At 64.1% G+C, this 55,213-nt stretch carries 60 protein-coding genes (2 of these 60 cut by a window edge); 29 read left to right on the top strand and 31 right to left on the bottom strand.

Annotated features, from left to right (window positions below; translation table 11 throughout):
* Positions 1–560: the 5' end (the start) of an NAD(P)/FAD-dependent oxidoreductase gene (locus tag CH283_RS12550; protein ID WP_176460231.1), read on the bottom strand. The gene continues 586 nt to the left of window position 1, outside the view; only the first 560 of its 1,146 coding nucleotides appear in the window; the start codon lies at positions 558–560; the stop codon falls past the left edge of the window.
* Positions 557–892, bottom strand: a complete 336-nt coding sequence (locus tag CH283_RS12545; protein ID WP_197477884.1) for a bifunctional 3-phenylpropionate/cinnamic acid dioxygenase ferredoxin subunit — start codon at positions 890–892, stop codon at positions 557–559. Before CH283_RS12545 ends, CH283_RS12550 begins: the two co-directional genes overlap by 4 nt.
* Before the next feature lie 177 nt (positions 893–1,069).
* Between CH283_RS12545 and CH283_RS12540 the strand changes: the two genes are divergently transcribed.
* The 3 genes from CH283_RS12540 to CH283_RS12530 are packed head-to-tail and all read left to right on the top strand — an operon-like array spanning position 1,070 to position 5,803.
* Positions 1,070–3,502, top strand: coding sequence for a GcvT family protein (locus tag CH283_RS12540; protein WP_094638471.1), 2,433 nt, complete (start codon positions 1,070–1,072; stop codon positions 3,500–3,502).
* A 1-nt stretch (position 3,503) separates the two neighbouring features.
* Positions 3,504–4,655 carry an N-methyl-L-tryptophan oxidase gene (solA, locus tag CH283_RS12535; protein ID WP_094638472.1) on the top strand — a complete coding sequence of 384 codons (1,152 nt, stop codon included), beginning with the start codon at positions 3,504–3,506 and terminating at the stop codon, positions 4,653–4,655.
* The gene (locus CH283_RS12530) at positions 4,652–5,803 is read left to right on the top strand and encodes an aromatic ring-hydroxylating oxygenase subunit alpha (protein ID WP_094638473.1); all 1,152 of its coding nucleotides are present in this window, start codon (positions 4,652–4,654) and stop codon (positions 5,801–5,803) included. The genes solA and CH283_RS12530 overlap by 4 nt, the downstream gene beginning before the upstream one ends.
* Here the strand turns inward: CH283_RS12530 and CH283_RS12525 are convergent.
* From CH283_RS12525 to CH283_RS12515, 3 genes are read right to left on the bottom strand one after another with little or no spacing between them, the layout of a single operon-like run.
* Positions 5,777–6,538, bottom strand: coding sequence for an IclR family transcriptional regulator (locus CH283_RS12525; protein ID WP_094638562.1), 762 nt, complete (start codon positions 6,536–6,538; stop codon positions 5,777–5,779). The genes CH283_RS12530 and CH283_RS12525 overlap by 27 nt on opposite strands.
* Before the next feature lie 18 nt (positions 6,539–6,556).
* Positions 6,557–6,868, bottom strand: a complete 312-nt coding sequence (locus CH283_RS12520; protein WP_068282078.1) for an AzlD domain-containing protein — start codon at positions 6,866–6,868, stop codon at positions 6,557–6,559.
* Complete coding sequence (locus CH283_RS12515; RefSeq protein ID WP_094638474.1) at positions 6,865–7,563, bottom strand: AzlC family ABC transporter permease; 699 nt, start codon at positions 7,561–7,563, stop codon at positions 6,865–6,867. The genes CH283_RS12520 and CH283_RS12515 overlap by 4 nt, the downstream gene beginning before the upstream one ends.
* A gap of 66 nt (positions 7,564–7,629) precedes the next feature.
* On the opposite strand from CH283_RS12515, the gene CH283_RS12510 reads away from it, so the two are divergent.
* Both CH283_RS12510 and CH283_RS12505 read left to right on the top strand, forming a co-directional pair.
* Complete coding sequence (locus CH283_RS12510; RefSeq protein ID WP_068045319.1) at positions 7,630–8,187, top strand: helix-turn-helix domain-containing protein; 558 nt, start codon at positions 7,630–7,632, stop codon at positions 8,185–8,187.
* A gap of 168 nt (positions 8,188–8,355) precedes the next feature.
* Positions 8,356–9,183 carry an SDR family oxidoreductase gene (locus tag CH283_RS12505; RefSeq protein ID WP_094638475.1) on the top strand — a complete coding sequence of 276 codons (828 nt, stop codon included), beginning with the start codon at positions 8,356–8,358 and terminating at the stop codon, positions 9,181–9,183.
* A 113-nt stretch (positions 9,184–9,296) separates the two neighbouring features.
* Here CH283_RS12505 and CH283_RS12500 read toward each other — a convergent pair whose 3' ends face one another.
* The 4 genes from CH283_RS12500 to CH283_RS12485 form a co-directional block, all read right to left on the bottom strand.
* Complete coding sequence (locus tag CH283_RS12500; RefSeq protein WP_094638563.1) at positions 9,297–9,683, bottom strand: hypothetical protein; 387 nt, start codon at positions 9,681–9,683, stop codon at positions 9,297–9,299.
* A gap of 28 nt (positions 9,684–9,711) precedes the next feature.
* On the bottom strand, positions 9,712–10,341 hold the full coding sequence (locus tag CH283_RS12495; RefSeq protein ID WP_255183196.1) for a DUF3558 domain-containing protein: 630 nt from the start codon (positions 10,339–10,341) through the stop codon (positions 9,712–9,714).
* A 201-nt stretch (positions 10,342–10,542) separates the two neighbouring features.
* A complete protein-coding gene (locus CH283_RS12490) occupies positions 10,543–11,073 on the bottom strand; it encodes a class I SAM-dependent methyltransferase (RefSeq protein WP_255183195.1) in 531 nt (176 codons plus the stop codon).
* Positions 11,074–11,160: 87 nt separating this feature from the next.
* On the bottom strand, positions 11,161–11,397 hold the full coding sequence (locus CH283_RS12485) for a YgaP family membrane protein (RefSeq protein WP_094638477.1): 237 nt from the start codon (positions 11,395–11,397) through the stop codon (positions 11,161–11,163).
* A 135-nt stretch (positions 11,398–11,532) separates the two neighbouring features.
* Between CH283_RS12485 and CH283_RS12480 the strand changes: the two genes are divergently transcribed.
* On the top strand, positions 11,533–13,713 hold the full coding sequence (locus tag CH283_RS12480) for an MMPL family transporter (protein ID WP_094638478.1): 2,181 nt from the start codon (positions 11,533–11,535) through the stop codon (positions 13,711–13,713).
* 115 nt (positions 13,714–13,828) lie between these two features.
* The gene (locus tag CH283_RS12475) at positions 13,829–14,092 is read left to right on the top strand and encodes a metal-sensitive transcriptional regulator (protein WP_011331580.1); all 264 of its coding nucleotides are present in this window, start codon (positions 13,829–13,831) and stop codon (positions 14,090–14,092) included.
* Between the two features lie 283 nt (positions 14,093–14,375).
* On the opposite strand, the gene CH283_RS12465 is transcribed toward CH283_RS12475, so the two are convergent.
* Entirely contained in the window at positions 14,376–14,783 is a 408-nt protein-coding gene (locus CH283_RS12465; protein ID WP_094638480.1) for a DUF302 domain-containing protein, read from the bottom strand.
* Between the two features lie 350 nt (positions 14,784–15,133).
* Between CH283_RS12465 and CH283_RS12460 the strand changes: the two genes are divergently transcribed.
* Positions 15,134–16,408, top strand: coding sequence for a reverse transcriptase family protein (locus CH283_RS12460; protein ID WP_094638481.1), 1,275 nt, complete (start codon positions 15,134–15,136; stop codon positions 16,406–16,408).
* A 48-nt stretch (positions 16,409–16,456) separates the two neighbouring features.
* Positions 16,457–16,732: a YrhK family protein gene (locus tag CH283_RS12455; RefSeq protein WP_094638482.1), complete on the top strand. Its 276-nt coding sequence runs from the start codon at positions 16,457–16,459 to the stop codon at positions 16,730–16,732.
* 19 nt (positions 16,733–16,751) lie between these two features.
* On the opposite strand, the gene CH283_RS12450 is transcribed toward CH283_RS12455, so the two are convergent.
* Genes CH283_RS12450 through CH283_RS12435 form a run of 4 tightly spaced genes read right to left on the bottom strand, consistent with a single transcriptional unit; the run spans position 16,752 to position 22,054 of the window.
* Positions 16,752–18,884, bottom strand: coding sequence for an alpha-galactosidase (locus CH283_RS12450; protein ID WP_255183194.1), 2,133 nt, complete (start codon positions 18,882–18,884; stop codon positions 16,752–16,754).
* A complete protein-coding gene (locus CH283_RS12445; RefSeq protein ID WP_082898537.1) occupies positions 18,881–19,810 on the bottom strand; it encodes a carbohydrate ABC transporter permease in 930 nt (309 codons plus the stop codon). Before CH283_RS12445 ends, CH283_RS12450 begins: the two co-directional genes overlap by 4 nt.
* Entirely contained in the window at positions 19,810–20,709 is a 900-nt protein-coding gene (locus tag CH283_RS12440; protein ID WP_094638483.1) for a carbohydrate ABC transporter permease, read from the bottom strand. Before CH283_RS12440 ends, CH283_RS12445 begins: the two co-directional genes overlap by 1 nt.
* A gap of 49 nt (positions 20,710–20,758) precedes the next feature.
* Positions 20,759–22,054: an ABC transporter substrate-binding protein gene (locus tag CH283_RS12435; protein ID WP_094638484.1), complete on the bottom strand. Its 1,296-nt coding sequence runs from the start codon at positions 22,052–22,054 to the stop codon at positions 20,759–20,761.
* Between the two features lie 211 nt (positions 22,055–22,265).
* Between CH283_RS12435 and CH283_RS12430 the strand changes: the two genes are divergently transcribed.
* The 8 genes from CH283_RS12430 (at position 22,266) to CH283_RS12395 (ending at position 31,201) form a co-directional block, all read left to right on the top strand.
* The gene (locus CH283_RS12430) at positions 22,266–24,299 is read left to right on the top strand and encodes a beta-galactosidase (RefSeq protein WP_094638485.1); all 2,034 of its coding nucleotides are present in this window, start codon (positions 22,266–22,268) and stop codon (positions 24,297–24,299) included.
* On the top strand, positions 24,299–25,114 hold the full coding sequence (locus CH283_RS12425; protein WP_068045263.1) for a DeoR/GlpR family DNA-binding transcription regulator: 816 nt from the start codon (positions 24,299–24,301) through the stop codon (positions 25,112–25,114). The genes CH283_RS12430 and CH283_RS12425 overlap by 1 nt, the downstream gene beginning before the upstream one ends.
* A complete protein-coding gene (gene galT, locus CH283_RS12420; RefSeq protein WP_094638486.1) occupies positions 25,101–26,246 on the top strand; it encodes a galactose-1-phosphate uridylyltransferase in 1,146 nt (381 codons plus the stop codon). The genes CH283_RS12425 and galT overlap by 14 nt, the downstream gene beginning before the upstream one ends.
* Complete coding sequence (gene galK, locus CH283_RS12415; protein WP_094638487.1) at positions 26,243–27,409, top strand: galactokinase; 1,167 nt, start codon at positions 26,243–26,245, stop codon at positions 27,407–27,409. The genes galT and galK overlap by 4 nt, the downstream gene beginning before the upstream one ends.
* Positions 27,410–27,430: 21 nt before the next feature.
* The gene (locus CH283_RS12410; RefSeq protein ID WP_094638488.1) at positions 27,431–28,522 is read left to right on the top strand and encodes an ABC transporter ATP-binding protein; all 1,092 of its coding nucleotides are present in this window, start codon (positions 27,431–27,433) and stop codon (positions 28,520–28,522) included.
* Positions 28,523–28,623: 101 nt separating this feature from the next.
* Positions 28,624–29,748, top strand: a complete 1,125-nt coding sequence (locus CH283_RS12405; protein WP_141215232.1) for a hypothetical protein — start codon at positions 28,624–28,626, stop codon at positions 29,746–29,748.
* 48 nt (positions 29,749–29,796) lie between these two features.
* On the top strand, positions 29,797–30,273 hold the full coding sequence (locus tag CH283_RS12400) for a GNAT family N-acetyltransferase (RefSeq protein WP_094638490.1): 477 nt from the start codon (positions 29,797–29,799) through the stop codon (positions 30,271–30,273).
* 97 nt (positions 30,274–30,370) lie between these two features.
* Entirely contained in the window at positions 30,371–31,201 is an 831-nt protein-coding gene (locus CH283_RS12395) for a MerR family transcriptional regulator (RefSeq protein ID WP_094638491.1), read from the top strand.
* Here the strand turns inward: CH283_RS12395 and CH283_RS12390 are convergent.
* Positions 31,189–31,371 carry a hypothetical protein gene (locus tag CH283_RS12390; RefSeq protein ID WP_068045244.1) on the bottom strand — a complete coding sequence of 61 codons (183 nt, stop codon included), beginning with the start codon at positions 31,369–31,371 and terminating at the stop codon, positions 31,189–31,191. The two genes, CH283_RS12395 and CH283_RS12390, sit on opposite strands and share 13 nt — an antisense overlap.
* 39 nt (positions 31,372–31,410) lie before the next feature.
* Positions 31,411–32,043, bottom strand: a complete 633-nt coding sequence (locus CH283_RS12385; RefSeq protein WP_094638493.1) for a DedA family protein — start codon at positions 32,041–32,043, stop codon at positions 31,411–31,413.
* Between the two features lie 135 nt (positions 32,044–32,178).
* On the opposite strand from CH283_RS12385, the gene CH283_RS12380 reads away from it, so the two are divergent.
* From CH283_RS12380 to CH283_RS12370, 3 genes are read left to right on the top strand one after another with little or no spacing between them, the layout of a single operon-like run.
* Positions 32,179–33,453: a sensor histidine kinase gene (locus CH283_RS12380; protein ID WP_217901104.1), complete on the top strand. Its 1,275-nt coding sequence runs from the start codon at positions 32,179–32,181 to the stop codon at positions 33,451–33,453.
* Positions 33,444–34,100 (top strand): response regulator transcription factor, encoded by a 657-nt coding sequence (locus CH283_RS12375; RefSeq protein WP_068045236.1) that lies wholly within the window; start codon positions 33,444–33,446, stop codon positions 34,098–34,100. The genes CH283_RS12380 and CH283_RS12375 overlap by 10 nt, the downstream gene beginning before the upstream one ends.
* Entirely contained in the window at positions 34,097–34,870 is a 774-nt protein-coding gene (locus CH283_RS12370; RefSeq protein WP_094638494.1) for a DUF4097 family beta strand repeat-containing protein, read from the top strand. Before CH283_RS12375 ends, CH283_RS12370 begins: the two co-directional genes overlap by 4 nt.
* 20 nt (positions 34,871–34,890) lie before the next feature.
* Here CH283_RS12370 and CH283_RS12365 read toward each other — a convergent pair whose 3' ends face one another.
* On the bottom strand, positions 34,891–36,111 hold the full coding sequence (locus CH283_RS12365) for an FAD-binding domain-containing protein (RefSeq protein WP_094638495.1): 1,221 nt from the start codon (positions 36,109–36,111) through the stop codon (positions 34,891–34,893).
* Positions 36,112–36,153: 42 nt separating this feature from the next.
* Positions 36,154–36,495, bottom strand: coding sequence for an FmdB family zinc ribbon protein (locus tag CH283_RS12360; protein WP_441344162.1), 342 nt, complete (start codon positions 36,493–36,495; stop codon positions 36,154–36,156).
* 86 nt (positions 36,496–36,581) lie between these two features.
* On the opposite strand from CH283_RS12360, the gene fmdA reads away from it, so the two are divergent.
* On the top strand, positions 36,582–37,835 hold the full coding sequence (gene fmdA, locus CH283_RS12355) for a formamidase (protein WP_037195472.1): 1,254 nt from the start codon (positions 36,582–36,584) through the stop codon (positions 37,833–37,835).
* A 6-nt stretch (positions 37,836–37,841) separates the two neighbouring features.
* The gene (locus tag CH283_RS12350) at positions 37,842–38,339 is read left to right on the top strand and encodes a hypothetical protein (RefSeq protein ID WP_094638496.1); all 498 of its coding nucleotides are present in this window, start codon (positions 37,842–37,844) and stop codon (positions 38,337–38,339) included.
* A gap of 6 nt (positions 38,340–38,345) precedes the next feature.
* Here the strand turns inward: CH283_RS12350 and CH283_RS12345 are convergent, their stop codons facing one another.
* Complete coding sequence (locus CH283_RS12345; RefSeq protein ID WP_094638497.1) at positions 38,346–38,942, bottom strand: hypothetical protein; 597 nt, start codon at positions 38,940–38,942, stop codon at positions 38,346–38,348.
* Between the two features lie 235 nt (positions 38,943–39,177).
* Between CH283_RS12345 and CH283_RS29125 the strand changes: the two genes are divergently transcribed.
* Both CH283_RS29125 and CH283_RS12335 read left to right on the top strand, forming a co-directional pair.
* Entirely contained in the window at positions 39,178–41,103 is a 1,926-nt protein-coding gene (locus tag CH283_RS29125; protein WP_094638498.1) for an HNH endonuclease signature motif containing protein, read from the top strand.
* A gap of 100 nt (positions 41,104–41,203) precedes the next feature.
* The gene (locus CH283_RS12335) at positions 41,204–41,560 is read left to right on the top strand and encodes a hypothetical protein (RefSeq protein ID WP_141215231.1); all 357 of its coding nucleotides are present in this window, start codon (positions 41,204–41,206) and stop codon (positions 41,558–41,560) included.
* Positions 41,561–41,566: 6 nt separating this feature from the next.
* Here CH283_RS12335 and CH283_RS12330 read toward each other — a convergent pair whose 3' ends face one another.
* Both CH283_RS12330 and CH283_RS12325 read right to left on the bottom strand, forming a co-directional pair.
* A complete protein-coding gene (locus tag CH283_RS12330) occupies positions 41,567–41,764 on the bottom strand; it encodes a PLD nuclease N-terminal domain-containing protein (RefSeq protein WP_068045214.1) in 198 nt (65 codons plus the stop codon).
* Positions 41,765–41,779: 15 nt separating this feature from the next.
* A complete protein-coding gene (locus CH283_RS12325; protein ID WP_094638500.1) occupies positions 41,780–42,358 on the bottom strand; it encodes a hypothetical protein in 579 nt (192 codons plus the stop codon).
* A 495-nt stretch (positions 42,359–42,853) separates the two neighbouring features.
* On the opposite strand from CH283_RS12325, the gene CH283_RS12315 reads away from it, so the two are divergent.
* Positions 42,854–43,102, top strand: coding sequence for a PLDc N-terminal domain-containing protein (locus CH283_RS12315; RefSeq protein ID WP_141215230.1), 249 nt, complete (start codon positions 42,854–42,856; stop codon positions 43,100–43,102).
* Here the strand turns inward: CH283_RS12315 and CH283_RS12310 are convergent.
* Together CH283_RS12310 and CH283_RS12305 are read right to left on the bottom strand one after the other, a co-directional pair.
* On the bottom strand, positions 43,084–43,536 hold the full coding sequence (locus CH283_RS12310) for a GNAT family N-acetyltransferase (protein WP_176460230.1): 453 nt from the start codon (positions 43,534–43,536) through the stop codon (positions 43,084–43,086). The genes CH283_RS12315 and CH283_RS12310 overlap by 19 nt on opposite strands.
* Positions 43,523–44,497 carry an aldo/keto reductase gene (locus CH283_RS12305; RefSeq protein WP_094638566.1) on the bottom strand — a complete coding sequence of 325 codons (975 nt, stop codon included), beginning with the start codon at positions 44,495–44,497 and terminating at the stop codon, positions 43,523–43,525. Before CH283_RS12305 ends, CH283_RS12310 begins: the two co-directional genes overlap by 14 nt.
* Before the next feature lie 64 nt (positions 44,498–44,561).
* Between CH283_RS12305 and CH283_RS12300 the strand changes: the two genes are divergently transcribed.
* Positions 44,562–45,473 carry an aminotransferase class IV gene (locus CH283_RS12300; RefSeq protein ID WP_176460229.1) on the top strand — a complete coding sequence of 304 codons (912 nt, stop codon included), beginning with the start codon at positions 44,562–44,564 and terminating at the stop codon, positions 45,471–45,473.
* Positions 45,474–45,476: 3 nt separating this feature from the next.
* Here the strand turns inward: CH283_RS12300 and CH283_RS12295 are convergent, their stop codons facing one another.
* Together CH283_RS12295 and CH283_RS12290 are read right to left on the bottom strand one after the other, a co-directional pair.
* A complete protein-coding gene (locus tag CH283_RS12295; protein WP_094638503.1) occupies positions 45,477–46,625 on the bottom strand; it encodes a serine hydrolase domain-containing protein in 1,149 nt (382 codons plus the stop codon).
* Between the two features lie 46 nt (positions 46,626–46,671).
* The gene (locus CH283_RS12290; protein WP_094638504.1) at positions 46,672–47,244 is read right to left on the bottom strand and encodes a TetR/AcrR family transcriptional regulator; all 573 of its coding nucleotides are present in this window, start codon (positions 47,242–47,244) and stop codon (positions 46,672–46,674) included.
* Positions 47,245–47,349: 105 nt separating this feature from the next.
* Here CH283_RS12290 and CH283_RS12285 point away from each other — a divergent pair, with 105 nt between their 5' ends.
* On the top strand, positions 47,350–48,189 hold the full coding sequence (locus CH283_RS12285; protein ID WP_094638505.1) for an alpha/beta fold hydrolase: 840 nt from the start codon (positions 47,350–47,352) through the stop codon (positions 48,187–48,189).
* A gap of 44 nt (positions 48,190–48,233) precedes the next feature.
* On the opposite strand, the gene rraA is transcribed toward CH283_RS12285, so the two are convergent.
* The gene (gene rraA / locus CH283_RS12280) at positions 48,234–48,713 is read right to left on the bottom strand and encodes a ribonuclease E activity regulator RraA (protein WP_094638506.1); all 480 of its coding nucleotides are present in this window, start codon (positions 48,711–48,713) and stop codon (positions 48,234–48,236) included.
* Positions 48,714–48,737: 24 nt separating this feature from the next.
* Positions 48,738–49,121, bottom strand: a complete 384-nt coding sequence (locus CH283_RS12275) for a DUF5313 family protein (protein WP_094638507.1) — start codon at positions 49,119–49,121, stop codon at positions 48,738–48,740.
* Between the two features lie 232 nt (positions 49,122–49,353).
* Between CH283_RS12275 and CH283_RS12270 the strand changes: the two genes are divergently transcribed.
* Positions 49,354–49,647 (top strand): WhiB family transcriptional regulator, encoded by a 294-nt coding sequence (locus tag CH283_RS12270; RefSeq protein ID WP_068045187.1) that lies wholly within the window; start codon positions 49,354–49,356, stop codon positions 49,645–49,647.
* On the opposite strand, the gene CH283_RS12265 is transcribed toward CH283_RS12270, so the two are convergent.
* Both CH283_RS12265 and CH283_RS12260 read right to left on the bottom strand, forming a co-directional pair.
* Positions 49,616–50,368 carry a MerR family transcriptional regulator gene (locus CH283_RS12265; RefSeq protein WP_068045190.1) on the bottom strand — a complete coding sequence of 251 codons (753 nt, stop codon included), beginning with the start codon at positions 50,366–50,368 and terminating at the stop codon, positions 49,616–49,618. The genes CH283_RS12270 and CH283_RS12265 overlap by 32 nt on opposite strands.
* 99 nt (positions 50,369–50,467) lie before the next feature.
* The gene (locus tag CH283_RS12260) at positions 50,468–51,673 is read right to left on the bottom strand and encodes a lipase family protein (RefSeq protein ID WP_068045185.1); all 1,206 of its coding nucleotides are present in this window, start codon (positions 51,671–51,673) and stop codon (positions 50,468–50,470) included.
* A gap of 115 nt (positions 51,674–51,788) precedes the next feature.
* Here CH283_RS12260 and CH283_RS12255 point away from each other — a divergent pair, with 115 nt between their 5' ends.
* The gene (locus CH283_RS12255; protein WP_255183219.1) at positions 51,789–53,381 is read left to right on the top strand and encodes a succinic semialdehyde dehydrogenase; all 1,593 of its coding nucleotides are present in this window, start codon (positions 51,789–51,791) and stop codon (positions 53,379–53,381) included.
* Between the two features lie 24 nt (positions 53,382–53,405).
* Here CH283_RS12255 and CH283_RS12250 read toward each other — a convergent pair whose 3' ends face one another.
* Together CH283_RS12250 and CH283_RS12245 are read right to left on the bottom strand one after the other, a co-directional pair.
* Complete coding sequence (locus tag CH283_RS12250; RefSeq protein ID WP_094638509.1) at positions 53,406–54,824, bottom strand: outer membrane protein assembly factor BamB family protein; 1,419 nt, start codon at positions 54,822–54,824, stop codon at positions 53,406–53,408.
* A 135-nt stretch (positions 54,825–54,959) separates the two neighbouring features.
* Positions 54,960–55,213, bottom strand: partial view of an MDR family MFS transporter gene (locus CH283_RS12245; protein ID WP_068045179.1) — the 3' portion only. It continues 1,693 nt past the right edge of the window; the window shows 254 of its 1,947 coding nt (coding positions 1,694–1,947); the start codon falls outside the window, past its right edge; it ends in the stop codon at positions 54,960–54,962.

The following is a 55,213-nucleotide window of genomic DNA, read 5'->3' as shown; positions in this document are numbered from 1 at the left end:
TTTCGATGCCACCCGGCGATCAGTGAGCCCAGCTCACTACCGAACACGCGGGCAAGCGGAGCCTTCGAGGCCTCGACGACTGTCACCGACGCACCCAGTCCCACTGCAGTGGAGGCCACTTCGCTGCCGATGAATCCGGCACCGACCACCGTGACTCGAACTCCGGGCACCAACGAACTCCGCAGAGCCAGCGCATCGTCGAGGCTGCGGAGCACATGAATCCCGTCGACGCCGATGGTCCCCGGCAGGCGGATGGCGGATGCACCCGTCGCGATCACCACGGCATCCGCCGTCACATCGCCGGAGACGGTGGATACCGTCGTCCCCGACAGGCCCGTCGCCGCGCATCCGAGTCGCCAGTCGAGATCGAGGTCGTCGACGTCCAGCGATACGGCCGATTCGTCGCCGAGCAGAAAAGTCTTGGACAACGGGGGACGGTCGTACGGCCGGTGCACCTCGTCGCCGATCATCGTGATGCGGCCGTCGAAACCCTGATCACGCAGGGCCCTGGCCGCGGCGACTCCGGCGAGTGAGGCACCGACCACCGTCACCGATTTCACGGGGTGACCGCGATGCGGATGACCCCGTCCTCGACGTGTACGGCGTGCGTTCGCACGGGAACCTTGGCGGGTGCGCCTAGTGCCGCACCGGTGCGGAGATCGAAACATGCTGTGTGCAAGGGGCATTCGACGGCGCAGCCTTCGACCCAGCCTTCGGACAAAGAGGCGTCCTGATGGGTGCAGGTGTCGTCGATGGCGAAGAACTCACCCTCGACGTTGAAGATCGCGATCGGCGGTGCTCCGGCCGGGGTGACGCGTAAGGCCTCGCCGTCGGGGAGATCCTCGGCGCGACCGACGTCGAGCAGGACGCGGGTGGAGAACGTTGCGGTCATGGTCGGGCCTCCGGGGACCTGAGGGTGTGCAGTGCTCGTGTTGTACCCAGCGTGAGATCGCCCCGTTGCGGCGATGGAACGCTCGAGTTTCGATCGTGTGAATCTGTTGCGCTATACGAAGTGCAGTTCGTATTGTGCAACTAAATCAACTCGACGTACACCCCCTAGGAGCGTGTCATGTCCTCGAGCATCCCGAGGGTTGTGATCGTCGGTGCCGGAATCGTCGGCTGCAGCCTCGCCGACGAACTCACCGCGCGCGGCTGGACGGACGTCACAGTCCTGGACAAGGGCCCGCTACCGCTCACCGGCGGTTCCACCTCGCATGCGCCGGGCCTGGTGTTCGCCACCAACTCCTCCCGATCGATGTCGCGCTTCGCGGCCTACACGGCGTCGAAGTTCAAGAAGCTCGGCTGCTTTCTCGACGTCGGCGGACTGGAAGTGGCGACGACGCCGGAGCGCGTCGACGAGCTGCATCGACGCCACGGCTTCGCGTCGTCCTGGGGACTGACGTCGGAAGTGGTGGACGCCGAGCGATGCCTCGAGCTCTACCCCTTGCTCGACGGCAGCCGAGTCCTCGCCGGTTTGTTCACACCGGACGACGGGCTGGCCAAGGCCGTCAAGGCCGGCGCGACGCAGGCCGAGCGAGCCACCGCCCTCGGCGCGCGCTTCATCGGCGGCATGGAGGTCACGTCGATAGACCAGAGCAACGGCCGAGTCACGGCCGTGCGTGCGGGCGAGCACACGTTCGAGGCCGACATCGTGGTCTGCTGTGCCGGGTTCTGGGGGCCTGAGCTCGGTGACCTCCTCGGCATGCAGGTACCCCTGCAGCCGCTGGCGCATCAGTACGCACACACCACGGCACTGGACCTGCCCTCGCGTCGAGCCGGAACCGAGGCCACGCTGCCCATCCTCCGGCATCAGGACGAGCGGTTGTACTACCGCGAGCACGGCGACCATCTCGGCATCGGCTCGTACCACCATCGGCCGATGCCCGTCGATTCGCGCGACCTCGGATCGAGCGAGAACGTGACCGCACAGAACATGCCGTCGTCGATGCCCTTCACCGAGGCCGATTTCGCCGACGCCTGGCAGCGCAGTACCGAGCTGATTCCCACGCTCGGAGGAGTGAAGGTAGAACACGCGTTCAACGGCATCTTCTCCTTCACCCCGGATGGAGCGCCGATCGTCGGCGAATCTCGAGATGTCCAGGGACTGTGGGTATCCGAGGCGATCTGGGTGACGCATTCTGCCGGCGTGGCGAAATCGCTTGCCGAGCAGATGATCACCGGCCATAGCGAGATCGACATGCACGAGTGCGATCTGTACCGATTCGAGAAGACCGACCTGGTGCCGTCCAACGTCGCGCGGACGAGCGCGCAGAACTTCGTCGAGGTCTACGACATCATTCACCCGCTTCAGCCGAAGGTGGAACCACGACCACTGCGAGTGAGTCCGTTCTACGGCCGCCAGCAGGAACTCGGCGCGATGTTTCTCGACGGTGCCGGCTGGGAGCGGCCGCACTGGTACGAATCGAACAGTGTTCTGCTCGAACAACTTCCGGAGCAGTGGCAGGCACCCAAGCGCGAGCCGTGGTCGGCGCAGCTCTGGTCGCCGGTCAGCGCTGTCGAGGCCTGGCGCACTCGTGAAGCCGTCGCGATGTACGACATGACGCCGCTACGACGCCTCGAGGTCGGCGGACCCGGTGCACTCGCGCTGCTGCAGAAGTTGACGACCAACCAGCTGGACAAGAAGGTCGGCAGCGTCACCTATGCCCTGATGCTCGACGCGACCGGCGGAATCCGGAGCGACGTGACGGTGGCGCGGGTGGCCGTGGATCGTTTCCAGGTGGGAGTGAACGGCCCGCTCGACGAGGACTGGATGCTCCGCCATGCCGGGAGCGATGTCTACGTTCGCGATATCACCGGTGCGACAGCCTGTATCGGACTGTGGGGGCCGCTGGCCCGAGAGGTGCTGGCACCCCTCACCTCGGCCGACATCTCGCATTCGGGTCTGAAGTATTTCAACGGCAGAGCGATCGCTGTGGGCGGAGTCGACGTCCTGGCGCTGCGACTGTCCTATGTGGGCGAGCTCGGCTGGGAGCTCTACACCGACGCCGATACCGCACTGCGCCTGTGGGACACGCTGTGGGAGGCCGGGCAGGCGCACGGCGTCGTGGCCGCGGGACGGAGTGCGTTCAACAGCCTCCGGCTCGAGAAGGGCTACCGGTCGTGGGGTACCGACATGACGACCGAACACGATCCGTATCAGGCGGGGCTCGGGTTTGCGGTGCGAAAAGCAAAGGGCGACTTCATCGGAGCCTCGGCGCTGCAGGAAGAACGCGGCGGTCCGGTGTTGACCTGCCTGACGTTGGACGACCCGTCGCACGTGGTGATGGGCAAGGAGCCGGTCTTGATCGACGGTACCGTGGCGGGCTACGTCACCAGTGCCGCCTACGGCTACACGATCGGCAAGACGGTGGCCTACGCCTGGCTACCGGCAGGGCTGCAACCCGGCGATCACGTTGCAGTGCAGTACTTCCGTGACCTACTACCCGCGACGGTCATGGCCGAACCGCTGGTGGATCCCGATATGAACAAGATCAGGTGTTGATATGACCTATGACGTGATCGTCCTCGGTATCGGCGGCATGGGCAGCGCCGCCGCCTGTCACCTCGCCCGACGCGGACAGCGGGTGCTGGGTATCGACCAGTTCGGTCCCGCGCATGCGCTGGGATCGAGTCACGGTGGCTCCCGCATCTACCGGCAGTCGTACTTCGAGGACCCGGCCTACGTACCGTTGCTCCTGCGCGCGTACGAACTGTGGCACGACCTCGCCTCGGACAGTGGACGGGACGTGTTCACCGAAACCGGAGGCCTCTATGTGGGAAGGCCGGACGGGCTCACGTTCGGCGGTAGCCTGCGTGCCTCGGAGAAGTGGGGTCTGAAGCACGATGTTCTCGACCCCACCGAGGCGCAGCGGCGCTTCCCGACGGTACGGCTGCAGCCCGACGAGTTCGCCCTCTTCGAGGAGAAGGCGGGAATCGCGCGACCGGAGACGACGGTCGCCGCGCATCTCGATCTGGCCGAGGCTGCGGGTGCCGAACTGCGATACGACGAGAAGGTGCTCGGTTGGGAATCCACCGACTCCTCGGTGACCGTCACGACGGTCGCCGGCACGTACACCGCTGGTGCACTGGTCATCTCACCGGGAGCGTGGGCACCGAAGCTGCTGGCCGAGATCGGCGTACCGATGGTGGTCGAACGGCAGGTGATGCACTGGATCACCCCGGAGTCCGGTGAAGCACCGTTCGACAGTTCGCACCACCCGGTCTACATCTGTGGCGACGGGCCGGATCAGATCTACGGCTTTCCGGCCATCGACGGGGAGGGCGGCGGCGTGAAGATCTCGTTCTTCCGCGCCGGAACGCCGTGCGATCCCGACACCATCGATCGCACAGTGCATCCCGAGGAGATCGCACGACTGCAGCAGCGCATCGTCACCACGTTTCCGGCGCTGTCCGGGCCACACCTGGACGCCAGGACGTGCATGTACACCACGACACCCGACGAGCACTTCGTTGTCGCCAAGCACCCGGACCACGCGAATGTGACGGTGGCGTGCGGGTTCTCGGGGCACGGCTTCAAGTTCGTTCCGGTGATCGGAGAAGTCCTCGCGGACCTCGCGATCGACGGCGAGACGAAGCACCCGATCGCGCTGTTCGATCCCGCCCGATCGATTGCCGACCAGGTGGTGTCGGCATGACGATGCTGGAGCCGGAGTTGGATCCCGAGCCGACCTTACTTCCCACGTTGGGAGGTGACACCTACGTCGATCCGGCATATTTCGTCCGCGAGCAGGATCGGATATTCGAGCAGATGTGGTTCTGTGCCATCAGGTCGGACGACATCGTCGAGCCGGGCAACTTCCGGACGGTTCAAATCGGGCGAGAGTCGGTTCTGATCAGTCGCAATCGAAAGGGCGGTGTGACCGCGTTCTTCAACATCTGCCGTCATCGCGGCGCGACACTGTGCACCGAGGAGTCGGGAACGGTGCGTCGAAACTTCCAATGCCCCTATCACGCATGGACGTACGACCTCGACGGGAAACTGATCGCAGCTCCGAACCTGATCGACATGCCGATGATCGACCGGGTGGAGTACGGGCTGCGAAAGGTGCACGTTCGGGAATGGCTCGGGTACGTCTGGGTGTGCGTGGCCGAGGATGTGCCGTCGTTCGAGGACACGGTGCAGGGTGATGTTCGCGAACGGCTCGGCGGTGTGGGTGCCATCGACTCGTACGACATGGACTCGCTCGCCCTGGGGCGTCGGATCGTCTACGACGTCAAGGCCAACTGGAAGCTCATCGTCGAGAACTTCATGGAGTGCTATCACTGCGCAACGATTCACCCCGAGCTCACCGAGGTGCTTCCGGAGTTCGCCGATGGCATGGCAGCGCAGACGTACGTGGGCCACGGTGCCGAGTTCGGCAGCGACATAGCCGGTTTCACGGTCGACGGCTCCCATGGGTTCGACGCCCTCGACGGTGTGAGCGAGGACCGTGATCGACGGTACTACGCGATCACGATCAGGCCGACGGTGTTCGTCAACCTGGTTCCCGATCACGTCATCATCCATCGGATGTTCCCGATGTCTGCGGATCGGACGGTCGTCGAATGCGATTGGCTCTATGCCCCTGCGGTGGTGGCAGATCCGCACAGTGCGGCGACGATGGACAAGTCGGTGGAGCTGTTCCATCGCGTCAACGAGCAGGATTTCGAGGCGTGCGAGCGGTGTCAGCCGGCGATGTCGTCACGGATGTATCGCGACGGAGGCGTGCTGGTGCCGGCCGAGCATCACATCAGGGTGTTCCACGACTGGGTCGGATCACGCGTGTCCGGACCAGCCCAATAGCGTCGAAACGCGCTGCGCAGCAGCGAGAACGGATACCCCTGCCGCCGAGAGGCGGTCCTCGTCCAGTCGATAGGCGGGACCCGAGACGGTGATCGCACCTACCGCGGAACCGTCATAGCTGATGATGGTGGCTGCTGTCGCGTTGAGTCCGATCTCCAACTCTTCACGGGCGTAGGCGATTCCGGTGGCACGGACCGTCTCGATCTCGTCGAGCAGATCGGCCTTGGTGGTGATGGTGTTCGCGGTGAACAGTTCGAGATGACCGTCGACGCCGGCTTTGAGGAGCGAGTCGTCGTACGCCATCAGGGCTTTCCCGCTCGACGTCGCGTGCAGAGCCGACCTTTCGCCGAGCCAGTTGTGACTGATGATCGACGAGCCGCCCCGCACCTGATCGATGTTGACCGTGACGTTTCCGTCGGGCACAGCGATGTTGACGGTCTCGCCGATGGTGTCTGCGAGTTCCTGCAGGATCGGTCGGGCTATGCGGGTGATGTCGAGTTGAGCGGATACGGATGTGGCGAGGCGGATCAGGCCGATGCCCAGGCGATACTTGCCGCGTTCACCCGGTTGCTCGACGAGTCGGCGAAATTCCAGTGCGCTGAGCAGGCGAAAGGCCGTGGACTTGTGGACCTCGAGGTGCGCCGCAACGTCTTGAACCCCGGATTCGCCGTGGTCGGCCAGGTATTCGAGCACCTCGATCGCACGGTCGACGGACTGGACAGGGGACTCGGACACCACCCCAGTCTTGCAGACTCAGCTGACGCCGACCCATCGAAGTCCCGCAGTGGTGGCAGCCGCGGCGAGAACGATGACGACGAACGGCGCTCGTCGCCAGGCAAGTACGGCGGCAACGGCGACTCCTGCGGGCAACGCGAATCCGGCGAAGTCCTTGCCCACGAGGAGGGTCGATGTGGCGACCAGTGCCACGAAGATGACGGCGACGGCAGTGGTCATCGCCTTGTCGATCCGGGGTGAGATGGCGACTCGGGTTCTCAGTGCCGGACCGGCGATGCGGAGCGCGTAGGTGCCGATGACCAGTGCGAGCAGGGGAATCGTGAGGTTCATGCGGATTCCTTCTGTGCAACAGGAGTATTGGAGAGCATGACCGGTACGACGGCGACCAGTGCCAAGAGCACGGGTAGTCCGCTGGGCAGAAACATCGAGGCGACGAGCGCAATGCATGCTCCGACGAGGGCTGCGTTGCGGGTGGCCCGGTCTCGGAGCGCGGGCATGATCAGTCCCAGCAGGATCGCCGGGAATGCGGCATCGAGACCGAGTGCGGCGGTATCGGTGATCGCACCGCCGCCGAGCGTGCCGATGACGACGCCGATGTTCCAGGTGACGAACAGTCCGATCCCGCACAGCCAGAACGCTGTTCGACGGCTGCCCTCGTCCTTCTCGGCAACGCTGAAGGCGACTGCCTCGTCGGTGATGAGGTGGGTGCCGAGCAGTCGCTTGACCGGCGACAGGTTCTGAAAGACCTCGCCGACGGAGAAGCCGAGCGGCACCAGTCGAGTGTTGGCGAGCAACGCGCTGGCGACGGCGGCAACGGGATTGCCGCCTGCCGCCAGAATGCCGACGAAGATGAACTGGGACGACCCGGCGAAGACCACCAGTGACATCACGACCGGCAGCCAAAGGGGCAGACCCGCTGCCACCGAGATGGCACCGAACGATGCCCCGACCAGAGCGTCGGCCAGGCAGACCAACGCGATGTCGCGGATGTTGACCCCGGGAAGGGTTCGCCATGTCGAACGCATGGTCGTTATAGTGGACGATGTTAGGCTGTTCGTCAAATCAAACGAACGTACCGATGGAGTGAACGAATGGCGGATACCGGTCCACCGATCGCGGCAATAGCTGCCGCTCTCCAGCAGGAACGACGACGCGTGGGGCTTTCGCTCGCAGAAGTTGCGCGTCGTGCAGGGATTGCGAAATCGACTCTGTCGCAGCTCGAATCGGGTACCGGGAACCCGAGCCTCGAAACTCTCTGGGCGCTCAGCGTCACCCTGGACGTGCCGTTCTCCAGGTTGGTCGAGCCCGCGAAGCAATCGGTCCGCCTGATTCGTGCGGGGGAGGGTCCGAGATTCGCGTCGGACAGAGCGGACTACACAGCGACGCTGCTGGCGTCGTCTCCACCGAACGCTCGACGGGACATCTACCTGATCAGCGCCGACGTCGGTGAACCGAGGCGCTCGGACCCACACTCGCCGAATGTCGTCGAGCATGTGGTGCTCAGCGCGGGACGGGCGATGGTGGGCCCGATGGGGGAGGCCGTCGAACTGGTGCCGGGCGACTACGTTGCCTACCCCGGCGACGTGCCGCACATCTTCGAGGCCCTGGAGCCGAACACCATGGCAGTGATGATCACCGAACACAGCTGACGTAGGGGGAATAGTCGGCGGGCATGCCTCGTTGGACTCTTTCGACGGCGTTCGCTTGGCAAGCCCCGGGCCTCACCCCATTTGTCGCTTCGAGCGACCACTCGCCGAGAGGCGTTTGCAGCGGACGTCGTCCCTACTTTTGTCCGCACATGGAGAGGGACAGGATTCATGGCACCGAAGACGTGGTTCATCACCGGCACATCCAAGGGATTCGGACGCGAGTGGGCCATCGCGGCCCTCGAACGCGGAGACCGGGTGGCAGCAACGGCTCGCAACACCGACACGCTGAAGGATCTCGTCGAGCAGTACGGGGACGCGATTCTGCCGATCGAACTCGACGTGAACGACCGGGCGGCCGACTTCGCGGCCGTGCAGCAGGCTCACGAGACGTTCGGCTCACTCGACATCGTGATCAACAACGCCGGCTACGGCCAGTTCGGCATGATCGAGGAACTGTCCGAAGAGGACGCCCGCGCGCAGATCGAGACCAACGTCTTCGGTGCGCTGTGGGTGACCCAGGCCGCACTGCCGTTCATGCGTGCGCAGGGCAGCGGCCACATTCTGCAGGTGTCGTCCATCGGCGGCATTTCCGCGTTCCCGAACGTCGGTGCGTACCACGCCTCCAAATGGGCCCTGGAAGGATTCAGCCAGGCACTGGCGCAGGAGGTCGAAGACTTCGGCATTCACGTCACGCTGATCGAGCCGGGCGGATTCTCCACCGACTGGTCCGGCCCGTCTGCGAAGAAGTCCACCGACATCGCCGCATACGACCCGGTTCGGGACAAAGCCACGAAGCTGCGCAGCGCCCGGCAGGCGACTCCCGGTGATCCGAGTGCAACGCGGTCGGCTCTGCTGAAGGTCGTCGACGCCGAGAAGCCGCCGCTGCGAGTCTTTTTCGGCGAGGCTCCGCTGGAGATCGCGACGAAGGACTACGAATCGCGACTCGCGAGCTGGCGCGAATGGCAGCCCGTGGCCGTCGAGGCACACGGAGGCTGACCAGCCCGCACCTGAGCGTTCACCGTCGCATCCGATCAGCGACTTCCCGCGCATCGATGTCGATGGTGAACTGTCAGGTCAGGTTGGAGCCACCCCTTTCGCGTTGCGGTCGATCAGTTCTCCGGAGTCAGCGCAGTGATGTTCGCCGACGTTCGCTCATCGGTGTCGGACGTCTCTTGAAAGTAGCGACGGAAAAGCATCCGCATCGATTCGATGACGTCGATGTGCTGCTGAAGAATGATGTCGAGAGAGCGATCTGTGCCGGTGGCCAGGCTGAGAAACTTCGCCTGCAGATCCTGAGCGGACTTGAGGTCGCCCCAGGATGTCGTCATGCTCAGCTTCGTCGCGTCAATTTTCATTTTGTCGAGGTGCGCAAGGTAGGCGGCACAGGCCGCATCGCATTTCGCGGCAACGTCGGCGGGAATGGTGACAGTGCCGTCGTCGGCTTGGGCATTGAGATCTCGCCAGTACGCAATCAGGTCCGGCTGTGAATCGGTCACGGTTTCGGCATCCTTCATTTCGACACTTCTAGCCCGGGAGCTCGGGATCGAGCCGGACTACGAGTTCACTGAGTTCTGTGCATGGGTCGTACTGCAGGGAATCGGCCAGTGCGCTCGTGTTCAGCGTCGTCATGATCAATTCGGCTCCAACCGTGAAGGCAAGGGCGCAATTCAGGGATGCATCGGCACCGACCTGCTGGTACTGGGTGGCGTCCCGCGTTCCCACTCGAGTCGGCTGGAGTCGGTCGAAGGTGGTCGCATCGCCTATGTAGTCGAGACCTTTCAAACCCACGAATATCGAGAAGTAGTATTTGCTCGCCGTCGGCTGGTTCTCCCAGCCGCAGATCTTGAATCCATTTTGATCGCGTCCGAATATCCCCGATTCCTTTGTCTCGGCGTTCAATCCCGCTCGCTCGATGGCCTCGTCGGGGATGGTGCAGGGATCCCATGGCATCGTGGGTGCTGCGATGGTAGTGCTGGCCGCGGTCGGAGTCGCGTCGTCCCCTGTAGCGCTTGCACAGCCCGTGAGCAGCAGAAGTATCGCCATTGCCGGGAGCCATCGACGTGCCCTGTGCATCGCTGTCGTCCATTCCTCGAGAACACCTATGTTCTTGGACGCAGTTCCGCCTCGTCCGGTTCCCGAGACATTCGAATTCACGCCCCTCGTCGGAATTCACACCGCGTTCAGGGGGTGAGGATTCCCACGAGGGGCGTAGATCGGCGGCCCATCGAGCGCGATCGCCCGATGGGCCGCCATCGTAGGTGCGTCACTGTGCGGCGTCGGTGAGACAGCCTCGATGACTGCATGATCGAACGGATGCCACCGACGATTCGACTCCATGATCCGTGTCAGGCTGTGTCACAGTCGCTTTCGCGCCTGCAGACGCTCCACGAGTCCGAGGTTAAATCTTTCGATGTCCTCGACGGTGAAGGTGTCGTCGCCGACAAGTGCGAGCGATGGGTGTCGCAGGAAGTGCTCACCGCCCACGGGGATGCTGACCAATTCGACCAGGCGCTGGAGCCATCGAACGACCCGCAAGGACGAGGGGACGTGGTCGGCCAGCAGAAGGGTTCCGCCGGGCCGCAGCACTCGTGTCATTTCCGCGAGAGCGACGTCGGGTGAGGGGATCGCGCACAGGGAGAAGGTGCACACGACGGTGTCGAACGATGCGTCGGGGAACTCCAGTTCATGTGCATTGCCGAGCATCAGATTGGCATCGGGCATCACCGACTCTGCACGAGTTCGACCGCGCGCCAGCATGTCCGGGCTCAGTTCGATCCCGGTCAAGGCCGTCCGCTCCGGGTAGTGGTCGAGGTTGAGGCCGGTTCCCACCGCGATCTCGAGCACCTCGCCGGTGGCTCGAGAGCAGATCCAGGATCGGGTGTCCAAACAGAACGCGGTCGAGAAAGTTCATGTGCTTGTCGTAGTGGACCGACTGGTTGTCCCAGTATCGCTGCCACCTGTCATGCCGTCGATTCATGGCTTCGCGCACGGTGTCGATTGCTCCATGCCCAATCGTCGCATCACAAGACTCGCCGGACACCATCCCACTGCCGAGTAGAACACGAGGTTTCCGCCGACGAACGCCGTCAGTGCTTGCCATCGACGGTCGTGTAGTCGGGTGAGCGCGAGGCTCGCGAGCACCACGGTGCCTGCCAATGCCGGTACTGCGCGATCGATACTCGGGCGGACGGATCTTGCAGCACATGACATGAGGAGATGCTCGATTCTCTGAGTGAACGGTGTTGTTCATGTATACCCTAGGGGGTACAAGCTCGGGTGTCATTGATACCCCCGGGGGTACCGTGCTACCGTTCGGATACCGCCCCCGACCTTTAAGGACACACAGTGAGTTCTACGGACGTTCGAACCGACGAGAGTTCTGCAGACAGCTCGCCGCCAGGGATCACCGGGGGGCCGTTGGCGCGCTTCGGCGCGCGCATGGCAGGCAATTTCAAGTGGGTGGTCACCGCGTGGCTCGTGGTCATCATCGGATTGGGAGCGTTTGCCCCGTCGGTGTTCGGCTCTCTCGCCGGTGCCGGTTGGCAATCCAACGGATCGGAGTCGGTCCAGGTTCGCGAACTCGCACAGGAGCACTTCGGCGGGAACTCTTCTGCCGCGATACAGGTGGTCGTGCACTCGGACACCGAGCAGGTGACGGATCCCGCTGTCGCGGCGGTCATTTCCGAGGTCACCGACATTCTGGCCGCTGACTCGCGGATTTCCGAGGTGATCCCCCCGCAACCGGGGATGTCGATCAGTCCCGACGGGCACACCGGAATCCTCATCGGTGGAGCGAACGGGACGACCGACGAGATGGTGAAGGCCGTCGACGATCTCAAGGGTGACTTGACCGCAGCCTCCACGGACTCGATCGAGGTCTACCCGACCGGAGCATCGGCGCTGTGGAGTGACTTCAACAAGGCCAACCACGACGCGATGATCAAGGCCGAGATCATCTCCTGGCCCGTCACATTGGCGATCATGGTGCTTGCGTTCGGATCGCTCGTCGCGGCAGGTCTGCCCCTGCTGTTGACGCTGGCCGGTCTGGTCGCATCCGCGGGTGGCTTGGTCCTGCTGAACGAGATCACGCCGATCTCGGTGTGGGCCATGAACTTTGCGATGATGTTCGCGCTGGCGCTCGGTATCGACTACGCGCTCTTCCTCGTCGTTCGATTCCGGGATGCGCTCCGAAAGACCATCGACGCCGGACGGATCGACCCGCAGCGTGCAGTGGCAGAAACGATGGACACGGCAGGCAAAGCCGTCCTGCTGTCCGGTCTGACCGTGCTGATCAGCTTGTCTGCCGTACTTCTCGTACCGGCGCCTGCGGTACGCACGATGGCCGTGGGCATCATGCTCGCGGTGGTGTTCGTGCTCGCGGCCACCCTCACACTGCTCCCCGCAGTTCTGGGCAAGCTCGGAGCCAAGGTCAATGCCGGCTCCCTCCCGTACGCGAAGCGTCAAGTGCACCGTTCGCCGAAATTCGCGTCCTGGGGTCAGTTGCTGCACAAGCATCCGTGGCCGTTCGCCATCGGCTCGCTGTTTATTCTGGTGGCGCTGTCGATTCCGGCTCTGGGCCTGAAGGTCGCCATGCCGTCCATTTCGGTTGTGCCAGAGGACGCTCCGGTCCGGCAGGGCTACGAACTGGTGCAGGCACAGATGGGTGAAGGTGCACCAGGAATGCTGCAGATCATCGCCCCCACATCGGAGGCGGAGCAGACCGCGCAGATCGCAGCGAGCGTCGACGGCGTATCGATGGTGACGCCGCCCATGCCCGCCATGGACGGATCCGACTTCGTCATGCTGCAGGCCATCCCGAACGTGGACCCGTCGGACCCCGCGCTCGAGACCACACTCGACGCCTTGCGCGCCGAGCTGCCCGAGGGAGCGATCGTCGGCGGTGCACCCGCGGAGAACCTGGACCTGCAGACCGCGTTGAACGAGTATCTGCCGATCGTGGTGTCGGTGATCCTCGTGCTCGGATTCCTGCTGCTGCTGATCGCGCTGCAGGCACCGCTGATCGCCCTGCTGGGGACCGTGGTCAGCCTGCTGTCCACCGGAGCGGCATTCGGTGTGGCAAAGCTGATCTTCCAGGACGGTCACGGCTCGTCGCTGCTCGGATTCACGCCGCAGGGATTCCTGAACGGTTGGGGCCCGGTGTTCTTCTTCGCGATGATCTTCGCAATCGCGATGGACTACACGGTGTTTCTGCTGTCGAGCGTCAAGGAACACTACGAGAACACCGGTGATCCGCACGGTTCTCAGGTCGACGGAATGGCGCATTCGGGTCGGGTGATCTTCGCGGCGGCAGCGGTGATGATCGCGGTGTTCTTCTCGTTCGCGCTCGCCGAACCACTGCCACCCAAGGAGATGGGAATCATTCTGGGTGTCGCCGTATTGCTGGACGCGATTCTCATCCGCTTGGTTCTGCTGCCGGTGTTGTTGCGCTTGACCGGCCACGCCGCATGGTGGTCACCCGCGTGGTTGCGTGCGGTACTCCCCAAGATCGGCTTCTCGCACAGCTGAGTGTCACCGATCCAGAGCAACACGGTGGTGGCCGAGGCCGTACGGCTTCGGCCACCACGACCACTCTTACCCCTAGGGGTAAACTGGAGTTTCATCGAACGAAGGACTGAACGACATGACCGGTGACACCGAAAGCATCGCATTGGTATTGAACCGTCTGCGGCGTGCGCAGGGTCAGCTTGCAGGGGTGATCGCCATGATCGAGAGCGGTCGTGACTGCAAGGATGTCGTCACCCAGCTGGCCGCGGTGTCGAAGGCTCTCGACCGGGCAGGCTTCAAGATCGTTGCCACCGGACTCCGTGAGTGCATCACGGGAGCGGAGACAGGCGAGAAGATGAGCGAAGCGGAACTCGAGAAGCTGTTTCTCGCCCTCGCCTGAGAATCTTCTGCCCACCCCGCAATGGAACGGGGTGGGCAGGACTATTTTCTGGAGAACATGCGGGACAGGAACCCTGGAGACGGCGGATCGGCATCGTGACCTTTGCATCGATTCGACGAGGGAACGCCCCGCATCACCTGGTCGATGTGCTGGCCGCACCCTGCCCACGTCGTCTTTCCGCACTTCTTGCACGTGACGGCTCTACACATGATTTCTCCTCTGTCACTCGAACACCTGACTCCACTATACCCAAGGGGGTATAGCGGTCAGGTCGAGTGGTCGTTCACACGACGGCGCTGTCGCCGCCCAACGTCATGATTGCCGCCTGCAGCAGCGCAGTGGCCTCGTCGGCCACGTCGGCAAGTCCGGAGGCATCGGACAATCCGACCATGACCTGCGGATTCATCGCCTCCACGATCGTGCTGCCTCCGTCGGCTCGGACGACTACGTTGCAGGGCAGCAGCAACCCGACCTGCCGATCCGTATCGATCGCTCCCTTCGCCAATCGCGGATTGCAGGCACCGAGGATGACATAGCGTTCGATGTCGGCGTCGATCTTCGACTTCAACGTGGCCTGCATGTCGATTTCGGTGAGGATGCCGAAACCTTGTTCGGACAACGCTTTTCGAGTGGCGTCCACAGTGTCCTCGAACGTGGTGCTCACTCGCGTGCTGATGGCCAATTCGGTCATGATGTTCCGATCCTTCGGTTGTCGAGGGTGACAATCTCGAGCATACCCGCATGGGTATCGCACAGCCGGTGAGATGTCGCGTATCCCGCTGACAGACCGGCGTCGATTTGGCATGGTGGAGGTATGCAGCGGCGTGCGGGCGAGAGTTGGTCCGCGGGACCGGTCTCAGTGTTTTGGGTCGCTCCGCGGGCTCCGCTCTCAGGGGCAACCCCTGGGTACAGCACGAGAATCGATCACTGCGTCCGAAGCAGCTCGGCACGCTTCGCGTGCTTGACTGCTCCGAGGACGAAAGATTTCGGTCGCCCCGCGCCGTTGCATGTCACAGCGCTTCACCTGATCGACAGCCGTCCATGACCGAACGCGAATTGTCCCCACGGGCCGCTGCGACACTGGCTCGATTGGCGGCCGATGCCGAATGGACGCGATCGGGCCTCGAGGTCGCGTTTGCGCGTCTCACGCCTGAAAAGGCGTCGTGGTTGGCCGATCGCATCATCAATCTGTATCCGAGCCCGCCGTTCGACGAGGCATCGATATTCGTTCTGTTGCGCGACCTTCCGTTCATCTCGGAGCCTTCGAGGTCTTCGCAGCGACCGCAAGTGCGCACCGGCCGCAAACCCTGGCGATTCGAGGTGCCGCGCTACGAAACGACCGGTCAGCTCGCGCGATCCCTCGACCTGACGATCTCCGAAATCGAATGGTTCGCCGATCTGCAGGGCAGACTCCGAACCGCACCGTTCCCGTTGCAGCACTATCGGTCTGCGCGACTCGACAAGCGGCAGGGAATCCGCCTGCTGGAGGTTCCGAAACCGCGACTGCGCGAGATCCAGCGAAAGATATTGCGCCGCATCCTCGACCGAATACCGGCGCATCCGGCGGCGCACGGCTTTCGAAAGGCGCGGAGCCCGCGAACCTTTGCGATGCCCCACGCCGAACGCGACGTGGTGATCTCGGTGGATCTCCGACGCTTCTTCCCGTCCATCGGCTTCGATCGAGTGGTCGCGATCTTCGAGGCGGTCGGCTACCCACGGAGGGTTGCGGCAAATCTCGCAGCGCTGTGTACGACGGTCACCCCCGCCGGCGAGTTGATCGGGATGGACCGTCCCACCGCAGCGAGACTTCGTGCCACACATCTGCCGCAGGGTGCGCCCACGTCTCCTGCGTTGGCGAATCTCGCTGCGCGACAACTCGATATCCGAGCCAGTGGACTGGCCCGATCTGTTGGAGCTCGCTACAGCCGATACGCAGACGACCTGGCGTTCTCCGGCGGTGCGGATATCGACATCGACAGACTGCTGTGGCTGACCTCCCAGATCGCCCACGACGAAGGCTTCACGATCCATCCGGACAAGACCAGGGTCCGACGCGCGCATCAGAGACAACAGCTCACCGGACTCGTCGTCAACTCGTGGCCGGCAGTGCCCCGAGAAGAGTACGACAATCTCAGGGCACTGCTGCACAACTGCATCACCGCCGGCGTTGCCGAACAGAACCAGAGCGATCACAACGACTTTCGTGCTCACGTCTACGGACGTATAGCCCGAATCGGCGAAACGAACGAGACCCGTCGGGCAAAGCTGCTGCACATGGCCTCACAGGTGGAGTGGGAGAGGTCGGTGTTCGAGTAGGGAAATTCGGGTAACCGGACCGAACACCCCGCTGCAGGAGGAGACTCGATGAACGACCTGACCTTGACCATCGGGCACGAAGAACTCGTGATCCGTCAGCGATGGGAAGTCGTCAGCATTATCAACGACATTCTGATTGCAGTGTGGTTCATCATCGGCAGCATCTTGTTCTTCCACGAAAGCACCACTGTGGCCGGAACGTGGCTGTTTCTTCTCGGGAGTATCGAGCTGCTGATCAGGCCGATGATCCGGCTGGCCCGACGCGTGCACCTGACGAGGATCGGCCGCGGCCGGTCGGCCTCGGACAGCGACGAGGACTACTGACCGGGGCACCCGACGCGCGTCAGACGGAGTGCACCCGTAGCAACACACCGGTCTGCGGGAACAACACCGGGACTGCCACGCCGGCTCGGGCGAGTGCCGATCCCGAGAGTTCGATCACTCCGGAGTCGGCGATCCACGGTGGCAGCGCAATGCCGTTGCCGAGATCGCTGAGCTCACGTACGAATTCGATGCGATACCTGAGGGAGGGATCGAGACCCGGGAGGCGCACGCGATCCGTGCGGTCCTCGGCCGAGGTGTCCATCCGCACCACTGCGTACGCGGCCTCGGAGAAGTCCGCTGCCACGACTCCGTGCACCCAGACGCTCGGGTCGGGGTGGTCGGAGCGCACCACGTCACCGGTGTGCAGTAGCCCGCGCAGTTCCTTGTACAGCGTGGTCCAGGTTGCCAGGTACTCGTGATCCTCGGACGATAGTTCCGTGACGTCCATCTCCAACCCGGCGTGACCGAACAGCGCTGTCAAGCAACGGAATTGGAGCGTGGACCACCGGCCGGATGTGTGCGCGATCTGCGGCCCGACATGGGATCCGATCAACTCCGGCGGCAGCAACTGCGTCGTCCACCGCTGCAGCCGTTGACGTTCGAGTGGATCGTTGGTGTCCGACGCCCAGACCCGGTCGGTGTGTTCGAGGACCTCGAGGTCGATGCGGGCTCCGCCCGATGCGCAGGACTCGAACTCGACCTGCGGATGCCGGGACCGTAGCTCGTCCAGCAGCCGATAGAACGCCGAGGTCTGGGCGTGCACAGCAGCGCGTCCTTCGGTATCGACCGCGAGCATCAAGTCGCGGTTGTGATCCCACTTCACGTAGTCCGGCCGCTCGGTCGCCAACACCGTATCGATGGCCGAGAGGAGATAGTCGAAGACATCCTGGCGCGTCAGATTCAGCACGTGCTGATGACGCCACTCGAGTGGAACTCGACCCGGTGCTGCGAGCAACCACTCCGGATGCGCCCGAGCGATATCGGAGTCGAGGTTGACCATCTCCGGCTCGAACCACAGGCCGGGGCTCATGCCGAGCTCCCGGACGTGATCGAACAGCGGAGCCAGACCATCGGGCCAGACACCCTCGTCCACCTGCCAGTCGCCGAGGCCGGCCCGGTCGTCACGTCGGTGTCGGAACCAGCCGTCGTCGAGCACGAATCTCTCGACGCCCACGTGCGCTGCGACCTCCGCGATGCCGCGCAGTCGAGTGAGATCGTGGTCGAAGTAGACGCCCTCCCACACGTTGAGCACCACAGGCCGCGGGGATGTGGGATGTGCTGGGCGGGAGCGCATCCAGCGATGCAGCGACTGCGCCGAAGCGTCCAGTCCGGCGGAGGAGTACACGAAATGCACCCACGGAGTCGTGTACGTCTGACCTGTCTGCAGCACCACCTCGCCGGGGGCGAGCAGCTCACCGCCGCCCAGCACGCCCGAGGCCTGACCGGCACGCTCGGGCAGGCGCTCGGCCAGGTGCAGGTGATCGCCGCTCCAGGCGACATGGGCACCCCATACCTCGCCGCTGCGGAAGCCGAAGCCTTCGCTGCCTGCGGTGAGTACCAGGGTGGCGTCGTGCCCGGTTCTTCCGCGACGCGAGGCACGCGCCACCGTGCCGTGATCGAACCGTCGACGCTGCGGGGTGCGTTCGCGACAGTGCCGGCCGGTGAGGTCGAGCAGTTCGGTTGCCGTGTCCGGCAACGGCATCAGGGCCACGACGCCGTCGACGGTCAGGGGTTCGCCCGAGACGTTCCGGACACCCTGACGCACCCGCAGTGATCCGCCGACCTCGAGCGACAGTTCTATCGACCACGAGATGCCCAGCTGGCTGTCGGAAGCGGCCACAGTGCAACCGAATTCGGTAGCGGAGACGGTCACATCTGCCCACCGCGGGTACTGCACCGAACCGTCGCGATGCATGGCCAGAGCTGGGGTGCCCTGCCAGGCGTCGTCGCCGCCGGGTGCCAGGGTGAGCCACCGAGGTACGTCGACACTCGAGTGCGGAACTGCGGGTATCGCGGCTCGGCGCAGTTCGGTGAGGTCGTGATCGGAGAGTTCACCGAGATCGGTACCCCAGTGCAGCACGGCCGGAACTGCGGTGGACGACGGGCCGAGGATCACCATGACTCCGTCACGGCGCAGGACGGTGAAACTCACTTGTTGGCACCCATCGTCAGACCGGAGACGAAATGTCGTTGCAGCGCAATGAAAACCAACACTGTCGGCAGTGCCACCAGCACCGATCCGGCCGCGAGCAGATTGGTGTCGGTGAAGAAGCTGCCCTGCAGATTCTGCAGCGCCGTCGTCACCGGGAGCTTGTCACCGCTGACCATCAGGGCCAGAGCCCAGAAGAAGTCGTTGTAGATCCACGTCACCATGAGTGTCGCGAGGGCAGCCAGTGCGGGACGGCACAGCGGCATGACGACCTGCCAGTACTGCCGGAACAGCCCGGCTCCGTCGACGGTCGCCGCCTCGAGCAATTCGTGGGGCACGGTCTTCATGTAGTTGCTGAGCACGAAGACGCAGAACCCGGTCTGGAATGCGACGTGCACGATGATCAGGCCCCAGTAGCTGTCGTACAGCGAGCCCGAGGAACTCATCCAGTACGGAACCGGAATTGCGTTGTACAGCCGGAACAGTGGGGTCAGCAGCGTCTGCTGGGGTAGCAGGTTTCCGGCGATGAACACCGCCAACATGAAGATGTTGAACTTCCAGCTGAACCGCGCCAGGATGAACGCCGCCATCGAGCCGAAGAACAGGATGAGCAGCACCGACGGAACGGTGATGATCAGCGAGTTGAGGAAGTAGTGCGGGATGCCGCCGATCTGCCACGAGTCGATGTAGTTGTCCAACGTGAATCCGCCCACCGACAGGTAGCCGTTGAGCAGCACGTAGTCGTAGCTGCGGAACGAGTTGTACACCGCCCACGCCAGTGGAAACAGCCAGGCCACTGCCATGACCGTCAGCAGCACGTAGATCGCGATCTGCGCGGTGCCCGCGCGTCGACGATTGGCGACGGCCGCGCGATTGCGGGTCAGCGGATCGCGCTCGGGAGGTGCTGTGCGCGTGAGTGAAGTGGTCATCAGTCTTTGCTCCGAAGAACGATGGCGAGGTACAGGGCGATGAAGACGAGTGAGATGCCGAGCATGATCGTGGCCAGTGCCGAACCGAAGCCGATGCGGCTCGCCTCACCGACCACGTTGGCCGTCACGAGCGCCGAGATCAGCTCGAGTCCGTTGCGGCCCTTGTTGATCACCCACACCAGGTCGAAAGCGCGTAGCGCCTCGATGACGGTGATCACGATGATCAGTAGGTTGGTGTTCTTCATCAGCGGGAAGATGACGCTGAAGAACGTGCGAATCGGTCCGGCACCGTCCATCACCGCGGCCTCGCGGACGGACGGGTCGATGGCCTTGAGGCCGGCCAAGTACAACAGCATGATGTAGCCGGTGTGCCGCCAGCCTGCTGCGACCATGACGGCCCAGATGTTGATGTCCGGATCGCCGAGCCAGTCGACGTCGGTACCGAGCAGGCTGTTGAGGACGCCGCCCTCGGTGGAGTAGATGAGCTGCCAGATGAAGCCGATGAGGGCCATCGACAGCACCACGGGGATGTAGAAGATGCTCTGGTAGAGCCGAGATCCCTTGAGGTTCTTGTCCAGCAGGATCGCCAGCAGGATGCCGATGACGGTCGGGACGAGGAACAGGAACACCAGCCACAGCACGTTGTTCTGCAACGCCTGCTGGAACGGTGGGTACGCCTGGACCGCGTCGACGTAGTTCTGAGTACCGATCCACTCGATACTCGACGTGCCGCCGATGCCGTCCCACCGCGCGAACGACAGGACCACCGTGAAGACCGTGGGGATCCAGACGAGTCCGATGACGATCATCGCGGGAACGCCGAGCATCATCGCGATGGTCCACTTCTCGCGAACACTGCGCCTGATCTTCGGCGACTTGACCCGTTCGGGTGCGGTCATGGCATTACCTGATCTCGACGTGGGTGAATGAATTGGGGGCGAGCGGGATTCATGTTCCGAACACCGCCGACTTCTGACGCTCGATGCTGCGGACCAATCCGTCGACGTCGTTCGGGTTGCCGATGAACTGTTGCAGGGCCGGGATCATGACGATCGACGCGAAATCGGGGCGAGTGTCGCGGTCGAAGAACTGCGTGATCTCTTCGGCGTTCTGGACGAGGTCTGCCGACTTACGCACCAGCGCAGGGAAATCCGACAGGTCGGCGTCGCGGTGGGCGGGGATGGCCTGCGGATCCTGCTTCGCGTAGGCGACGGCAGGTTCGGGGCCGGTGAGGAAGGTGAGCAGCTTCTCGGCACCGGGGCGATTGCGCGGATCGGCCCGCATCATGAAGCCGTCCATCGGGGCCTCGACCGCGGAACTGCCGATGGCGGAGTCGAGTTCGGGGAAGGGAAAGAAGTCGAGGTCGTCGCGGTCGGGCCCGGCGGGAAAGCTTTGTGCGACGAACATGCCGGCGACCAAGGACCCTACGCTCTTGTTGAGCAACGCCGTCTGAGCGTCGGCGATCTTTCGACCCAGCGGTTGTGGCTGATGGAACGGCAGAAGCTCACGCCACGTGTCGAATACGGTGCGGACTCGATTGTCGGTCCAGCTGACGTCACCGGCCAACAGGGTGCGGTGGAAGTCGACTCCGTTGAGGCGCAGGTTCAGGTAGTCGAACGTCCCCATCGGCGGCCAGCCGTCACGCGCACCGAAGCCGATCGGGGTGACGCCGTCGGCCTGCATCTGCTTGCTCAGGGTGACCCACTGGTCGTAGGTCCTGGGCGGTTCGTACCCGCGCTCGGCCCACAGGCTCGGGCGGTAGAACACGGCCCACGGGTAGTAGAAGAACGGAATCAGATACTGATTGCCGTCGGATCCGGTCGAGTTCTCCTTGAAGGAGTCGCTGTATCCGCCGCCGTTGCTCGCCCACACGCTCGAGACGTCCTCCACCAGACCCTTGTCTGCGAAGTACTTCATTCGATAGCCGCCCATCCAGGTGAACACGTCGTCGGGCGTGCCCTGGAGGTAGTTGTTGACGTTCTCCTGGAACGACGTCGAGTCGACGGTGTTGACGCGGATGTCGCCACCGGTCTGCTGCCGATACATGGCGACGACATCTTCGACGCCGACCTTGGAGTTCTTGTCCGACAGCCGTGAGCCGAGCGTGATCGTGTTGGGATCGAGACTGCTCGAGCACGACGACAGCACGCCACCTGCGGTGATCGCACCGGCGGCGACGAGCGCAGACCTGAGGAAATCGCGCCGGGACGGCTGCCAGGTACGCGGCCACTCGTGTGGGTTCATGAGAGTCCTTCGACGGAAAATATCGATAACGATCAGAAGTGAACATTCCGCTGTGCGTTCCGCGGTACTCGTCTGACCGTTCGGGGTGATGCAGGTTACAGAAACACGACGCCACGGCGTCTGTCAAGCTCTTCGAGGCCCGCTCACCAGCATCAGTAAGAAAATGTTCATTCATGTTGACATCTGAGGACGTCTCGTTCATATTGTGAGCATGGACACAGCGCGACGCAGCACCTGGCCGACCCAGGGAATCTCCTTCGGGGGCGACTACAACCCCGAGCAGTGGCCCGAGGACGTCTGGCGACGTGACGTCGAACTGATGCACGAGGCCGGTGTCGACTTCGTGACCGTCGGTGTGTTCTCCTGGGCTCGTCTGCAGCCGACCGCCACGACGTGGGACTTCGAGTGGCTCGATCGCGTCATGGATCTGATGCACCAGGGCGACATTCGCGTGGACCTGGCCACGGCCACCGCGTCGCCGCCGCCGTGGTTGGCCACTGCGTACCCGCAGATGCGTCCGGTCGACGAGCGCGGCTACCGCTACGCCATCGGCAGCCGTCAGACGTGGAGCCCCAGTTCCGCTGTGTACCGCGAACATTCACTGGTACTGGTCGAGAAGATGGCCCATCGTTACGGCGAGCACCCCGCGCTCGCGATGTGGCACGTCTCCAACGAACTCGGTTGCCACAACGCCCTGTGCTACTCCGACGACAGCGCGCACGCGTTCCGGGAATGGCTCAGCGCCAAGTACATCGACCTCGAAACCCTCAACACCGCGTGGGGCACCGACTTCTGGAGCCAGCGGTACAGCGACTGGGACGAGATCGTTCCCCCGTCGGTGAGCACCACGTTCGGTAATCCCACGCACCAACTCGACTGGCGCCGTTTCTGCTCCGACGCGCTCCTCGAGCAGTACCGCGCCGAGAAGGCGGTGCTGAACCGCATCACCCCTGGCGTGCCGGTCACCACCAACTTCATGGTGGGTATGGGCCAGGGCCCCGCACTCGCCGGCAACATGGACTACGCGTCCTGGGCCCCCGAGCAGGACATCGTCTCCACCGATCACTACCTCGTCGGTCCCGAGACCGGCGACGCCGCAGCGCATCACAAGCTTTCGTTCTCGGCCGACCTCACTCGTGGCGTTGCCGGCCGTCGACCCTGGTTGTTGATGGAGCATTCCACCAGCGCCGTCAACTGGCAGCACATCAACCGCGCCAAGGTCCCCGGCGAGATGATGCGAAACTCACTGGCACACATGGCTCGCGGAGCAGACGGCATCGCCTATTTCCAGTTCCGCGCCTCCAAGGCCGGGGCAGAGAAGTTCCATTCGGCTCTGGTTCCGCACGCAGGCGAGGACTCCGCCCGCTGGCGCGAGGTCGTCGAACTCGGTGCGGCACTGCGTCGCATGGCCCCGGTGGCAGGCAGCACCGTCGACGCGCGGGTCGCCGTGCTCTTCGACTGGGCCTCGCAGTGGGCGTGCGAGCAGGAGGGTCATCCGTCGATGGCGATGCAGCCCATGGAGATTGCCCGCCGCGCCCATCACGGGTTCACCTCTGCTGGCGTGACGTGCGATGTCGTTCCATCGTCGACGGACCTGAGCGACTACGACGTGATCGTGGTTCCGGCCCTCTACCTGTGCAGTGATGAGACCGCTGCACGGATTGCCGACGCGGCCGAGGCGGGTGCGCAGGTGCTCGTCACTGCTTTCTCGGGAATCGCCGACGAGGACGACCACGTGCGACTCGGCGGCTACCCGGGAGCTTTCCGAGAGTTGCTCGGAGTCCGCGTCGAGGAGTTCTTCCCGCTCGCCGAGGGCGAGACCCTGCCCCTCGACGACGAGACCGTCGGTGAGATCTGGAGCGAATACCTCACTGCGTCCGAGGATGTCGATGTCCTCGCGCGGCATACCCAGGGCCATCTGCGCGGTGTTCCCGCGCTGACCAAGCGAACCGTCGGCACCGGCGCTGCCTGGTATGCGGCCACCGTTCCCGACGCGGCGGGCTGGGCCACGCTGGCCGACAAGCTCTGCGCTGGAGCCGGTATCGAGACTCGACGAGATCTGGGATTTGATGTGGAGATCGTGCGGCGCTCGGCGGGGGAGCAGTCCTGGCTCTTCGTGCTCAACCACGGAAGTGACAAGGTGAGTGTGCCGGCCACCGGCACCGATCTGGTCAGCGGCGCACACGTCGACGGCGAGCTGATCGTGGCTGCCGGCGGTAGTGCAGTGATTGCCGAGAACAGCTGATGCTCGCCCATCAGCGTCAGCAGAAGATCCTCGACCAGGTGACGGCGCAGGGTGCGGTCAAGGTCGCCGATCTGGGCACTGCACTGTCGGTGTCGGACATGACCATTCGACGCGACATCAACGAATTGGTGGCTCGCGGTCTGGTCGAGCGGGTGCACGGCGGTGTCACGCTGCCACGATCGGCGAGCGTGTTCGAGCCGGGCTTCTCCGCGAAGTCCGAACTGGATCGAGATGCCAAGGCGGACATAGCCAAGGCCGCAGCGCGATTCGTGCGACCGGGGACCTCCATCGGCATCTCCGGCGGTACCACCACGCATGCGCTCGCTCAGGAACTACTCGACATCCCGGACATCACCGTCGTCACCAATTCGCTTCCCGTCGCCGAGGTCTTCCACACCGGTGGCCGAACGGATCAGACCGTCCTGCTCACCGGCGGACAACGCACGCCCTCCTATGCGCTGGTCGGACCACTCACCGTCAGCGCGTTGCAGAGCATCCACCTGGACATGCTGTTCCTCGGAACGCACGGAGTGGACATCGAATCAGGGCTCACCTGCCCCAATCTGATGGAAGCACAGACCAATCAGGCGCTGGTGGCATCGTCCCGACGCGTCATCGTGCTGGCCGACCACACCAAATGGGGCGTCCGCGCGCTCGCCAACACCATCCCGCTCTCCCGCGTCGACGTGTTCGTCACCGATGCCGGGCTCGACCCCGGCGTGCAGGACGCGTTGTCGGAGGTGGTCGACGACGTGGTGATCGCCGGAGGACCCGTCGACACGAACGAGGAACGAGTACTCGATGACCGCGCATGACGCCACGACGCACGCACTGCGCAAGACGTCGACCACTCTGGCCGACGGCCGCGAGCTGATCTACTACGACGACACCGAGCCCTACGTCTCCGGCGGAGCCACCCGAGACTTGGTCGATACCCGCGCTCTCTCACCGTCGATGTCGCAGTCGCAGATGCGATTCGACGTCCTCACAGGCGAATGGATCGTCATCGCGGCGCAGCGAATGGACCGCACGTTCCTGCCCCCGGCCGACGCGTCGCCGTTGGCACCGAGCCGCCCCGACAGGCCGGCGACAGAGATTCCAGCTGCGGACTACGACGTGGTGGTGTTCGAGAACCGGTTCCCATCACTGTCCGAAACTGCTGCACAACAGACGCTTCCGACAGAGGTGGACGGTGAGGCTCTGTGGCCGCTCGCACCCGGCACCGGCCGATGCGAGGTGATCTGCTTCGCGAGCAATCCCGACGCCTCCTTCGTGTCGTTGGAGCTCTCCCGCGTCCGCACCATCATCGACGTCTGGGCCGATCGCACGGCTGCTCTGTCGGCAATACCGGGCGTCCAGCAGGTGTTCTGCTTCGAGAACCGTGGCAAGGAAATCGGCGTCACGCTGACGCACCCGCACGGTCAGATCTACGCCTACCCCTACCTTCCGCCCCGCACCGACGCCATGATGCGACAGTCGCGCACACACTTCGAGCGCACCGGTCGAGTGCTGCTGGCCGATGTACTCGCCGCCGAGCTGCGTTCTGGTCGACGCATCGTCGTCGATGCCGAACACTGGGTCGCGTACGTCCCGGCGGCGTCGCGCTGGCCCGTCGAGGTACATCTCGCTCCTCGTCGTGACGTGGCGGACCTGGCCGAGTTGAACGGTGCCGAGCGAGACGAGCTGGCCGGGGTCTACCGCGAGCTGCTGCGCGGCGTCGATGCATTCTTCGAAGGCGTCGACGAAGTGCCGTACATCTCGGCGTGGCATCAGGCCCCCGTCGGAGCCGATCGCGAACTGGGACGTCTGCATCTGCAACTGTTTTCGATGATGCGCTCACCGGGCAGGATGAAGTTTCTGGCCGGGTCGGAATCGGCGATGGGCGCGTGGGTCAACGACACCACGCCCGAGCGGATCGCCGATCGCCTGCGCGAGGTGCTGGCATGAATTGGCTCGAGGTGGTGCCCGAGGAGGATCTCGCCGACGCAGCAGCGGCGTTGTTCCGCAGTGCATTCGGCGGCGAACCCGACGGCGTCTGGATCGCTCCCGGACGCGTCAATCTCATCGGTGAGCACATCGATTACGCAGGCGGACTCGTGTTGCCGTTCGCGCTGCCGTACGCAACCGCAGTCGCTGTCCGGCGCCGCGAGGACACTGTGATGCGCGCCGTATCGACACATACCGACGAGTCGTGGACGGGTGAGCTCGCGGAGATCGGTCCGGGCACGCCGTCGGGTTGGGCCGCGTACGTGGCAGGTGTGTCCTGGGCACTGCAGGTTCACGGCGTCGGCGGAGTCGATGTGGCCGTGCACTCCTCGGTACCGGTGGGCTCGGGGTTGTCGAGCTCGGCGGCCCTCGAATGCTCGTTCGCGCTGGCGCTCGACGACCTCTTCGATGTGCAGGTCGATCGGAAAGTGTTGATCGACGCCAGTATTCGGGCCGAGAACGAGATCGCCGGTGCGTCGACCGGAGGCATGGATCAGAACATCGCGATGTCGGCCCAGTCGGGACATGCGCTGCTACTCGACTGTCTCGACGGTTCGACGCGTCAGATACCCCTCGATCTCGCCGCGTCGGGAACTCGGTTGCTGGTGATCGACACCAATGCGCCGCATCGGTTGGTCGACGGTCAGTACGGAGAACGCCGGAAGGCGCTGGACACCGCGTACGCCGAATTGGGGGTGACGACGCTGCGCGGTCTCGATCTCGACAAGGCGGTGTCGGGACTCGTCGACGACACCCTGATCGCGCGAGTTCGCCACGTCATCAGTGAAATTCGCCGAGTGGAGGAGGCCGCCGAACTGCTCGACCGCGGTGCCGCAGGAGCCGAACTCGGTGAGTTGATGACGGCCTCGCACGCGTCCTTGCGAGACGACTACGAGGTCAGCTCACCGGAGCTGGACAGTGCGGTCGATGCGGCGCTGCGCGCGGGTGCATACGGGGCCCGGATGACCGGCGGGGGATTCGGCGGCTCTGCCATTGCGCTGGTTCCCTCGGAGTTGGTCCAGGCTGTTGCGGACGAGATCGCCACCGGTGCAGCACGATCCGAACTGCCGGAACCCACTTTTCTGACCGCCGAGCCCTCCGGCTCCGCGCATCGATTCTTCTAACCTCGACAAAGGAGTACTCCCATGGCACAGGTCACGTACGAAGGAGCGACCAAGCTCTATCCGGGATCGGACGTCGCGGCGGTCGAATCGTTGGACCTCGCCATCGAGGACGGCGAGTTTCTGGTTCTCGTCGGTCCGTCCGGCTGCGGAAAGTCCACCTCGTTGCGCATGCTCGCCGGGCTCGAGGACGTCGACTACGGTGCCATCAAGATCGGCGATCGCGACGTCACCTCGCTGGCACCCAAGGAACGCGACATCGCGATGGTGTTCCAGAACTACGCGCTGTACCCGCACATGACCGTCGCCAAGAACATGGGCTTCGCACTGCAGATCGCCGGCATGGACAAGGCCGAAGTGGGCCGACGCGTCGAGGAAGCGGCGAAGATTCTCGACCTCACCGACTACCTCGGCCGTAAACCCAAGGCGCTCTCCGGCGGTCAGCGTCAGCGCGTCGCGATGGGCCGCGCGATCGTGCGGAACCCGCAGGTCTTCCTCATGGACGAGCCGCTGTCCAACCTCGACGCCAAGCTCCGCGTTCAGACTCGCACGCAGATTTCGTTGCTGCAGCGCAGGCTCGGCACCACCACGGTCTACGTCACCCACGATCAGGTCGAGGCCATGACGATGGGTGATCGCGTGGCGATCATGAAAGCCGGTGTGCTGCAGCAGTGTGCCAGCCCGAAGGAGCTGTACGAGCGCCCGGTCAACGCATTCGTCGCCGGGTTCATCGGCTCTCCCGCGATGAATCTGTTCGAGGTGGACGTGGTCGCCGGAGCCGCGAAGCTGGGCTCGCTGTCGGTCCCCATCGAGCGCGCCATCGCAGACCGGATCGACGGCAGCCGTGTCACGATGGGCGTGCGACCGGAAGCGTGGACGCTCTCCGAGTCCGGAACGGACATCGTCGTCGATGTCGTCGAGGAACTCGGTGCGGACGCCTACATCTACGGCCGGACCGTCGAGGACGCGTCGAATCTCGGCGACGTCGGGGCACAGATCGTCGCGCGCATCCCCGATATCGCAACCCCGTCGCAGGGCGATGTCCTCCGACTCGCCCCGCGCGCCGAGACCGTGCACTACTTCTCGACGACAACAGGATTGAACCTGCGCCCCTAGGGCCACCTCTCGCTTCTCAACGGCTGTTGCGTTAGTCTCCTCGGCGGGGTGAGTCCGATCTGCACCAATTGCGGATCCACTATTTTTCCGGGGGATACGAAGTGTCGAAGAAGTGGTTGCGCGGCGTCGTGGTGTCTGCAGTGGCGGTCGCGTTGTGTCCGATCGCTACGGTCTCGGCCGATCCTGCGCCGAGTCCGGCACCAGCGACCATCATGGGGTCCATCGACAACGGGCCGGGTCACTTCAGCGTTTTCCGTACCGTCGACAGCGGCCAGCGTCCGACCGCGGAGGACAACGCGGCGTGCAACGATTACTTCGGCTCCCCGCGTTCGTCGACCGTGGTCGAGCGCCTCGACGCGCGGATGTACACCTTCACCAACGACCCGTCGACGGGCTTCTTGCAGAACCCCACGGCTCAGAACGTCGGACCGATCTACGTGTGCGACGGCCCGACCGTCGACGGCCAGGCCTTCCTCGACCAGTGGGGCGCACTGACAGCCCCCGGACTGGGCGAGTTGTCGATGTACGGGCCGTGCGGGATCGAGTTCATGATCGGGTTGCCCGGCCGCGCGGCCGTCGATTGTGTTCTGCGAGTGAACCCCAACGATTCCGGGGTCATCGACGGTGTCGCGACCAGCAACTCGATCGCCAACCCGCTTCGCGTGCCGGACGGACGCACCGGCTCGCTGTGGACGCTCTACACACTCGGTGAAGGCACCGCTGCCGTGCCGGAACCCGTTGCGGGAACGCCGCAACCGACCGGTTCCGTGAAGTACAGCGTCGGGCGCGAGGTGAACTCGGTCTCGACCGGAAGCACCCCCGCGTGCCCGGGTGGTGTGCGCACGACGGAGATTCACGCGGTGTCGGTTGACGCCGTCACCGGCGCGACATCGACCGAGCCCTCCGCGGACGTCGCAGCCACCGCATCTATCTGCTACCAGAACCCGTCGGCCCCGGATTTCGGCGCATCGTTGAGCATCACGAGCTACGGTGTCACGCCTGCGCTCACGGCCACGTCCACCGGACAGTGCCGTCGTATCGATCTGCCGATCGAGCCGGGCACCGTGCAGCAGTCCTGCGGTTTCACCTTGCCGCCGCAGCCTGCTCTCGGCCTGACCGGCGGCCAGGTGACACTCAACGGATTGGTTCCGACGAACGATGCTGCAGGATCGGCAAACTCGGCCATCTGGACCACCTCGTTCCTCGGTTCCATCACCCCTCGATGAACAGACGTCGGATCGGGGTGCGCCTCGATCCGGTGCTACCGTCTGCCGGTGCATCTCGTCGTTCCCTCCGATGACTTCGCCGCCGCCTGGCGGGAGGCTCATGCCGAGTGGGGGCCTGGGTTCCACGAGGACGGCTTCGGGCTGACGGCCGGCGATGATGTCGAGTCGGCACAGGGCTTTTCGGACTGGGTCGAGCGGCTTCGGGCCGACGCCGAGTGCACGTACCGCTGGATCGTGCAGGGCGAACGCGTAGTGGGTGCCGTTGCACTCAGACACGACAGCCATGAACTCGCCGACCGTCTCGGGCACCTCGGCTACGGGGTTCGACCGTCCGAACGAGGTCGGGGAGTTGCCTCTTGGGCAGTAGTCGAGGTGCTGAGGCTCGCCGCTGATGTCGGCATGCCCCGGGTAACGGCGGTATGCGAGGTGGACAACGCGGCCTCGATCGCGACGCTGGAGCGAGCCGGAGGCCTACGTGTCGACTTCATCGGAGCGGCGGTTCGCTTCTCGATTTCCGTGCCCTGAAGAATCGGGTGCAGCTGACCGCGCTCACCGCGGTCCAGTGCACCCGATTTTGCGCTCTTGACCCTCACACTGTGTGAGACGAGAACCTCGGAGGGTCATGTTCAGCATTGGAGAGTTCGCATCGATCGGCCGGGTGTCGGTTCGCATGCTTCGGCATTACGACGAGATCGGGCTGTTGACGCCGGCACGGGTGGATCCGTTCACGGGCTATCGCTCGTACGACGGTTCACAGTTCGAGGTTCTGGGACGCATTCTCATGTTCAAGGACCTCGGATTCAGGCTCGACGAGGTGACGCAGATCGTGCACGGCCAGGTCGATGATGATCGGCTACGCGAGATGCTTGCCGCGAAGCGTGACGATGTCGCGCGTCGACTCGATCTCGATGCCGCTCGTCTGCGTCGCATCGATGCGCGTCTCTCCCACACCGAAAGGATTTCGATGATCACCGTGGACACCAAGTCGTTGCCACCCACCCGTGTTGCTCTCGTCACCGAGACCGCCGCCGGGTTCGGGCCGGAGAACATCGGCCCGGTCATCGGCCCGATGTACGCCCGACTCGCCCAGACGCTCGCTGGGCACGGCGTGACGTTCGGGCCGTCGTCGATCGCCATGTACGAGGCCGTCGACGACGGGGACGGCAGCGGCATCACCGTGCATGCCGCCTTCGAGGTGACACCTGAGGTCGTTTCGGGTGAGGGCTTCGAGGTTCGTGAGCTTCCGCCCGTCGAACTCGCGGTGACCACCGTTCACCACGGTTCGATGGCCACGATCGGTGAGACCTGGGAACAGTTCATGGCGTGGATCGAGGCCAACGGTTACGAACTCTCCGGCATCTGCCGCGAGTACTACCTGGTATCGGAGCCGCAGCCGCAGGAGAACTGGGTCACCGAGTTGCAGCAGCCGGTGGTTCGACGTCAGGACGCCTGAGCGAACTCCACGAGGGCAGTGCACTGGCAGCCGCCGGTGACCTCCTCGCATTCGAGCACCAGGAAGTGGCGGACGTACTCGAGGTCCACGCAGTCCGGCTCCGTGCACTCCGCACCGCCGACCGCGTGGATCACGAGTGTGCCGTGGCAGGTATCGAAGCGTGCGGACATGCGAATCCCTTTCTGTCGTATCTCTCTACATCCTTGATATCACCGGGCTCCGACAAGTTCGGGAGAAGACGAGCGTGTTCGACGCCTGAGCTGGGTCGCGATCATGATCGTCAGAGCCGGAATCCAGGCGTATCCCAGGGCGGTCCTGATGATGGTCCGGTCGCCCAGCCACGCTCCGGCCGACACCAGTACACCTGCCCACACGACAGCAGCCAGCAGGCTGAGCACCACGTATTCGCGATGCCGCAGTGAGGAGGTCGCGACGAGTCGGGGCGTGATGGTGCGGACACCCCCGATGAGGTGACCGGCAGCGGCGACAGTGCGTGGTCGTGATCGTGCGTGTGTGGCCAGCCCGTGGACAACCCTGATCACCGCGGCAGGCAGCGCCGACTCCGCGCGCCCGAGACCCAACACCGTGCCGGTGCGGCGACCGTGCCAGAACGCCCACTGCGCCCCCAGGCTCGACGCGACCGCGGCGGTGACGACGGCAGGGAGCCACGGTACGACGCCGATCGACGTCAGCACCCCGAGCGTGATCGGGACGCTGTTTCCTGGTGTAAGGAGACCGAGCAACGACGCGGACTCGAACGCCAGCAGCACGAATACGACGGCGAAGACGACCCATACGGGCACGGACGACAACCGGTCCACATCAAGGATGTTCAGGTTCATACCTGTCGAATCTGGTCGACCGTGGCACGGAAAACACCACGATCGACCCACGGATCGACGGTAGGGCCAGCCCTACCTCGGGCCGTGGGTTCACACTGCGGACAAGCCGACGACACCCGACTTAGGCTGATCCGCATGAACGAGGCTCTACCGATTCCCCTGAATCCACTCAGGGCGTGGATATCGCCGCACTGGTGGCTTGCGGTGGCGTCGTTGCTGGCATCGACGGTCGCCGGGCTGGGCGGTTGGATGATCCTGGGCCTGCTGATACTGGCGGTGTGCGCACTGCCGTTTGCGCTCAGCGGGGTGCTCGTCTTCGCGCTGACGATAGTGGCGCTCAAGTGGATGGACCGTGCAGCGCGTGCCGGAATCGGTTTCACCGGTGGAATTGCCATCGAGGGCCCCGAAGTGACCGTGTACCCGACCAGTTGGCGCAAGTTCGTCTGGTGCCTTCGCGACATCGGATTGTGGAAGTCGTTGTGCTACTGGCTCATCCGTATTCCGGTCTCTGCTGTTCTGCTGTTCTTGCTGCCGGCGCTCTTCGTGGCCCTGCCGGTTCTCGCGCTGGCCCCGGTCGCCTGGATCGTGTCGAATCCGGTCGCCGATCAGCTCGAAATCGGCGAGCGGGTGGGCTATCCGTTCGTCGCGTTGGTCGGTTTCGCGTCTTTGGTGACCTTCGTTGCGGGAGTTCCGCTGCTGCTCACCGCCCTGGCGCGACTCGACTGGTGGAGTGCCGCAGCCCTTCTCGGCCGATCGGAGTCCAGTAGGAGAGTGGACGAATTGACGGTGAGTCGAGCTCGTGTCGTCGACGCTGCGGATGCCGAACGCCGTCGCATCGAACGCGATCTGCACGATGGGGCCCAGCAGCGGCTCGTTTCGGTGGCGATGTCACTGGGGCAGGCGAAGTCGCGTGTCTCTGCGAGCGAGGACGCGGTGTTGAAAGAACTGCTGGACGACGCACACCGAGAAGCAAAGAACGCGATCGGCGAGATCCGCACCCTCACCCGCGGTCTGCATCCGCCGATCCTGACCGACCGTGGACTCGACGCCGCACTGTCGTCCGTCGCGGCGTTGTGCACGGTACCGGTGACGTTCCGGATAGACCCGGCCCTTTCCGGTGATCGACGCCCGGACGCCACCGTCGAGTCGACGGTCTACTTCGTCGTCTCGGAGGCCCTGACCAACGTGAGCAAGCACGCGAAGGCCGACCACGTCCGAGTGGACGTCTCGAGAGTCGAGTCCGCAGTGCGGGTAACGGTGGTCGACGACGGTTGTGGCGGAGCGCATCCGGCACCGGGAGGCGGCCTGGCCGGGCTCGAGGACAGGCTCAGCGGAATCGACGGAACCCTGTCCATCACGTCGCCGTCCGGCGGCCCGACGCGGCTCGAGGTGAGCATCCCGTGCGAGTGATCATCGCCGACGATTCGGTTCTGTTGCGAGAGGGCGTCGCTCGCTTGCTGACCGATACCGGAGCCGACGTGATCGGCAAGGTGGCCGACGCGTCGGAACTGCTCGCGGCCATGTCCGCTGCCGATCCGCTTCCCGATGTCTGTGTGGTAGATGTACGCATGCCGCCCACCTTCCTGGACGAAGGTCTGCGTGCAGCGCTGGTCATTCGCCAACGGTGGCCCGCTGTAGGGGTTCTCGTGCTCTCGCAGTACGTGGAGGAACGGTACGCGGCCGAGCTCATTCGGCAGAGCACGGACGGCGTCGGCTACCTGTTGAAGGACCGGGTAGCCGACGTGGACGAATTCGCCGATGCCGTCCGGACCGTTGCCACCGGTGGCACGGTCATCGATCCAGAAGTGGTGCAGCAGATTCTGGCTCGGGCCCCACGATCGGATCCACTCGATTCGCTGACCCCACGCGAGCGGGAAGTGTTGACCGCCATGGCCGAAGGCAAGTCGAACGCCGGAATTGCCGCTGCTCTGGTGGTCGGTCAAGCAGCCGTGGAGAAGCACATCGGAAACATCTTCGCCAAGCTCGGGCTGCTCGGAGACAGCGCCGATCACCGCCGTGTCATGGCCGTCCTGCGATATCTGGGAGCGATTCAGTGAGAAAAGTTCTGTGGCGCACTGCTGTCGCCGTGTCGGTTGCCGTCGTAGTGGTGGGTACCGCAGGAGCGGCCACGACGGCCACCCTCGCTGTCGGCTTCACCACGCCGAAGATGCAGTCTTTCGATTACTCCGCCGATACGGCGATCGTCGGGAACAATCTCTCCGTCACAACCAGATTCGCCAAGGTGTCGGTGTCCATGAGCCCCGACTCGGACCTGCACGTACGGGCCGACGGGTCCTACCGAGGGGATACTCCGACGGTCGACATCAGTGACGACGGCTCGACGATCGCTGTGGAGTGTTCCTACCGCAAGCGAGGCAGCTGCGACATCGGCCTCGAACTACGGATACCCGTCGGCTCGATTCTCGACATCGACGCAGCAGCAAGCGACGTGGAGCTCTCCGACGTGGACGCGCAGGCATCGGTGTCCACGTCCGCGGGATCCGTGACAGCTCGGGGATCTGCCGGAACCCTGGACATCACCACCGGATTCGGTGACGTCGACATCACCGACGCAGCTGTGTCGGCAGTCGAGGTGGACACGACGTTCGGTCGGGTCGCCCTGGATTCGAGGGTGCCACCGGACTCGGTCCGTGTACAGAACATGCAGGGCGACAGCATGATCGAACTGCCGGCAGCCGATTTCTACGACGTCGAGGCGACGTCGGAGAAGGGAGATGTCGACATCGACGTCGTCGACGATCCGAATTCCCCGAGGTCGGTGTCGATCACCAGTGAAGACGGCCGGATTTCGGTGCAGCGGAGATAGTTTCGGTCAGTGACTGCTGTTCAATGACTCCGACGCCACGCGCTGAACGATCTGACCGAGGACGTGGTGGGACGCACCAGCCACGGCCACGGATGCAACTCGACCGGGGCCACGGCGTCGGCGATGCGGGAGAAGCCGGGAACGGGCGCCCAGGTGGTGGCCACGGCGCGCTCGGAGAGTTCGTCGGCCACTCGACCGCGGCGCACCTCCAACGGGCGGGTCGACGCGATCTCACCGAGCGTCTCGGCAAGAAAGACCAGCCTCTTGCCGGAGAGCCGCAGTTTCCGCAGCAGTGGTTCGTCGAACACGAACACGGCAGCTCGATCGGGCTGCGCTGCCAGGGCCGGGTCTGCGGTGCCGAGCGACTCTGCTGTGATCCACACTTGTTCTGCGCCTTGTCCTTCCACGTGAGCAGGACCGGCGGGAATCGGAGCCTTGTTCAGATCCGGGCCGTCGACCGCGGGGCCGAGATCGTCGTCGGGCCAATTCTCGATGGGGCACGCATCGTTCAGTGCGCAGTTGCGGCACAGGGACGGTGCTCGCTTGTTCACCTGCCATCGACTGAAGCCGTACACTTTGCCGCTTCCGGTGCCGACGGTCCACTGCCAGCCGAGGCGATTGGCGGCGCGAGAGCCGTCGAGTAGGTGAGCGAACATCTCGTCCTCGCCATCGCGCCACGTTGCACCGGCGCGGACTGCCCACTGGGACGCCAGCCACATGCGAGTTTGATTGACGAGCCAGCCGTCGTCGTGCAATTCACCGACCACCGAAGACATGCAGTTCATCTCCTCGGGCCACGGCTGCGCGGTCCAGCCCTGCGGTCGTGGCTGTTCGCGGCGCAGGGACTGCCCCAGTTCTGTTCCGACCCGTGCATAGAGGTGGCGAGCATATTCCTGCCACATCAATTCGTCGCGGTAGCGGGAGCGGTCGCGGGAGGGAGCGTCGGCGACCGCGTCCCACACTTCGCGCAGAGTCAGCAGCCCGTGGCGGATGTACGGCGACATGCGGCTCGCACCTCGGCGATTCACCGGCAGGACCGTGCTTCGATCACGGGCATAGCCGGTGATGTCGAGTCCGGCCAGCGCGGTATCGGCAGCGGACTGTCCACCTCGAATGGCACCGGCAGTGACCCCGTCCGCCCCCTCGCGAGCCAGATCGCCCAGGTGCTCGGCAACCCAGGCGACGACGTCATCGGTGGCGGCACCGTCGGCGATGGATGGGGGAGGAGGTAGCTCGGACATGCCGTCGGACTTCCCCGTCGGGAGGAAAGGGAAACGCGGGGGTCAGGGTCGCGGTAGGCGTCGATGAAGCGGGTTCGATGTCGTTCTTGTCGCCGCCCTCCCCTGGTGAGGTACGGACGAGACGACGGCGGGCGTGTCCGCGGTGGCGCGGGCGGCATCGTGCGCTTGCATCGCAGCGCTGTTTCCTCTACCGAGAACGGGTGAGGAGATCTTTCGGGCTGCCGCCTGCCCGCATGCCGGACACGGCACCTCCGAGGGCACGTCGGCCATGGAGAATCGCTGCTCGACGGGGGCGCAACGCTGTGCGCAGCGGAAGCTGTAGGTGGGCACGTATCCGAGGGTAGCGTTAGATGTCGCATCAGCGACGTTCCGGCACAACGTCATACAAGATTTACATGCCATATGCGGCCGGATGCGCCACGACGGTGCAATGATCGAGGCAGGGGAATCCGCGCAACCGGAGGTGTTCAGTGCCCGAACTGCTGTTTCCGCTCGACTCGACGAAGAGCTTCACCGAACAGGAGATCGTCGGCCACAACCGATGGCATCCCGACATTCCGGCGGCGGTCACGGTCAAACCCGGCACATCTTTTCGAGCCCACTGCCGCGAATGGTTCGACGGGGCCATCCACAACGACGATTCCGCCGAGGACATTCTGAATGCGCCGCTCAACAACGTGCACACACTGTCCGGGCCGTTCCACATCGAGGGAGCCGAGCCCGGCGACCTGTTGATCGTCGACATCCTCGACGTAGGGCCGATCCCGCAGGAGGATTCGGGTCCGCTGGCCGGTCAGGGCTGGGGTTACACGGGAATCTTCGCCAAGGAGAACGGCGGCGGGTTCCTCACCGATCGATTCCCCGACGCGTACAAGGCAATCTGGGATTTCTCGGGGCAGACCACCACATCTCGTCACGTTCCCCACGTGAAGTACACCGGCATCACCCATCCCGGCCTCATGGGGACCGCGCCATCGGCGCAGTTGTTGGCGAAGTGGAACGCCCGTGAAGGTGCCTTGATCGCTACCGACCCCAATCGTGTTCCGCCACTGGCACTTGCCCCAGAACTCGACGGGGCGATTCTCGGATCACTGAGCGGCGACGAATTCTCCCGTGTCGCAGGTGAAGCCGCGCGCACGGCACCGCCCCGCGAGAACGGCGGAAATCAGGACATCAAGAACCTCACCAAGGGCACTCGCGTCTTCTATCCGGTGTTCGTGCCCGGGGCGAAGCTGTCCTTCGGCGACCTGCACTTCTCGCAGGGAGACGGAGAGATCACGTTCTGTGGAGCCATCGAGATGGGCGGCTTCATGGACCTGCACGTCGACCTCATCAAGGGTGGCATGGAGACCTACGGGGTGAGCGAGAACGCGATCTTCATGCCCGGCAACACGGCACCGCAGTACTCGGAATGGATTGCGTTCTCGGGCATTTCGGTGACCGTCGACGGTGAGCAGAAGTATCTGGACTCCGACCTGTCGTACCAGAACGCATGCATGCACGCGATCGACTACCTCACCAAGTTCGGCTACAGCCCCGAGCAGGCATACCTGCTGCTGGGATCGGCCCCGATCGAAGGACGCCTGTCCGGCGTGGTGGACATCCCCAATTCCTGTGCCACCGTATACATCCCCACCGCGATCTTCGACTTCCCGATAGCACCTTCTGCCAGCGGACCATTCCAAATCGACCCGGGAATGGGAGCGCCGAGGGCTCAGTTCTGACGCCGTATGCCGACACTGTGGATGCTCGAGGACCTAGAGCCCTTCCCCGACGAGCCTGTCGTAGGTGCGGTGTGTACACCGACGACCTACTGGGCGTCACCCGACGCGATGGACCTACCCGCTGAGGTGTGTACCGAGGTGCAGGCTCGAGTGGAGGCTGTCACCACCAACGGCCGGACGGAGCGGGTAGCGCACCTCGGCAACGGGTTCACCACGATGATGGGCGACGGTAACTTGGTCGGTGACGTGATGTTGCACGGCTGCTTGGTGTGGGACCGGTACCTATGGATCGATTTCTGGGCAAGGCCGCGGGGTAGCGTTCGCGTGTTGGATCGCCCCGGCTTTCTAGCACGGCACGAGGAACATACTCCAACGCCACATCCCGGGATGTTCGCCGTGACGCCGTACGGACGCATGGAGTATCGCGAACACGGCTCATTGCCAATGAGTTTCGGTGTGCAGTGGAACGTGCTTCTGGTCGAGACTGTTGCATCGAATGGTTGAGGAGTCTCAGTCGTTGTGCTCGTCGTGGCCCTGAGTGACAATCTGGTCGACGCGGACTGGCATGGATGCGATGGAGGTGAGCGCGAGAATGTCGGCGACGGTTTCTGCGCTGCCTCCGAGGTACGCGCAGTGGAAGTCGAAGTGCTGAGCCACGCACCATGTGTGATCGCTGGGCCACCACAGATTCGGTGACAGTCCTTCGAGTGTGTCCGCTGCGCGTGAGACCGGTCCCTTCAACAGGAAATAGTCGTAGCCGGCGATGGCTGCGGTCGGTGCCGTCGCGCGAATGCCATCGAGCGCGGTGTTGCCTTCCCAGACGGCGAACCAGCACTCGTCCGGTGCTGTCGTGCTTCGAGCGAGTACTTCGATGATGGATTCCAGCTGATCCTGCCAGCGTGCAACGAATTTCGACGGAATCGGACGCGACATGCTGCTGCGTGCTGGATACAGGATGCGGGCATAGGCGTCGAACACAGTGGGGACCAGCGAGCCCACTGTGGTTGTGGCGAGGCCGTCGAGGTTGTAGTCCACCCACTGCGCTTCCGAGACATTCTGCTGCAGATCGTCGTTCGACCATACCGGGTGATACGTGCTCGATGCCATAGCCCTCACGCTACCGACATCGAGTGCGCCCGCTGACAGGTTGAGCCACCACCCGCCAGGCGAATTGTTCAAGCCAGGATCGTTCAGCTCCGAATGCCGATCATGCGGTTCGGATGTCTCACGTCAGTTCCTACCACCGTGACTGCGTAGATGATGGGCGGAGCCGTCGACAGTCGTCTTGCCCTGTTCGTAAATCTGTTCGAAACTTGTCGGTGGGTCGCGGTAGATTTTGTACATGCTTTCGGGGGACGGCGGATCAGGGGTGGACGGCATCGATGTGGTGCCGCCTGCCCCTGACGTGTCCGATCCTGACTTGTCGGCATTGGTGGAGCGGGTCGAGTCCGCGGTTGCGGAGTTGACGGAGCAGGCGTCGGTGTCGTGGACGAACGCCGACCGGCGTGCGGTGATCCAACGCATGGAGATGCTGAACCGATCCTTGTCGGCCTATTCGTACACCTGGCTGAACGAGCTGATCTCTCAGCACGGCCTCGACGTGTATCCGGGCTCGGTCCCGTCGTCGGTGGCGTGGATGCTGCGGATCACCCCTCGAGCAGCAGGAGCACGAGTGCGTCTGGCTGCACAATTGGGTGATCGAACGTCGTTGTCCGGTGAAGTACTGGCCCCGTTGCTGCCGCGAACTGCCGGAGCATTACGGGCCGGGTTGCTCGATGCCAAGCATGTGCAGATGATCCGCGAGTTCTTCCGTCATCTGCCCTCGAGTGTCGATCCGCAGACCCGCGATCTCGCCGAACAACAGTTGGTGGAACAGGCAGTGAAATTGCGGCCGGACGATTTCGCGCCGGTGGTGGCGTGCCTGGACGCGATGGTGAATCCGGACGGCGATCACGACGATGATGACGATGATGACGATGACGACGGAAACCCGCCGAAGCCGCGAAAGCGGAGGGATGCGTTCTTCTACCTCGGCGAGCAAGGGGCCGACGGTATGTCGGAAGGCAAATTCTGCGTCGACCCCGAACTACGCGCCTACCTCGAAGCCCTGTTCTCGAAAGCCGCGAAACCTGGCATGTACAACCCCGCCGACGGCAAACCGATCGTCGACGACGACACCGGAAGCGACGGGGACGACCAGACCTCGGGCGAGGATGCCCACGCACGACCGCAGCCCGGGACCACGCCCCGCGAAGCAGGGGCGAGTGATGCAAGATCGGGGGACTCCAATTCCGAGACACCACCGCTACCTAAGCGGGAAGCCCGGTGGCCACGTGATGCGGGACTCTGGAACGACGGCCCTTGCGGTGAGGGCCCTTGCGGTGATGGCCCTTGCGGTGACGACGATTGCGGTCACAACGAATGCGGTCACGACGACTGCGGAGGCGGCATCGAATGCGGTTGCGGTACAGGCTCCGACGACGCCTCCTCCGACGACACTTCCTCCGACGGCCCTGCTGCCAGGCGTACCGCTGCCGGGCACGGCGATACTGAGAGCAGTCAGGCAAGGGCCGAGGCTGCGGCGTCAACGCGCGAGGCCGCAGCCCAGCGTGACATCCGCACCCAGAACGAACGTCGTCACGACGCCCTGAAGCTGGCGCTCCGGCACACACTTGCCTCCGGGACTCTCGGCACACACCGAGGCCTGCCCGTCACCGCCATCGTCACCATGAGCCTGAAGGATCTGGAAGCCGGCTGCGGTTACGCGAAGACCGCTACCGGATCCCGCGTGTCGATTCGCGACGCCATCCGCATGGCCTCCCATGCCCACCACTACCTGACGATCTTCGACGACGACGGCAGAGCCCTCTATCTGGGCCGTTCCAAACGCATCGCCTCCGCCGATCAGAGGATCGTGCTCATCGCCCGGGACCGTGGTTGCAGCTTCCCGTCCTGCACCCGGCCGGCAACGTGGTGCCAGGCCCATCATGTCGACGACTGGACCACCGGTGGGCTCACCGACATCGACGGATTGACCTTCGGCTGCGACATGCATCACGCACTCGTGGGCACCGGACCCGGAAAGTGGGCAACCACCAAAACCACAGCAGGACATCGCTATCCAGGTCGCACCCTGTGGCATCCACCGGCCGGGATGGACCCCAAGCGCCGCGGGCTGATCAATCACGCCCACCACCCAGAGGAAGTGCTGTACCCGCCGGACCACCATGACGACACCGGCGACGTGGAACCACGACAACCCGCCTGACGACCCACACCAGTCTCAGGGCACAGCCCTGCCTGTAATCAGCACAACCTGCCTGCTCGAGGGACGGACTCGGAGGTCGGCGGTTGCGTACGGTGGGTCGATGATGGTTCTCGGGAGCGGCACGGCTTCGTTGTCGCCGCCTGCGCGCTTCGTGTGGAATGCGCTGATGCATCCCGATCTGCACCCGCACAATCGAGGCTTCGCCTGGCCGGTGATGTTCCAGGACGCGCCGCCGCCTCGGGTGGTCGAGAGCAGTGAGTTCGACCGTGTCGTGTGGAGCTCACCGTGGCCTACCGTTCCGGAAGTGCTGGTGCAGTTCGATTTACGACCGAATACCCAGCTCCGATGGACGCTGCTGGCTCACGCACCTACGCCGAGTCTGCAGACGATCGAATGGTTGCGCGCTCAGGCAAGCCATCTGGTGAATGTCGATCTCAGGAGCGCACTCGGTCACTAGCGGCGGCTAGCCGTTGCCGCCGCTCGGCCCGTAGGAATACCGCTTACCGATTGTGAACCACAGGATCGGCCCGATGATGGGCAGAACGAACGCAACGAGAATCCATGCCAACTTGGCAAAGAACCCCATGTAGCGGTCACGGACGATCGAGAAAACAGCCATGGTGAACAGGGCAAGCGCGATAGCGATACCGGTAGAGGTCATCTGTCGAGACGGAACTCAGTCGGTTCCGCGCAGATAATCGCGACGTACCGCGACTCGCCGACCACGGTCCACCGGATCCCCTGGGTGCAACGATTGCTGCAATTCGAGGATTGCAGCATCATCCAACTCCGTGTCGAACGCTCCGGCCGCCCAGTCCCAGTCCTGCGTGGACCACACATAGTGCGTCACCCTCCACATTGGTGCCCATCCCTCGTCGCTGCGGGGACGGCGACCCAGGAACGTTCTGCGAGAACTGGTGTCGAAGCCCCCGGTATCGGCGATGCGAACGTCCTCGGGAGTGAAATCCAAAGGCGCGCGGACGGTCAGTGGCGTCGATGCCACCTGGTCGGTGAACCACTGGACGTGCTCGTGACGCAATGCCCTCGACTCGTCCTCGAGCAGTTTCTGGTACTCCTCGGTGGTGTATGCGGGCCCGTCCCAGGCGAACAACGCCTCGTCGATCGGTTCGCCCACTGCGAGTTCGACGAACTGCGAACCGATTCCGACTTCGTCGATGCGGTCACCCAGGATGAAGCCGGACTCGACGTCGACCCAGATTCGGAGCGGATACGGCTTGTCCTCCGGCGGAGCCAACCGAACCGTCCAACACTTGCGCCCGGCGAACTCGACCGTCTGTCTCCACCGGCCCGGTGGGTTGGGCGAACTCGTTGCCGGCCCATTCGGCGGTACTGCGTTGTTGCAACAAGAATTGGCTGGGCCCGAGGTAGATCACTCTGCCGAGTGGGCCGACGCGAGGCCGGTCGGCCGGGCCCGTGAAGTCCCAGGCGCGCGTGCCGTCGCTGATGAAGATGGGACTGCCGTCGATGCGTTCCACGCGGGTTCTTCGCCCGGATCGCCACACCCGACAGCTGTCTTCGGGCCGGATCAGAACGGGTGGCGTTCCGCTGTAGGCGAATCCGTGACGAAAGGACTCGGGGCTGCCCGCTTCGTGGACTTCCTCGATAGTGCCGCGCAACGGTATGTTCGATTCACTTGTCATAGCCGTGAGCACTTCGATCCACGCGGTCATGGCCGCAGCCTAATGCGATCGAACTCGACAAGGTGGAGTTCGGAGTCGAAGGGAGTCGGGTGAGAATCAGCGCCGAGGTCAATCCCACACTTCCGCTGGCGTTCGACCTTGCCTGGATGTCCGTGGTCGTGTTGTGGCTGGTGCTCGTCGTTGTTGCGTGGATGTCGATATTTCGCAGCACTCAGTCGCGGAAAGGCACGAAATTCTGGTGGTGCGTATTTGTATTGCTGATGCCGATAACCGGTGCACTGATCTGGTTTTTCGCTCGCCCGCGCAACTCCGACAACGATCAGCGAACGAGTTCGTAGCGAGCCAGCCACAGTCCCGGCAGTACTTCTTGATCTTCGGTGTGTACGAAGCCGAGTGATTCGTACAATCTGCGGGCCGGCGCATTGTCCCGTCCGGTAGCCACTTGCACACGTTGTCCCACAATCGAATCCAGCATCACGTCCACCAAACCGCGTCCGATGCCCCGGCGATGTGCATGTGGAGCCACCACCAGGCGATCGATCTCCGCCTCGGACCATGCAGCGGCACCGAGGATTTCGTGACCTTCTCGCGCGACGAGCCAATAAACGTGTGCGGCACACAGATCGTCCACCGACTCGTGCAGCAGCGGAATCCTGCTGTCGCCGATCAGTTTTGCTTCGACCGCATACGAACTCTTCTGCACTGCGAGAATCTGCTCAGCGAGGCCGAAGTCGGCGGCAGGGTCGACACCGACGATCTCAATAGCGACCACCAGCGGGAGCCGGCAAAGCGTCGAGTGCAGCGAGGTGATCGGCGCTCAAGGTCAACTCGGCCGCTCCTGCATTCTCGTCCAGACGCGACGTGCGCCGGGTGCCGGGAATCGGGACCACATGTTCACCCTGCGCCAGAACCCACGCCAGGGTCACCTGCGCAGGCGTCGCACCGAGCTCGTCGGCGACCGCCGCGATGGCGTCGACGATCACGAGATTGGCATCGAGGTTGTCCTGGCTGAAGCGAGGCAATCGTGAACGGAAATCGTCTGCGGCAGGTGTGGTTCCGCGAAAGTTGCCGGTCAGGAAGCCGCGGCCCAACGGTGAGAAAGGCACGAATGCCGCACCGTTGTCTTGCGTCCACTTCAGGGAGGTCTCGAGGTGGTCGCGCGTCCACAGTGACAGTTCGGACTGCACGGCGGAGATCGGATGCACCTGCTGGGCCCGATCGAGCTGCTCGACGGTGAACTCCGAGACCCCCAGTGCGCGAACCTTTCCGGCCTGCACGGCCTCGGCCATCGCGCCGATGCTGTCTTCGACGTCCACCTCGGGATCCGGGCGATGCAGGTAGTACAGATCGATGTGATCGACGCCCAGGCGGCGGAGCGAATCGTCGATCGCCGAACGCAGGTGCTCGGGCTTGCCGTTGGGGCCCGAAATGACGGGTTCTCCGGCGTCGCCGATATGAGATTCGAGACCGCCCTTGGTCGCGAGGATCACCTCGTCACGTCGGCTACCGATGGCTGTGCCGACGACCTCCTCGTTGGTGAACGGTCCGTACACATCGGCCGTGTCGATGAAATTCACACCCAGGTCCAGGGCGTGCCCGATGACGTGATCGGGGCTTTCCGTCCGGTCGTCGGCCTTGTATGCCCAGGTCATTCCCATGCACCCCAGGCCGATGGCACCCACCTCGGGGCCGTCGTTCCACAGGGTCCGGGTCTGTACTGTTCGTGCGCTCATGAACTCGACCATACGACGAGAAATGTGTTGTCGCTCGGACTTGCCGGGCGACTAGCATCGCCGCATGGCTCTTCCACACTCGAAGGTGTATTTCGGCGACCGTTTGGTCGAGGCGCAGGATGCGACGCTCGGAGTAGCGACCTCGGCCGTTCTGTACGGGCTCAGTGTCTACACCGTCTTCCCCGTGCAGGTGGACGGCGATCGGCGTACCGCGTTCCGGTTGCTCGATCACTACCAGCGACTGGTCGAGTCCTGCAAGATCATCGGCATCGACACGTTCGCGTCGCAGTGGACGTTCGAGCGGTTCGTACAGGCAACACGCGACGTGGTCGACGCCAACGCCCCGACGACCGAGGTCTACGTCCGAGCTACCGTCCACGTGGACGAATCGATTCCCGGAACTCGGGTGCGCGGGCTGCACACCACGGTGTCGATCTTTCTGTACGACGCCAATCCCATTGTCCCGCAGGACGGTATGCGGTTGAAGACGAGTGTGTGGCGTCGAATCCCCGACAACGCCATTCCATCGCGCGCCAAAGTCAACGGTGCGTACGTCAATTCTGTTCTCGCCAAACAGGATGCGATCGACAGTGGCTTCGACGACTGCATCTTTCTCGACATCAACGGCCATGTGTGCGAACTCAGTGCCGCGAACATCTTCCTCGTCCGGAACGGCGTGCTCGTGACCCCGGACGTCACCAGCGACATTCTCGACGGCATCAACCGTCGGACCATTCTGACCCTGGCTCGTGAGGAAGGGCTGACGGTTCAGGAGCGGACGGTCGATCTCACCGAGCTGTACATCGCCGACGAGGTGTTCGTCTGCGGCACCTCGGCCGGAGTTGCTCCGGTGTACGAAATCGACGGTCGCGCACTAGGAACCAAGGAAACCGGCCCGGTGACGCTGACTCTGCGTAAGCGACACCAGGCCGCGCTCACCAGCGACGAGGTGCACGGCTGGGTGAGCGTGCTGTGAGTTCTACGCCGGGCAGGTCGAGGTGAGTCCGGCGATCAACGCTTCGGCGGCCGGCTGTTCGAGTGGATCGGCGGCCGGGTTCGGCCCCGCCGTGGTCCAGGCCAGCGATACCTGACGCTGACCGTCCGGGCTCGAGAACGCGTAGGTGCGGTAGCCGAAGCCGTTGCCGCGGTTGCCGAATACGAGCTCGCCCGAGCCCGGGTTGCACGCATCTCCGCCGAGCAGCAGGCCGAGCCCGTACGTGGACGGCGTCACGACCTGCATCTCCTCGATCAGATTCTGCGGGATCAGCGTGCCGTCGAACAGCCCTCTGAAGAAGGTGTTCATGTCGCCCACGGTGGAGACCACTGCCGCCCCCGCCGACCAGATGCTGGCGTCGTACTCGGTGACGTCGGTGTACGTCCCGTTCTCCAGAACGTAACCGTGCAGGGCATCGGCGTCGAGCGTCGAATCGGTGGGGTACGTCGTGTTGCTCATCTCCAGGGGATCGAAGATCCTGTCCTGCAACGACTGTCCGATGGACTTGCCGTCCAAATCGGCGATGATCTTCCCGAGCAGGACGTAGTTGGTGTTGGCGTAGCTGAACTCCTGACCGGGCTCGCTCGCCCAGGGCATGGCCACAGCCTGGGCGATCAGCTCGTCGTCGGTGACGGCATCATTCGCCCTCGCGGCGATCTGGTCCGCCGAGTCGAATCCGGTGAAGTAGTCGGGAACGCCGCTGGTGTGGTCGAGTAGCTGGCGAACGGTCACCGCCCTCGGGAGCAGGCCGGGAAGCAACTCGTCGACCTGCTGATCGAGCTCGAGCTTCCCCTCGTCCGCGAGCTGAAGCACGACGGCAGCAACCATCGCCTTGGTGACGCTGGCAATGCGGACCGGGTCGTCGGCGGACGCGGCCTCGGTGCCGTCGCGTTCGACCAGGCCTGCGGCTCCCGACCATGAATCCTCGCCGTCACGTACCGCCGCCACAGCGGCGACGGACCCGGCGTCGACCATGGCGTCCAAGGCCGCCTGGACGTCGTCGGTTCTGATGGTTCCGGTCGAGGGCGTGGTGGTGGTCGACTCGACGGCTGACGGCTCGTCGGATGTGACGCACCCACTGACCAGCAGGGACGTCGACACTGTGAGGGCGGCGAGGATTCGTAGCTTGCTCATGTCTTCGACGCTAACGCCGCCCCGCGAAGAATTTCAGTGTCAAATGTCAGTGATTGGCTCGGCCCGCGCTCGAATCCAGCAGAACCTCGGTCGCAGTCTTTGCCGCAGCGGCAGATTCGGCCAGTTCGGTGATGGCCGCCGTGGTTTGAGCGCCCTCGGCGAGCAACGCGATCTGCAGTCCGACGGTCGGTGCGCAGCCGGCTTCGACGGCCAATCGGGTGACGTACTCGATGAAGTTCTTCTTGTGCTGATGCGCGGCGTCGGCGACCTCGGGCATGGTTGCGCCCAATTCGCCGAAGGAGTTGATGAACGCACAACCGCGAAAGTCGTCCTCGCGAAACCAGTGGTCCAGGAAGTCGAAGATCGACAGCAGCTTCTCTCGAGGAGACTCGTGAACGGCGGCTTCGGCCCGGATGCCGTCGTTCCATTGACGGGTGCGACCGCGAAGAACCTCGGCCACGATGGCGGTCTTCGACGGGAACAGGGAGTACATGCGTTTGAGAGAGATGCCCGCCGCAGTGCGCAGTTCGTCCATGCCGACGGCCTGAATTCCGCGGGCGTAGAACAGCGCGTCCGCTGCTCGGACCACGTCGTCCCGCCCGAGTTCCGTATTCGTCATCGTCTACCCCTTGCCGAGAGAACCAACGTTCTCTACAGTAGTCCACACGCGGTGAGAACGACCGTTCTCCCGCGTCGGACTTCACTCACGAAGGAAGGCGACACCATGGCGTACATCAAGGTCGACACCGAGAACTCCACCCCCGTCGAGGTCTACTACGAGGATCACGGCACCGGGCAGCCCGTCGTGCTCATCCACGGCTACCCGCTCGACGGCAACTCCTGGGAACGTCAGTCGCGGGCGTTGCTCGACGCCGGCTACCGTGTCATCACCTACGACCGCCGCGGATTCGGTCAGTCGAGCAAGCCGACCGTCGGATACGACTACGACACCTTCGCCTCCGACCTGGACAAGGTGCTGACCGAGCTCGATCTGAACGATGTCATCCTGGTCGGATTCTCTATGGGCACAGGTGAACTCGCGCGATACGCCGCGAAGTACGGTACCGATCGCGTCGCGAAGTTCGCGTTCCTCGCCTCGCTCGAGCCGTTCCTGCTGCAGACCGACGACAACCCCACCGGCGTTCCTCAGTCGGTGTTCGACGGCATCGACAGTGCCGCTCGCGAGGATCGCTTCGCCTGGTTCGACAGTTTCTACAAGGACTTCTACAACCTCGACGAGAACCTCGGGACCCGAATCAGTGAGGCCGCGGTCCGTGCGAGCTGGAACACCGCGACCGGCAGCGCGCCCGTGGCTGCCTACGCCGTCGTGCCCACGTGGCTCGAGGATTTCCGCGGCGATGTGGAGAAGGTGCGCGAATCGGGCAAGCCGACGCTGATCCTGCACGGCACGGCCGACAACATCCTGCCGATCGATTCGACGGGCCGGCAGTTCCACAAGGTGTTCCCGGAGGCGACGTACGTCGAGGTCGAGGGCGCACCGCACGGGCTGCTGTGGACGCACTTCCAGGAAGTGAACGACGCGCTGCTCGCGTTCGTGAAGTAGGAGCATCACGGCGGCAGGCATCGACGCCTGCCGCCGCTCGTGGGCTATACCGCGACGACGCCGTCGTGGTCGCTGTAGACGATCTCGCCCGGGTTGAACGTCACGCCGCCGAAGCTCACCGGGACGTTCTTCTCGCCCGAGCCGGTCTGAGTGCTCTTGCGCGGGTTGGTGCCCAGTGCCTTGACGCCGATCTCGAGCGTGCGCAGAATCGCGGAGTCGCGCACCGCACCGTTGACGATGACACCCGCCCAACCGTTGGTGACGCCGCGTCCGGCGATGATGTCTCCGACCAACGCGGTATGCACGCTGGCATCGCCGTCGACCACCAGTACGCCACCGTTGCCGGGCTCGCTCAGGGTCTGCTTGACCAGCAGATTGTCCTGGAAGCAGCGAATGGTGGTGATGGGGCCCGCGAACTCCGTGTGCTTGCCGAACTGGATGAACTGGGTGTCGCAACTGCGGATATCGGGACCGATCTCGTCGGCCAGATCAGCTGTTGCCTTGAATTCCACAGGTGACGTCATGCGGCACAGACTATCGCTCGCACATCAACCGCGGCCGTGACGCCGTTCGTAGTCGTCACGAGTGCGGTCGACCCGGCTCTGGGCCTTGGCGTTGATCATCTGCGGGTCGAGGCCGTGGATCAGCAAACGATGCCGCCGATAGACGTTCATCAGCGCGATCGAGAAGTAGACCAGCGGAATGAACAGCAGCGACATCATCGCCAGGGACATCCACAGCGGCCCCGGGATCAGCAGGAACAGCAGCAGCAGCGGAACGATCGGAAGAACGAAGCGCGCGATGTAGCGAACCTGGGCGCCATTACCCACCAGATCGTTTCGAACCCAGTCTTGCATCGACGCGGGCAGGACGCGTCCGAACGTGTACCCGAGGAACTGCATGGGGCTCGGGGTAGAGCGATCGGTTGTCATCGCGCAATGCTAGTCCGACCTGTCTTGGTACATGTCACCGTTGACTGCGGTTTATCTCATATGTGACGCTAACGTCAGTTTGTGGCGGCGGACCGAAGGACTTCGACAGTGACCGATCGCAGAACCCTGCTCAGCGCACGAGCCGCGGGCGGCGGACTGGGGAACCGGCGCACAGTCACATCCGGCAACATCTGCCGACTACTGAATCTCTGATCGAAAGGGGTGGCTGCCGATGAGAACGCAAGCAATGCAACCGATCTCCGAGTACTGGGATTGGCAGATGAACGCTGCCTGCCGCTCGATGCCGGTCTCGATGTTCTACCCGCCCCTGGGACTGCGGGGATACTCGCTGAGAAACCTCGAGCGACAGGCGAAGCTCGTGTGCGATCGATGCCCCGTGATCGCGCGCTGCCTGCAACACGCACTCGACTCGGACGAAAAATACGGAGTCTGGGGTGGATCGACCGCACACGAGCGGTCCGCGATGGCTCGCGTCAACCCTGGCGAGCGGCGTTCGCAACGATGACGTCGCGAAGATACTGCGCCAAGCCGGACGCAATCCCGTTGTAGTGCTTGGCAAATCGCTCGTCGGCTATGTACATCTCCGCCAGGTTCACCTGCATCTCGTAACCGCAGTCGTAGTACCGTTCGATCGATGCCCGATGACGCTCGGCCAGTACCCCGGCCTCGGTGGAATCCGGTGACACACCCCGCTGCATCGCGGCTGCGAGGTCCGCTTCGAGGAGATCGGCCTCGACCTTGATGGCCTTCCAGTCGTCCTTGGTGAACGACGCCGTCCGCTCCTGCGACTGCTTCCACTCGTCGGTTTCGCCCCAGCGTTGCTCGGCTTCCTCTGCGTACTCTTCGCCGGTCCAGTTGTCGCCGAAGATCTCGCGCTGCTCCTCGGGAGTCAATTGCATACCCATCTTCTTCGCCTCCATCATCTTGTCCACGGCCGCAGCCATTGCATGCAAGTGATCGATTCGCTCGTTCAGCAACTCTCGCTGCCGACGCAGATGCGCCATGGCATCGACCGCGGGATCGTCGAGCAACGCCGCGATGACGTCGAGCGCGAACCCGAGCTCGCGATAGGTCAACACCTGATGCAGCCGCTCGACATCGGCCGACGAGTACGTCCGATAGCCCTTCGGAGTTCTGCCCGACGGCACTACCAACGCGATCTCGTCGTAATGATGCAGCGTCCTGACGCTGACACCCACCAACCGTGCGACAGCACCGACCTGCATGCTGTCCTGGTCGCTGCCGAAGGTCTCGTTGCCGACGAAGGAAGAATCACTCACGAAAGACACTGTGCTGCCTCCCGTGGCGTGAGGGTCAAGCCGCGCTTATCGGGTCACACGTTCGCACCCGGAGGTGGATTCTCCGGCGAGGCGCTGCCCGAGCCAGTCGTACGCACCGGGACGGCCGTTGGTCTGCGCCACCGAATGATCTCCGGGAACCAATTCGAGGCGAACCGACGCTCCCGCCGCGCACCACTGGTCCTGCACGGCCTCGGCACCTTCCTTGGGAATGAGGAAGTCCTGCAGCCCCTGGTAGATGTAGATCGGTGCGTCCGGCGTCGTCTGGCCCATCCGGTTCTCTTCGACGACGGCCTTGGTGATCGGGTGGTCGAAGACATCGGGCACGTTGGAGAGGTTTCGCTGGTCCAGCAACAACAGGCCCGAATACGACAACACATCGACGCATTGATCCTTCTGCGCCAAAGCCAGTCGCTTCCCGTTGTCGTTGGCGAGCTCCCGCATCTCCGGGTACTCCCTGGACAATCCGATCGTCGCCGCAGTGAACAGACCGGAACCGATCTGGCCGTTCAGTGAGGTCTGCAAAATCTTGTAGTCGGTCGGCGGGCCACCGAACGCGACACCGGCGATGTTCAACTCGGGCGCGTACTCGGGAGCCAACTGCGCTGCCCAACCCGAGGCGATGGCACCGCCGGAGTAACCGGTGATGCCGATCGGCGCGTCCGCAGCCACTCCTGCACTCTGGGATGCGCGTAAGCCGTCGAGCACTGTGTGTCCGGAGACGAGACCGGCCGAATAGGCCTGCCGAGGACCCTGGTAATCGGTGACGACGACCGTGTAGCCGCGGTCGAGCAGAATCCGGACCTGATCGACTTCCTTGTTGTTGCCGCGCGGCAGCGTGTACGACGGCGCGCACTGATTACCGAGCGAGTCCGTTGCCTCGTTGTACGCGATGACCGGACGATCTCCGGCTCCGGTCCACGGCGCGGTGGGCGTCAGGACCGTCGTCGCCGCGGCGATGGGTCGGTTCTTCGAATCGGTGGAGCGGAAGAGCAACTGCACGGACGACGCCTCGGGCGTGACCGCGACGTCGCGACGGTTCAGCACTGTGCCGGGCTGCAGGTTCTCGTACCCGGCAGGCGGGTCGAACCATGGATCACCGAGTGAGGTGGGGAGATACGCATCCGGATCGCTCGGCGGAGCGATGAAATCCTGCAGTGGATCGGCCTGGGCCGACCCTGCGAACGACAGCATCAGTGCCGCGGCTCCGGCCAGAACGAATGCCTTGCGCATATATTTCCCACCCTGTAGCTCCGTACGCCCCGACGTCCGGTAGACCACTGACCATCGTGCCACAGGATTCGGTAATTTCGGCCCTGTGAAGTGAGCCGAAGACCAGGTAGGTTGTCTGTTACTCAAAACACTACTCACCAGTAGGGACCAGTCCATGCCAGCACCGTCCGCCTCGACCTTCTCCCGGCTCGCCGATCTCATCGCCATCCCCGACGCCGAATCGCGGCCGACGAAAACGATCACCGAGGTGTTCACCGGCAAGGAGCTGGCGACCATCCCGGTGGGCACCGCCGCCGACGCGACCGCTGCGATCGCGCGCGCACGCGCAGCTCAGGTGGCCTGGGCCAAGCGCCCCGTGTCCGAGCGCGCCGAGATCTTCCACCGCTACCGCGACCTGGTGCTCGCCCACCGCGACGAGCTGATGGACATGGCGCAGGCCGAGACCGGCAAGTCCCGCGCCGCTGCCCTCGAAGAGGTTCTCGACATCTCGATGACCGCTCGGCACTACGCGCGCACCGCCGCGAAGCTGTTGGCCCCGAAGAAGGTCACCGGCATGCTGCCCGTGCTGACCAAGACTCGGATCCGGTACCAGCCCAAGGGTGTTGTCGGAATCATCTCCCCGTGGAACTACCCGATGACCCTCGCGGTGTCCGACGCCATCCCGGCACTGCTTGCAGGCAACGGAGTCGTCCTCAAGCCCGACAGCCAGACGCCGTACTGCGCGCTCGCCTGCGTCGAACTGCTCTACAAGGCCGGACTGCCCCGTGACCTGTTCGCTGTGGTTCCCGGCCCGGGTTCGGTGGTGGGTACCGCCATCGTCGAGAACACCGAGTACGTCATGTTCACCGGCTCCACCGCCACCGGTCAGCTGTTGGCCGAGCAGGCCGGGCGTCGACTCATCGGATTCTCCGCCGAGCTCGGCGGCAAGAACGCGATGATCGTCGCCAAGGGTGCCAACCTCCGGGAAGTGTCCGACGCGGCCGTGCGGGCCTGCTTCTCCAACTCCGGCCAGCTCTGCATCTCCATCGAACGTATCTACGTCGAGAAGTCGATCGCCGCGGAGTTCACCGAGAAGTTCGGTCAGCGGGTGCGCAACATGAGCCTCGGAGCCGACTACGAATTCGGCATCGAGATGGGCAGCCTCATCTCCGAGGATCAGATCAAGACGGTCTCGGCCCACGTCGACGACGCCAAGGTCAAGGGCGCGACCGTCGTCGCAGGCGGCAACGCACGCCCCGACATCGGCCCGCTGTTCTACGAGCCGACGCTGCTGACGAACGTCACCGAGGACATGGAATGTGCGGCAACCGAGACCTTCGGGCCGCTGGTGTCGATCTACCCCGTCGCCGACGTCGACGAGGCCATCGAGAAGGCCAACGACACCGAGTACGGACTCAACGCCAGCGTGTGGGCCAAGACCAAGGCGCAAGGCGAAGCCATTGCGGCGCGGCTGCATTCGGGCACCGTCAACGTCGACGAGGGCTACGCGCCGACGTGGGGCACCACCGGCGCTCCGATGGGCGGCATGGGCGTGTCCGGTGTCGGGCGTAGGCACGGTACCGAGGGTCTGCTCAAGTACACGGAGTCGCAGACCATCGCGACGACGCGTCTGCTCAATCTCGGTGGGCCGCGCGGACTTCCGCCGAAGCTGTGGGCAAAGATCATGCCGCCCTTCGTCAAGGCGCTGAAGTACATTCCGGGTCGGTAAGCAGCGTCGACGACGGGGGAAGATCTATCTCGCTCGTAGCAGCGAGATGCTCAGTGCCCTGGTGTAAATGGAATCGGTGTCGATCGAGTCGGTGTCGATCGAGTCGCTGTCGACTCGATCGAACATCGGCCACGACTGCCGATCGATTCCCTCGTCGTCCAACGCCGCCACGGGGATGTCCCACACCGTGGATCCGGTTCTGACGTCGATTCCGCGCAGCACTTCCGGTCCGAACAGCGTGGCGACGTCGCCGTCGAGGGCACCGACCTCCGCGAAAGCCCCCGATTCTCGACTCCACAGCGTGGTCCCGGTGTCGAGGTCGATCGCGGATTCGGTGGCCGTGTCGGTGTTGCGCAGCAGTGCAACCGAACCCGTGACGGCGTAGGCAAGGCCGTTGGTGGACAGGAACGCCGCGGCGGGGCCGGTGATGTCCGACGGAACGGCCCAGACCAGACTCTCGTCGGTCCACACGGGGTCGGGATTCGACGGCCGATAGCCTCCCGTTCCGAGCAGTAGCGGACTCGACTCGGCGGGGGAATCGAACGTCGGTTGCTGCAGGGTCACGGAATCCGTTGCAGCGAGCACGGTTCCGTCGGTGTCGATGATTTCCGAACCCACGATCGTAGTGGGGTCCGAGCAGTCGGCCCGCGCCACCCGCACTGCGCCGTCGCGCGAGGCGACGCCCGATCGGGCGCAGTCGGGAACCGTTCTGGACCAGAGGTTGTCGCCGGTGTCGAGGTCGAAGGCGAACACTCCCCGGCCGTCGTCGAACAACCCGATTCCGTTCTCGGTGTGCATTGTGGACGCGAACGGTGCGTCAGGCGAGGCCGTGGAATCGAACTGCACCGACCAGTCCGCGTCGAGGGCGTCCGCCGTGCCGCGAAACACCGCGACCCTCGCACCCTCGCGCACCGCCCGGGAGGTGTACACGTGGCCGTCTGCGGTGGTCAGACTCGTGATCGGAAAGGCCGCGTCCCGAGTGCTCGATTCTCCGGATTCGGTGTCGACAGTGAGGATTTCGGATGTCGTGCCGGTGTTGCCGCGGTAGCAGACGACCTGCCCGTCGACGAATTCCTCACCGCAGCCCACGATATCGTCCGCGGGGGTGCGCCAGCGCACCGAGCCGTCCGCGATGCTCGCGCCCACCAGGGTCGCGTCGACGAACTCCCTGCCGTCCAGGCGTCCGAGGAGCGTGACGACCGTCGACCCGTCGGAGATGGAACCCGAGTGCATCGAATCGGTATCGCTGCCCTGGACGGGATCGCGGAACTGGCCGCCCTCGATACCCGCATCCGAGGGAGTGAGAGTCCACCCGAGTCCGGGAGCGGACCCCGTTGCACCGTCGATGGGGGCGCCGGGCGTCCGCTCTTCGGTGGCGCACGATGCGCAGACGAGCACTGCTACCAGGACCGCGGCGGCGGAGATCTGGAGGCGACGTGTCATGAGCGATTCTCCCGCCTGTGCAGAACCGAAAGAAGGTGGCCGGTCCGTTCTTGGAGCATAGAGAACGAAAATTCCCCGCACTCCCGGTGGGGGTGCGGGGAACTGCCGTAACGCTTGGCCTGGTCGAGGCTGGGACTAGTTGACGCTGTGTCCGTTCAGGCCTGCGTGTGCGTAATGATTGCGACTGTCGGGAATGTGGTTGTCTCCCAACACTCGAGCGATCTGCTGCTCGCTGAGTCCGAGGCGACGGAGCCGCTCGCACACCGCATCGAAATCGAGCATCTTCGCGTCGAGTTCCTGCTGCAGTTCGATCACTTCGGCGCGGATGGTCTCGGCCTCGTCCAGTGCGGCCAACGTGTCCTTCGGCTCGGGTAGCAGCAGTGCGAGCA

It is taken from the genome of Rhodococcus sp. 05-2254-2, assembly GCF_002259095.1.
Taxonomy (GTDB): domain Bacteria; phylum Actinomycetota; class Actinomycetes; order Mycobacteriales; family Mycobacteriaceae; genus Rhodococcoides.
Note: the sequence above shows the minus strand (reverse complement) of the source record. Positions and strands in the feature narration are given on the sequence as shown.

What these genes read in the sequence shown, in the direction of transcription:
- CH283_RS12455 (WP_094638482.1), top strand. Translation starts at nt 16,457, where the DNA reads ATGAACGACCTGACCTTGACCATCGGGCACGAAGAACTCGTGATCCGT.
- CH283_RS12295 (WP_094638503.1), bottom strand. Translation starts at nt 46,625, where the DNA reads ATGAGCAAGCTACGAATCCTCGCCGCCCTCACAGTGTCGACGTCCCTG.
- CH283_RS12515 (WP_094638474.1), bottom strand. Translation starts at nt 7,563, where the DNA reads ATGCGTTCGACATGGCGAACCCTTCCCGGGGTCAACATCCGCGACATC.
- CH283_RS12385 (WP_094638493.1), bottom strand. Translation starts at nt 32,043, where the DNA reads ATGAACCTGAACATCCTTGATGTGGACCGGTTGTCGTCCGTGCCCGTA.
- CH283_RS12425 (WP_068045263.1), top strand. Translation starts at nt 24,299, where the DNA reads ATGCTCGCCCATCAGCGTCAGCAGAAGATCCTCGACCAGGTGACGGCG.
- CH283_RS12350 (WP_094638496.1), top strand. Translation starts at nt 37,842, where the DNA reads ATGCCGACACTGTGGATGCTCGAGGACCTAGAGCCCTTCCCCGACGAG.
- CH283_RS12335 (WP_141215231.1), top strand. Translation starts at nt 41,204, where the DNA reads ATGATGGTTCTCGGGAGCGGCACGGCTTCGTTGTCGCCGCCTGCGCGC.
- CH283_RS12285 (WP_094638505.1), top strand. Translation starts at nt 47,350, where the DNA reads ATGGCGTACATCAAGGTCGACACCGAGAACTCCACCCCCGTCGAGGTC.
- CH283_RS12445 (WP_082898537.1), bottom strand. Translation starts at nt 19,810, where the DNA reads ATGACCACTTCACTCACGCGCACAGCACCTCCCGAGCGCGATCCGCTG.
- CH283_RS12395 (WP_094638491.1), top strand. Translation starts at nt 30,371, where the DNA reads ATGTTCAGCATTGGAGAGTTCGCATCGATCGGCCGGGTGTCGGTTCGC.
- CH283_RS12365 (WP_094638495.1), bottom strand. Translation starts at nt 36,111, where the DNA reads ATGTCCGAGCTACCTCCTCCCCCATCCATCGCCGACGGTGCCGCCACC.
- CH283_RS12290 (WP_094638504.1), bottom strand. Translation starts at nt 47,244, where the DNA reads ATGACGAATACGGAACTCGGGCGGGACGACGTGGTCCGAGCAGCGGAC.
- CH283_RS12260 (WP_068045185.1), bottom strand. Translation starts at nt 51,673, where the DNA reads ATGCGCAAGGCATTCGTTCTGGCCGGAGCCGCGGCACTGATGCTGTCG.
- CH283_RS12250 (WP_094638509.1), bottom strand. Translation starts at nt 54,824, where the DNA reads ATGACACGTCGCCTCCAGATCTCCGCCGCCGCGGTCCTGGTAGCAGTG.
- CH283_RS29125 (WP_094638498.1), top strand. Translation starts at nt 39,178, where the DNA reads ATGCTTTCGGGGGACGGCGGATCAGGGGTGGACGGCATCGATGTGGTG.
- CH283_RS12305 (WP_094638566.1), bottom strand. Translation starts at nt 44,497, where the DNA reads ATGAGCGCACGAACAGTACAGACCCGGACCCTGTGGAACGACGGCCCC.
- CH283_RS12510 (WP_068045319.1), top strand. Translation starts at nt 7,630, where the DNA reads ATGGCGGATACCGGTCCACCGATCGCGGCAATAGCTGCCGCTCTCCAG.
- rraA (WP_094638506.1), bottom strand. Translation starts at nt 48,713, where the DNA reads ATGACGTCACCTGTGGAATTCAAGGCAACAGCTGATCTGGCCGACGAG.
- CH283_RS12265 (WP_068045190.1), bottom strand. Translation starts at nt 50,368, where the DNA reads ATGCAGGTCGGTGCTGTCGCACGGTTGGTGGGTGTCAGCGTCAGGACG.
- CH283_RS12520 (WP_068282078.1), bottom strand. Translation starts at nt 6,868, where the DNA reads ATGAACCTCACGATTCCCCTGCTCGCACTGGTCATCGGCACCTACGCG.
- galT (WP_094638486.1), top strand. Translation starts at nt 25,101, where the DNA reads ATGACCGCGCATGACGCCACGACGCACGCACTGCGCAAGACGTCGACC.
- CH283_RS12435 (WP_094638484.1), bottom strand. Translation starts at nt 22,054, where the DNA reads ATGAACCCACACGAGTGGCCGCGTACCTGGCAGCCGTCCCGGCGCGAT.
- CH283_RS12505 (WP_094638475.1), top strand. Translation starts at nt 8,356, where the DNA reads ATGGCACCGAAGACGTGGTTCATCACCGGCACATCCAAGGGATTCGGA.
- CH283_RS12275 (WP_094638507.1), bottom strand. Translation starts at nt 49,121, where the DNA reads ATGACAACCGATCGCTCTACCCCGAGCCCCATGCAGTTCCTCGGGTAC.
- CH283_RS12390 (WP_068045244.1), bottom strand. Translation starts at nt 31,371, where the DNA reads ATGTCCGCACGCTTCGATACCTGCCACGGCACACTCGTGATCCACGCG.
- CH283_RS12360 (WP_441344162.1), bottom strand. Translation starts at nt 36,495, where the DNA reads ATGACGTTGTGCCGGAACGTCGCTGATGCGACATCTAACGCTACCCTC.
- galK (WP_094638487.1), top strand. Translation starts at nt 26,243, where the DNA reads ATGAATTGGCTCGAGGTGGTGCCCGAGGAGGATCTCGCCGACGCAGCA.
- CH283_RS12300 (WP_176460229.1), top strand. Translation starts at nt 44,562, where the DNA reads ATGGCTCTTCCACACTCGAAGGTGTATTTCGGCGACCGTTTGGTCGAG.
- CH283_RS12430 (WP_094638485.1), top strand. Translation starts at nt 22,266, where the DNA reads ATGGACACAGCGCGACGCAGCACCTGGCCGACCCAGGGAATCTCCTTC.
- CH283_RS12485 (WP_094638477.1), bottom strand. Translation starts at nt 11,397, where the DNA reads ATGTCATGTGCTGCAAGATCCGTCCGCCCGAGTATCGATCGCGCAGTA.
- CH283_RS12380 (WP_217901104.1), top strand. Translation starts at nt 32,179, where the DNA reads ATGAACGAGGCTCTACCGATTCCCCTGAATCCACTCAGGGCGTGGATA.
- CH283_RS12530 (WP_094638473.1), top strand. Translation starts at nt 4,652, where the DNA reads ATGACGATGCTGGAGCCGGAGTTGGATCCCGAGCCGACCTTACTTCCC.
- CH283_RS12540 (WP_094638471.1), top strand. Translation starts at nt 1,070, where the DNA reads ATGTCCTCGAGCATCCCGAGGGTTGTGATCGTCGGTGCCGGAATCGTC.
- CH283_RS12545 (WP_197477884.1), bottom strand. Translation starts at nt 892, where the DNA reads ATGACCGCAACGTTCTCCACCCGCGTCCTGCTCGACGTCGGTCGCGCC.
- CH283_RS12475 (WP_011331580.1), top strand. Translation starts at nt 13,829, where the DNA reads ATGACCGGTGACACCGAAAGCATCGCATTGGTATTGAACCGTCTGCGG.
- CH283_RS12270 (WP_068045187.1), top strand. Translation starts at nt 49,354, where the DNA reads ATGAGAACGCAAGCAATGCAACCGATCTCCGAGTACTGGGATTGGCAG.
- CH283_RS12410 (WP_094638488.1), top strand. Translation starts at nt 27,431, where the DNA reads ATGGCACAGGTCACGTACGAAGGAGCGACCAAGCTCTATCCGGGATCG.
- CH283_RS12330 (WP_068045214.1), bottom strand. Translation starts at nt 41,764, where the DNA reads ATGACCTCTACCGGTATCGCTATCGCGCTTGCCCTGTTCACCATGGCT.
- CH283_RS12345 (WP_094638497.1), bottom strand. Translation starts at nt 38,942, where the DNA reads ATGGCATCGAGCACGTATCACCCGGTATGGTCGAACGACGATCTGCAG.
- CH283_RS12440 (WP_094638483.1), bottom strand. Translation starts at nt 20,709, where the DNA reads ATGACCGCACCCGAACGGGTCAAGTCGCCGAAGATCAGGCGCAGTGTT.
- solA (WP_094638472.1), top strand. Translation starts at nt 3,504, where the DNA reads ATGACCTATGACGTGATCGTCCTCGGTATCGGCGGCATGGGCAGCGCC.
- CH283_RS12465 (WP_094638480.1), bottom strand. Translation starts at nt 14,783, where the DNA reads ATGACCGAATTGGCCATCAGCACGCGAGTGAGCACCACGTTCGAGGAC.
- CH283_RS12460 (WP_094638481.1), top strand. Translation starts at nt 15,134, where the DNA reads ATGACCGAACGCGAATTGTCCCCACGGGCCGCTGCGACACTGGCTCGA.